Genomic DNA, 44591 nt, shown 5'->3' with positions numbered 1-44591 from the left:
GAAGATCGCGCTCGCCGGCGCGACGCTTACGATCAAGCGAGCGCGAATCGATCCGAATCCAAAGAAGGTCACGCCGGCTGAATTGGCCGCGGCCGGAGAAATAGGCGTCGGCGCGAAGTTGACCTGATTCAGTTCATTCCGGCTTGCAAATCTTGCATGCCCGCAATCCTTCATGCTGCGCATGCCCCGCGTCCGCATAGAGCAGCGCATTATTCGGGTCTGCCCGCCGCGCCGCTGAACACGTAGGGCGACAGTAAATCTTCGTATGCCGATGCCCCATCACAGCGCCCGTTGGCAATCGCAGATCGCGCCCGACCTCGAAGCCCTCGGCGCGCAGCAGCTTGATCTTGTTGTCGACGCCGCCGCCGTAATTGCCGATGGTGCCGTCGGAGCGGATGACGCGATGGCACGGTACAAAGATCGGAATCGGATTCGTCGCCATCGTGGTGCCGACTGCGCGCTGGGCGTCCGGCTGTCCAATCGTCGCGGCCAGTTGATGATAAGTGATGACCGCGCCGGGCGGGACTTTTCGCAGCGAGGTGTAAGCGCGGCGTTTGAAATCGCTCTCGACCAAACTCAAATCCAGCGGATGATCCATCGCGCTGAAGTCGCCTTCGAACACTCGATCGATTTCCGCTTCTATGCGGCGCGCGCTTGCCTCGTTCTCGATCAGATCGAACTTTTTGCGCAGCAGCTCGAGGGTCCGCTCGGCGCCGTCGGTCCAGAGGAAGTGAATCGCCGCGATGCCGCGGTCGCTCTCCGCGATCAGAAGGCGGCCAAGCTGGGACGGGATCACGCCGACCCGCGCCTGCGGCCGCCGCAGGATCTTCATCGCGCGCTCGATGCGTGGCCGCGTCTGTCCGATCATCGCGTCGAGCACCCGGTCGTCGAGCGGTGGACTCTCTTTCGCTTGCGCCGCCATTCGATTGGTCTTCATCTTGATTACTCTTCGAGCCTGAGTTTCTTCAGTGCCTGGTAAACGCTGGCCCGCGCGCTTTCCGCCGAGCAATTCAGCGCAGTGCCGATCTCCGCATATTCGAGCCCAGCGAACTTGCGCATCATCAACGCCTGCCCCTGCTTGCCGGGCAGCCGCGCGATCGATCTCTTCAAATGCAGCGCGCCTTCGGGGCCGCCATTAAGATGATGCGGCGCGCGATGCTCGATCGCTTCGCCGTCGGCGCTCTCGTGAGAGATCACGCGGCCGCGGCGCATCCGGTCGCGCGCGCGATTGCGGCACAGGTTCGATGCGATCCGAAAAATCCACGGCCGCAGTCCGTCTTCCGACTGAAGCGTGGGATAGGCGCGATACGCGCGCAGCCATGTCTCCTGGAACAGGTCCATCGCGTCGTCGCGATCGCCGGTCGAGCGCACGAGGAAGCGCATGATCTCGCGCTCCATGGCTTTCACCGCCTCTTCGAAGGGCAGCGGCAATTTGAGATTGAACGTCGGCATCGCGCGTGTCAGGACAGTCCGGCAATCGAACTGACCAAGTACCACAGCGTGATCGATCCGAAAACCGCGCCGAGAATTTCCTCGACGACGCACGCTTGCGCGAGCCGGACGCCGTCGCCGATCTCATGCTCCGCACCGCGCTCCGCGACTTCTGTGAACCGCGCCTCTTCAATATGGGTGGTGGGTATCATTGTTCGATGCTCCTGATACCTACAACCCCGCTCGACCCGATTCGTGAATCGAGTATTGCGGTGCAACGCGCGCGCTGCATTGACGCGCGCCTCGATCCTGCGATCATCGTGCTGCTGCGGAGGTCCCTATGGATGCGACTGTCTGGATTGCGCTGTGGGCGTTCTTGTTCCTGGCCAGTCATCTGATCATTTCGTCGTCGGCCGTTCGATCCCGATTGATCGATGCAATCGGCGAGCAGCCCTATCGCGGCATCTATTCGATTGTTGCGGCTGGGACTCTTGGACCGCTCATCTACGAGTTCGCGCGCAACAAGCACGCCGGCCCTTTGCTCTGGTACCTGCGCGCCGACGCCCCGATACGATGGCTCGTGTGGCTGCTGATGCTCGCGGCGCTCGTCCTGTTTGTCGCGAGCTTCATCAATCCGAACCCGGGAGTAGCCAGCGCGAAGGGAGTGCTCGAGCCGCATGGCATCCAGAAGATCACGCGGCATCCGAGTTTTGTCGCATTCAGCCTGTTCGGAATTGCGCACATCTTAATGAACGGGTGGGCGGGCGACGTGATTTTCTTCGGGATGTTCCCCGCGCTCGGAATCATCGGCGGGATGCATCAGGACGCGCGCAAGCTTCGCGAGCTCGGCGAGCGCTACAGCGAGTTCGTTTCGAAGACGTCGTTCATGCCGTTCGCGGCGCTAATCGGTGGGCGTGTTCGATGGACTAGCGGCGACATGCCGTGGGCTGCGATTGGCGCGGGCATCGTGTTGACGGCTGCGATCGTCGCGCTGCATTCGTTGATCTTCGGCGGCAATCCGCTGGGTTAGCGCGATAGCGGAAGCGCGAACACGCGGGTGGCGTTTGCGATTACCTGCGCGCCTAGAGTCGTCGCGTCGGTGCGGCGGAGGTTTGCGAGCTTCTCTAGCGTGCGGGTTACGTAGGCGGGCTCGTTGCGCTTGCCGCGATACGGCTCGGGCGCGAGATAGGGTGCGTCCGTCTCGACCATCACGCGGTCGTCGGGAACGATCGTTGCGGCGTCGCGAATCGGCGCGGAATTCTTGAACGTTATGATGCCTGAGAAAGATATGTGGAAGCCGAGCGCGAGAAACTCGCGCGCCGCGGTGGCGTCGCCGGTGAAGCAATGAATCACGCCGCCGCGCGGCGGAATCCCCGTTTCGCGCACGATCTCGGCGAGCCGGCGCTCCGCGTCGCGGCAATGAATCACGATAGGCAGGCCGAGTTCCGCCGCGAGCGCGAGATGCGCACGCAGTGACGCTTCCTGCGCTTCGGGCGGTGAGTGCATGTAGTGGAAATCGAGTCCGCTCTCGCCGATCGCGACGACCTTCTTCGACGCGGCAAGGTCGCGCAACTGTGCGATGCGCTTGGGCGTGCAGTCCCTGGCGTCATGGGGATGCACGCCGACCGCGGCGAAGATATTTTCGTGACGCTCGGCGATCTTGACCGTCAATCGATCGCTCTCGATCGGTCCAATCGCTCCGACGGAAATGATCTGAGCGACGCCGGCGGTGGATGCGCGCGCGATCACGGCTTCTACATCGTCGCGGAACTTCGCATCCGCGAGATGGCAATGCGTATCGACGATCATCAAGGTCGGGGCTTCTTGTCGATTCTTGGGAAGAGCGGGGTGGTTGGATTTACGTGATGACCTGGGCTGATGCCTTCTCCGTATGGGGCGCGGGCTTGTTTGTCGTCGACGTTCAGCAGGGCGAGAATTTTTTTGGATGTTATTGGCATGAAAGGCTCGAGCGTGTCGGCGACGACACGCAGTCCTTCGACCAGGTTCGCGAGGATTTGCGCAACGCGCGGCAGGCTAGTCGGATCTTTGGCAAGCGTGAACGGCGAGGTCGCGACGATATATTTGTTTGCCGCGTCCAGCGCTTGCCAGATGGCTTCCAGAGCGCGATTGAATGCGAGCTCCTCGACCAGCGGTGCCACCCGCGACGGGATCGAGGCGAAGCTCTCCACAATCGCGACGTCGAGCGGGTCGCCGCTTCCGCCGGGCGCGGCTGTAATCGCGCCACCGAAGTAGCGCGCCGCCATCGAGAGTACGCGGCTGGTCAGGTTGCCGAGGTCGTTGGCGAGGTCCGAGTTGTAGCGATCGATCACGCGCTGTTCGGTGAAATCGCCGTCGAGGCCGTAGGTGAATTCGCGCAGGATGAAGAAGCGCAGCACGTCGGGTCCGATGTTTTTCTGATAGGCGCCGGGGTCCTGGATGTTGCCCGAGCTCTTGGACATCCGCGCGCCGCCGAAATTCAGAAAGCCGTGGACGTTCAGATGACGATAGAGCGGCAAGCCGACCGACAACAGCATCGCCGGCCAGTACACCGCGTGCGTCTTGAGGATGTCCTTGCCGATGAAATGCTCGGTGACCGGCAGGATCGCGGTCAGTGACGCGTCGTCGGTCTTCGGCAGCTCGCTGAGATAGGCCCAGAACGCGTCGTACCACACGTAGGTCACGTACTTGTCGTCGAACGGCAGCGTGATGCCCCAATCGAGACGCGCCTTGGGCCGCGAGATGCAAAGATCCTCGAGCGGCTCGTCGAGCATCCGCAGCGCCTCGTTGCGATAACGCTCGGGGCGGATGAAGTAGGGATTTTTCTCGATGTTGCGGCGGACAGCCGCGCGATGCTTCTCGAGCTTCAGGAAGTAGTTGCCCTCCTTGATACGCTCGACGGCAGTGTTGTGCACCGGACAGATGTTGCCAGGCAGCAATTCCTTTTCCGTGTAGAAGCGCTCGCATCCGACGCAGTAAAGGCCTTCGTAGTCCTTGAAGTAGATGTCGCCGCATTCGTGGCTGCGCGCGAGCATCTTCTGCACGAACGCCTGATGCACGGGGTCGGTGGTGCGGACAAAAAAGTCGTAGCTGATGTCCAGCCCGGCCCATCCTTGGCGAAAGAGCGCGCTGATCTTGTCGGCGAACGCCTTGGGATGCAGACCGGCGGCCTCGGCGGCGCGCTTGTTCTTGTCGCCATGCTCGTCGGTGCCGGTGACGAACGTGACATTGGACGCACCGAGCTTGCGGCGTTGAAACCGCGCGAAGGCGTCGGTCGCCAGCACTTCGTAAGCATGACCGACGTGCGGCGGGCCGTTGCTGTAGATGATTGCGGTCGTGATGTGAATGCGGTTCGCCATCGGCTTAATTGTACGTGAAACCCCTCGTGGGTTTCACGCTTTTCCTGCGCAGGGGTAATCCCTGCACCCTAGTGAGGAGGAAGGAATGGAGATGCGGGCGGGTGTCGATGACATCCGCCCGCGCGACTTCTTATCGAATTATCGAATTGGTCCGTTTCCCTACTTGATGTTGACAGTAGGCCGTGCCGTGCGAGAGTCTGCCAAACAACGCCAGAGTTAGTTAACTGGTGAAGATTTGCCAACGCGGCCGGATAGGCTGCGGGGAGGGGTCCATGGCAGGTTCGAAGCGGCACTTTACGGTTGCGGCAGTTGCGATACCGTTCTTATTCCTGGCGATGTCGGGCTTGGCGCGCGCCATCCCCGTAAACTTTATCAATGTCGATACGCTTAACGGCGATCACGTTGCAGGGCACTGCAGTCTGCCCGATGCGGTCAAAGCGGCCAACGGCTTGCCCGTTGCCGGCGCGACCTGCGCCACAGGAACCGGAAACGACGAGATAGATTTCCTCGTCACCGGCGTCATCGCGGTTGACGTTGCCGACCTTCCGCTGAGCATTTCTGACACCCATCTAAGCATCGTAGGTCCGGGCATCGGCTGCTCGGGTGTGGGGCCATGCGGCATCACGATCAGCGGCGGCAATTCACTAACTGGTGGGATATTCCTGTGGTGGGATATTCCTGGCTGGGTCGGGCACCACACTCACCTTGAAGAACCTGACGCTCGAGGATGGACAGGCTCCCTTTGGCGGCGCCATATTCGCAGACGGCACCGATTTGGAGATTGACGATTGCCTGTTCTTAAATAATTACGCGCAGGATATTACGACTTTCCACGGCGGCAAGGGCGGGGCAATCTACATAAACAGTGCCGGAACAGTCGACATCATCAACAGCACCTTTACGGGCAATACCGCCGTGACTGGTCTGTATGCCCCGACTGGCAGCGTCGGCGGAGCCATCGCTGATATGAACAATTCCGCCACTCTGAAAATCACCAACTGCACCATCGCGGACAACGCGGCCGGGGCCGGTGGCGGCTACGCGGCGATGGTCATGCCCGCGGTCAAGGGTACAATCTTCGATGCCAACACACCTCAGAACTGCGCCACTGTTGGTATCAACGATAAAGGCTACAACATAGACTCTGGCAATAGCTGCCTCGTTAACACCGGCGTGGGCAGCCTTAAAAACACCGATGCGTTGCTGGAGCCGCTAGCAAACAACGGCGGGCCGACCGATACATTCGCGCTTGAAACTTCCCCGATGATGAGCCCGGCGATAAACCTGATTCCGGTCGCTTCTTGCACCGACCAGCAGATGACACCTCAGCCACTGGGAACCGACCAGCGGCTCTTTGGCCGGCCCGATCCCGCCAATCTCAGCACCTGCGATGCCGGCGCATACGAGCTCGACGCGGTGGGACCTTACACGCTGAACAGCGAGAGGGTGCAGATAGCCCGGGGGAGCGCGATGAATACCGATCAGGTCAACATCGGGGCGACCTTCACGTCGAATGGCGACCCGGCCTGCGACATGGATGAGGATGCGCTCAATTCCGGCTTCAGTCTCGCACTGATCGAGGGCACATGCGCCATGCTCCCCGATAGCGGGCTGGATCTGATGCTGAGTCGCTTTGTGGTGCATACGGTCAATCACCAGAGTTATGGAACCCTGTTCCAGTCGTCGCCGCCAAATATGCTCCAACAGTCGACGGAGACCGTTTCGGCCAGGTTGGTCGCGCTGCCGACGCCTGCCGGCGCGTGCGGTGAATGGACGCTGAATCTCGAGGTGGCAGGACTCAATACTAAATACCTGGGTCTCGGAGGCACCAATCCGTTTGCACTGATATTGACTGACAGCCTCGGCGACGGCGCGGGATGCTTCGACATCAACAACGCAGTTGTCGGGAATCAGCTTCCGGCGCCGACAAGGGCGGTGAGACGTGGGGTGCGGCGGTAAGAGTAACTAACCTATAACTCCTTCCCTAAGTGTCACTGACGTGAGGGAAGGGAACGATTGCGGGCGGAGTGTCGATGGCACTCCGCCCGCGCTAATTCGTTGTTCAGGCTATTGCGGGCGGGAGGCGACCAGGTCTTCGAGCGTGACTTCGACGACGCCGCCGTCTTCTTCGCGCTGGATCAGCACTGTCTGCTTGAGGATATTCTGGCGGACCACTTTGCCGTCGCCCTTGACGCATAGCACGCGCTTGCCGAGGTTGGGCAGCGCGCGCTTGAGTTCGACGTACGTGGCGTATTCGTAGCGCAGGCAGCACTTAAGCCGTCCGCACATCCCGGCCAGCCGAGAAGGATTGAGCGCCAGCCCCTGCTCGCGCGCCATCTTGACGGTCACCGCCTCGAAGTCACGCAGCCAGCTCGAGCAGCATAGCTCGCGTCCGCATGGACCCAGCCCGCCGGTTACCTTGGTCTCGTCGCGCGCGCCAATCTGCTTCATCTCGACGCGCACGCGCAGCGTGTTGGCGAGATCGCGGACGATGTCGCGGAAATCGACGCGGCCCTCGGCGACGAAATAGAAAGTCACCTTGCGCCCGTCGAAGGTGTAGTCGGCGCTCACCAGCTTCATCTGGATTCGCCGGTCGCGGATGCGCTCGACGCACAGCCGGCGCGCGTGCGCCTCGCGCGAGAGATTTTCCTGCTCGAGGTAGAAGTCGCTGTCACTCGCAATCCGGATGATCGGACGCAGGGCGGTGAGATCGATCGTCTGCGCCGGCTCGTGCGGCTCGATCTCTATCGTGCCGACCCGCGCTCCCACCTCGCTCTCGACCAGCACGCGCTCGCCGCGGCGCAGCTCGCGGTCGCCGGCCAGGAAATTGTACAGATGGCCGGTCTGGTGGAGACTGACCGCGACAATTTTCGGCAGCGATGGCGCGCCTTCAAACGGATCGATGTCTGCCACTATCTTCTACTCACCCCGCATCGCATGGCCGGCTATCGTCCACCAGTTCTCCGCCTGCATGCGCGGATTGGCGTTCTCCCCGACCGCCACGTTGGCGCGCACCGCCGCGTCGATACATTTCACGACCGCATCGACCGCGAGACTGTCCGCCAGGCTCACCAGCTTCGACCGCGCCTCGGGCGGAAACGCGGCGAAGTCGGTCTTAAGCAGTTTGTAGCATAGTATTTCCTCGAGCAGTCTTGCGAGCAGCTCGAAATTGCCTGCCGCCGTGTCGCGATTGGCAAAGAATTCCTGCGCGAGCGACTGCGCGCGCGCGAAGTCTATCGATTTCGCATGGCTGAGTGCGTCGAGCAGCTCCTTCATTGGCGGTTCATCGCCGTCCGCCAGCGCGATCGCATTCGCCGCGCTGCCCCGCGCCAGCATCGCAAGCGCACGGGTGCGAGCCTTGTCGGCGACGCCGTGAGCGGCGAGTATCGCTTCGAGATCGGCGGCCTGCAGCGCCGGAAATCTCACAATCCGCGTGCGCGAACGGACGGTGTCGATCAGCGCGCGCTCGCTCGCCGTCACCATGATGATAATCGCGTGGCCCGGCGGCTCCTCGAGGGTCTTCAGCAGCGCGTTCTGCGCGGGGATACCGAGCGCCTCCGCGTCGTCGATAATCGCCATGCGAATCGCGGAGCGCGAAGGCCGGATTCCAAGCCGCGCAATCAGCTCGCGGACCTGGTCGATCAGAACTTCGCTGCGGCCAGCCGGCCGAGACACGTAAGTGAAATCCGGATGCACGCCCGTCGCGATTTGTACGCACGCCGAACAGCAATCGCATCGCGGCGCGTCGGCGTCGCCGGTGCGGGTGCGAGTGCGCTCGGTCTGCGGCGCAATGCGGACGGGGCATCGCGCGGTCGTGCAGCAGAAATTCTCGCCGGGCGACCGCTCGCACATCAGCGCGTGCACGAGGCTGGTCGCGACGATCGCCTTGCCCACGCCGCGCGGCCCCGCGAACAGGTAGGCGTGCGACGGGCGGCTGTGTATCTCGGCGAGCAGCCGCGTCGCGATTTCGCGATGTCCGCGGATCGAAGCTATCGGCATGGAGTCATCGGTGGGCGAGCAGCTCGTCCACGGCGCGGCGAATGTCGGCGGTGACGGCCGCGACCGGGCGGTCGCCGTCGATCATGACGACCCGCGATGGCTCGGCCTTCGCAATCGCCAGAAACCCGTCGCGCACCTTGCGATGGAACTCCGCCCGCTCGCCCTCGAAGCGGTCGGAGCCGCGGCCCGTACCCTTCGCACGCGCGCGGGTGCGTTCGAGCCCGGTCTCGACCGGCAGATCGAGCACGATAGTAAGATTGGGCGTCACGTTGTCGCTGGCGAGCCGGTTCAACTCGCCGAGCAGCTTGAGGTCGAAGCCGCGCCCGTAGCCCTGGTAGGCGGTGGTCGAATCGGAGTAGCGATCGGAAATCACGATCTCCCCGGATGCGAGCGCGGGCCGCAGCTTCTCACGCACGTGCTGCGCGCGATCGGCAAGCACCAGCAATAGTTCCGCCGCGACATCGAGCGAAACGGCGGGATCGAGAAAAATCGCGCGAATCGTTTCGCCGGCGCGCGTGCCGCCCGGCTCATGCGTGACCGTTACGCGCCGCCCATTTTTGCGGAGCGCATCAGCAAGAATCGCGGCCTGCGTCGTCTTGCCGCTTCCCTCGATGCCCTCGAGCGTGATGAATACACCGGCCGGCATTGTTATCGGCCAAGATACCAGTGCGTCAATTGCGGCTGAAAGACAGCGAACACGCCGGCTGCCAGCGCCAGGTACGGTCCGAACGGAACTTCGGTCTTCAGAATCGCGACGTCCGCTTCCTCCGGATCGGTCGCCGGCTCGCCAAGCGGAGCGGGCGCGGTCGCACCGCCGCCGGTCAGCGCGAATGCGATTCCGCCTATCGCGCCGATTACCGAACCGAAAAACATCGTGAAGAAAACGCCCGCCCAGCCGAGAAATCCTCCCACCATCCCGAGCAGCCACACGTCGCCCAGCCCGACGCCCTCGCGCCCGCGCACCAGCTGGTAGAAATAGCCGGTGCCCCACAGGACGCCGCCGCCCACCAGGATTCCGATGAGCGAACTTTTCCAGCCGACGTCGGGCATCATCGTCGACGCTGCGACGAACCCAACCAGCGTGCCGGGCCACGTGATGATGTTGGGAATCAGCCGCCAGTCGTAGTCGATGATCGCGACGATCCACAGCGCGGCGCACAGCACGAAGCGCGCGATCGCGTCGGGGAGCGGGAAGGCGAAGTAGAGATAGAGCGCGATGACCGCCAGTCCGAGTTCGGCCAGGAAATGACGGAACGGAATCGGCGCGCCGCACATCACGCAGCGCCCCTTCAATCCGAGATATGCGAGTATCGGGATATTCGCCCACCACGTAAGCGCGCGCTCGCAACTCTCGCAAAACGAGCGCGGCGAAACGATCGAAAGATCGCGCGGCAGCCGGTACGCAACCATGCAGGCGAAGCTGCCGACGCTCGCGCCGAGGAGGAACGCAATCGTGGCGCCGATTCCGGTGGGCATGTCGAGTGTCATCGCGTCACCATAACATACGCGCTGTCAGCGGTGAGCAGCGCAGAGATCCATCGTCAAATCGTAAGTGGCCTTGATGCCGCGATTCAGATTGTCGACGGACAGTCGCTCGTCGTCGCCGTGAATGCGCGCAAGTTCGCCCTCGCCGAGAATCACCGGGACGAAGCCGTAGGCCCGAACGCCCTTGGCGCGCAACACGCGCGAGTCGGTGCCGCCGGTGGTCATCCACGGCACGACGCGGGCGCCTTTGAAATCGCTCGCAACGACGCGCTTGATCGCATCCCACGCCTCGCCGGAAGTCGGCGACGGCGAAGCGTCATCGGGCCGCTGGATATACTCGATCGTAAAGTTGCCGGGGCCGAGCAAATCGCGCAGACGTTTCATAAACGCTACCGCATCTGTCCCCGGCAGCAGCCGGCAATCCAGTCCCGCCTCGGCAACCGTCGGCACGACGTTCACCTTGATTCCCGCGTTGAGCATCGTCAGCGAAATCGTGTCGCGCATCAGTGCCTGAATATTGTAAGGGCTGAGCACGCCCGCCATCGCGGCCTGCGCGACGCCGGGCTGGTCGAGATGCGCGAGTTGAAACGACGCCGGGCCCGGCTCGAGCGGCGCAATCGATTCCATCGCATCGGCGAAGATTTTCGTGATTCGGATCGGCGGCTGTTTTTCCAGAAGTCGATGGAGCGCGTTGATCAGGATCAGATTCGGATTGTCGGTCTTCGGCACCGAGCCATGCCCGCCTTTGCCGCGGACGCTGACGTGCAGCCAGTTCACGCGCTTCTCCGACACCGCAACAGTGAACGTCGTGCCCTTGATTCCGAGCCAGTCGGGCGCGCCTTCTCCACCCTCGTTGAATGCGAACGCCGGCTCGATCGCGTCCCAATGATTGTTCACCATCCAGGTCGCGCCGTTGTCGCCGCCCGCTTCCTCGTCGGGATTCACCATCAGCTCGACGCCCCGCCGGAGCGCGACGTGATTGCGCTTGAGCGCGAGAATCGTCATCAGCGCCATAATCCCGTGCGCCTTGTTGTCGATCGCCCCGCGCGCCCACACGTAGCCGTCTTTCACGTCGGCATCGAACGGATGATGCGTCCAGTTGGCGGCGACGGTCGGCACGACATCTGCGTGCGACATCAGCATCAGCGGCTTCACGCCGGCGGGTCCGGGAATGCGCGCAACGAGCGTCACCATCCCGGGCTTGCTTTCGAACGTCTGGGTAGCGATCCCCTCCTTGTCGAGAATCGCCTTGAGATACGCGATCGCGGCGGCAGTGTTGCCCGGCGGATTGGTCGTATCGAAGCGCAGGTAGGCGCGGAAGTAGTCGAGGGCTTCGGAATCAACCTTGTTCCAATCAATCTGCGGCGCGCTCTGCGCGAACGACAAAGGCGCGGGAGCCAGCACGATCATCGCGCAAAGAAGTCGCACTACAGATTTAAGTCGCTGCATCGTACTAGTCACTCACGTCAGCGCTGGCATTTCGGACAGTAGAAGCTCGCGCGCTGGCCCACGACCACATTTTTGATCGGCGTCGAGCATGTGTAGCACGGTTTTCCGTCGCGACCGTAGACGCGCAAGCGTGCGGCGAATCGCCCCGGCTGTCCGCGCGAATCGCGGTAGCTGCGAAAGGTGGTGCCGTTGCTGCCGATCGCGGCGCGCAGGATCACCGGCACAGCCGCCGCGATTTTTTCGATCTCGCCTCGCGTGACGCGCCCAGCCCGCCGCATGGGCCGCACTCCGGCGCGAAATAAAATCTCGGACGCGTATATGTTTCCAATTCCTGCGACGATTCGTTGATCCATTATCAGGTTCTTAATTGCCGCCGTTCGGCCGCGCGCCTTCGCGGCAAGATAGTCAGCGTTGAATGCGCGCGACAGCGGCTCCGGCCCGAGACCTTTCAGCTCCGCCGTGGAAGCCAACGCGGCGCGCTCGACGAGACGGACCATCCCGAAGCGCCGCGGATCGTTGTAGACCAGGCGCGAGCCGTCGTCCAGCGAAAATTCAATGTGATCGTGGCGCGGATCGAAGTCGTCGGCGTCGAACCCGTCGTATCGATGAGTCAAACTTCCCGACATCCCAAGGTGCACCAACAAGACATGGTCGCCGTCGAGCTCGACGATCAGATATTTCGCGCGCCGTGACAGTTTCACGATTCGCCGCCCGGCAATCACGCCCGCAAAATTCGGCGTGACGCGGCGCCGCAGCCGTCTCTCTCCGATTCGTACGCTCACGATCGTTCGACCGACCGCGGTTTGAGCCAGTATCCGCCGCAGCGATTCGACTTCCGGCAGTTCAGGCATCGCGCGCTACGACCCCGGCGGCCATTTCGATGCGCAGCGCGCGCGCGAGTCTCAGAAAATCCGGCACGCCGAGCTTCTGGGCGCGCGTGCCCGGATCGATCGCGGCGCGTTCGAGCGCGCGCCCGGTCTGCACACTGTCGATACCCAGCGCATGCCCGAGCGCGTTGCGAATCGTTTTGCGCGGCGCGGAGAACGAGGCGCGCACGGTCTCGAGCACGTGGCGTTCGTCATCGTCCGCAAACGATGGCGTCGGCAGCGGTGCGAACGCGAGAACTTCGGCGTCAACCTTGGGACGCGGATGGAAGCTGCCGGCGGCGACGGTAAAATGTATATCGATCTTCCAGTACAGCGCGGTGAACACGCTGAGCGCGCCGTACGCATCGTCGCCGGGTGTCGCGCGGATCCGCGCAGCGACTTCGCGTTGAAACATCAGCACCATTCTCGAAATCATGCGCGAGTTGTCGCAGAGCGTACGCAGAATCGCCGCCGCTACGTTGAACGGCAGATTGCCGATTACCCTGACTGGCGAGCCGGCGGCAAGCGCCGCGAAATCGATCGTGAGAAAATCCGCATTCATGACGCGAACGCCTGCGAAGCGCTCCTGCAGCCGCGCCGCGAGGCGCGCGTCGAGTTCCACCAGCGTCAGCGAGCGTAGTGGATGCGCGGCGATCTTCTCGGTCAGGATGCCGAGGCCGGGGCCGATCTCAATTACCGAATCCGAGTCGCGAAGCCCCGCCGCCGCCACGATTCGATCCGCGACGCCGGCGCTGGTTAGAAAATTCTGTCCGCGCGATTTCGCCGGTCGCACGCCAGCTCGCGCGAGCGCAGGTGCGGGACGCGACGGTGTTTCGTCAACTACCCGCGATTTTCGTGCGATCGTCATTCGCTCCGAATTCAAATCGCGAGATTGGCTTCGGCGTCGACGCTCAACGCGTCGCGCTCGCCGCGCAGCAGCCGGTAGCTGCCCGCGAGCGCGATCATCGCCGCATTGTCCGTGCAGTATTTGAGCGCCGGTGCGACCAGCCGGCGCCCGTCCGCGGCTGCTGCCTCGGCGAGCTTATCGCGCAATCTTGAATTCGCCGCGACTCCTCCCGTCAGCGCGATCGTCTCCGCGCCCAGTTCGCGCGCCGCCGCGATCGTCGGCTTCACCAGCATCTCGACGACGGCCTCCTGGAAGCTCGCCGCGAGATCCTCGGGCCGCTCCGCGCGGCCGTTCTCACTGGCGAGAATCGTCGCGACCGCCGTCTTCACGCCGCTAAAACTGAAATCCATCGGCGCGCCTTTCACGTGCGCGCGCGGGATTCGCACGCGCTTGCGATTCCCGCGCCGCGACATCTCGTCGATCGCGCTGCCGCCCGGGTAGCCCAACCCCATCAGTTTCGCGACTTTGTCGAACGCTTCGCCGGCGGCGTCGTCGCGCGTGCGCCCGATTCGCCGGTAGCGCCCGAAATCCTCGACCGCGAACAGAGCCGTGTGGCCGCCCGACACGACCAGCGCGAGGTACGGCATCGCGATTCGATTCTCGAGCAGAGGAGCCAGCAGATGCCCTTCGATATGATTCACGCCGACCATCGCGACGCCGCTCGCCTGCGCGAGACCCTTGGCGAACATCAGGCCGACCAGCAATGAGCCGACCAATCCCGGTCCGCGCGTAACGGCGATGCCCTCGATATCTGCAAGCCGGCATTCTGCCGCGCTCAGCGCGCGCTCGATCACCGGCTCGATCGTCACGACGTGATTGCGCGATGCGAGTTCCGGCACGATGCCGCCGTAAGCGCGATGGATATCGTCCTGGTTCGCGACGGTGCTCGAACGAATCTCGGCGATGCCCGGTGTGCTCGTATCGAGCACCGCTGCGGCCGCGTCGTCGCATGAAGATTCAATTCCGAGTATCAGCATCGCAAGTTCGATCAGGATGACACAAAAATCGGGCGACGCAAAAAAGTGAGCAGGCGGGCTTTTGTGTTGCGATCGCAGAACCCTCACCTACCGGCCGCGACGCGGCCGGACCGCCTCTCCCGTGAAAACAACGGGCGAGGTAAGAATCCGGACCACTTCCGCCCCGACCCAGTTCCAACAGGGACGAAGTCCCGCATCTTCTCTTAACACTGGGTGCAGGGGTCACCCCTGCCCAAGGAAGTGTGAAACCCACGGTGGGTCACGTTAAATTAGTCGCTTTCGTTCAATCCGACGGCGGCGGTGCCGATTTCGGCGGCGGTGGGGCGGGCGCTTCGTCGGGCGGCGGGGGAACGTTGGGCTCCGCAGGCGCGGGCTGATCGAGATCTCCGGCGGGCGCGGGCGCGGATGCGGCCGCCGGCATAAAGGCGGACAGCCGCGTCACGCCTACGCGCGCCGTCAGGTTTCCCGGACTCGCGGCCAACGCTTTCTGATAGGCGGCGGCGGCCTCGGCGGACTTACCCGCCTGCTCGAGACAGACTCCTTCAAACGCGTAGGTCTCGCCGAGCCAGGCGGAATTGGACGCGAGCCCGATTTCCGCGCGCTTGAAAAACGTCTGCGCCTGCCCGTAGTCCCTGCGCGCGACGTACGCGCGGCCCAGGTAAAAGTAGGCGTACGAGTTGCTCGGATCGATCGAGATCGCGTGCGCCAGTTCGCGAATCGCGTCGTCAGTATGCCCACGATCGAGCTCGACGCGCTGCTGCTCGGTGATTCTCAAAGACGCGGCCCGCGCGGGAGTCGGCGCGGTATCGATCAGTGGCGCGAGCGACGAGTCGCTGATTTTCGGCGTTGTCGCGATCGAGCCGACGTCGATCGCCGGCGCGATTTCCTCGGGCGTTGATGCCGCCGCCGGCGCGGCAGGAGTTGAATTTGCCGCTGGCTCCTCGCGCTCGGCGGGCGGCGACTGTCCAGCAGGAACGGCCTGCCAATCTTCGGGACCGGAGTTCGTGTCGGGATTCGTGTCGTCGGCCGGGGACGGTGACGCGGCGGGACTCGCAGAACTCGCCGGCGCCGCGAGATCCTGCGCCGGGATCGATTCTTCCTGCAGCTTCGCCAGGAGTATTGGATCGCGATTCGATCCATCCGACGCGGTCGCGGGAATCGGCAGCATCGACAGAAATATTGCGAGAGCGAATGGGCGGAGTCGCATCATCGCGGACTAGTCATTGGGATCGGCTACGGGATTCGGCTCCTCGGGAATCTTGTGGTCCACCGCGGTCAACGACGTCGGTGACGTATGATACGGGCAGTCCTGAGTTGGCGCCATCCCTTCGGGATACACGCCCATCATCGTCATCGGACAATAGGGCGTCGCTTTGTAGCCGGTCGTCGGATCGACTTTCACCTCGACGATTCCGGGCGGAGGGGTGAAATCGAGCGGCGGGCGCGACGCGGTCGCCGCTTTCATAAAAGCGGTCCACGCCGGCAGTGAAGCTTGCGCGCCGGTCAGTCCCAGCTCTTCTTTCTGATCGAAACCCGTCCACACCACCGCGAGCAGATTCGGCGTAAAGCCCGCGAACCATGCATCCTTCGCGTCGTTGGTCGTGCCGGTCTTGCCGGCGGCCGGCCGCGTGAAACCCAGCGTGCGCGCGCCCGCGCCGGTGCCATGATTGATCACGTTTTCGAGCATGAACTGCATCATGTACGCGAGCTCGGGCGAGATTACCTGCTCGGCGGCGAGTTCGTGACCCTCGATCACCTTGTTGTTTTCATCGACGACGGAAGTAACGGCGTACGGCTGGATTTCCATGCCGTCGTTGGCAATCACGGCGTATGCGCGCGCGACCTGCATCGGCGAGACTTCGATTCCGCCGAGCACGATCGACGGGTAGGCCGGCAAATCGCCAAAGCCGAGCTTCGACGCCATCGCGCGGATTCGATCGAGGCCGACGCTGTTCGCGAGCCGCGCCGTCGCGGAGTTGAGCGACTCCCCGAGCGCGAACTCGAGCGTGACGTGGCCGAAGAAGCGATCGCGATAGTTATTCGGGGTCCAGCTCATGTCGCCGTACTGCCAGGTGAAAGGCGCATCCTCGATATAGGTAGTCGGCAAGAACTTTTCGGCGCCGCCCGACAGAGTCTCGTCGAAGGCCGCCAGGTATGTCACCGGCTTGAACACCGAACCGGGCTGACGTTTGGACTGAGTAACGCGATTGAACTGGCTCGAGCGGTAGTCGCGCCCGCCGGCCATCGCGCGAATCCTGCCGCTCTGCGGCTCGAGCGCGACGAGGCACGACTCGAGGCGATCCTTGGTCTCGCGGCGCACCAGCTTGGGATGTTTCGCTTCGAGGTCCGCGAGATTGTGATCGATCGATGCCTCGGCCAGCTTTTCCATGTGTACGTCGAGGGAGGTGAAGATGCGCAAACCCTCTCCGCTCAGCACTTGCGGCGGATAGCGCTCGGCCAGTTCCTTCTTGACGAAATCGACGAAGTAGGGCGCGTCGTTGCCCTCGGCATAGACTTCCCGCGCGCGCAGCGGTTCGCTGACGGCGGCGTCATAGGCGCTCTTGTCGATGTACCCGTCCTCGAGCATCGCGGTCAGAACTTCGTCGCGTCGGGGACGCGCGGCGTCGGGATGATGCAGCGGATTGAGCCGGTTGGGCGAACTAATCAAACCGGCGATAGTAGCCATTTCGCCAATAGTCAGATCGCGTGGCTCTTTCGAGAAGTAGTACTCACTCGCCTCCCAGACGCCGTATATGCCTTCCTGTCCGCGCTGGCCCAAATAGATATCGTTAATGTAGTTCTCGAGGATTTCGTCTTTCGAATAATCGCGCTCTGCGATGTACGCCATCGTCGCTTCCTTGAGCTTGCGCTTGTAGCTGCGCTCGCGCGTCAGGAAAAAGTTCTTCATCAATTGCTGCGTGAGAGTCGAGCCGCCCTGGCGCACGTGCCCCGAGGTGAAATCTATGTACGCCGCCTTGATGGTGCGGACGATGTCGACGCCGTGATGCTCGTAGAATCGATGGTCCTCGGCGGCCAGGATCGCGTTGATCATAGTCGGCGGAATCTGGCCCAGGCGCACGAGCCGGCGCTGCTCCCATTCGCCCTCGAAGATGCCGCTGATTAGTTCGGGTTCCAGCTCAATCGAGAAGATCGGTTTGTGCGTTATCGGGTCGGCCATCGAGTCGATCGTATCGCCCTTGAGATTGAGCTCGACGAATTCCCCGCCGAAGTTGCCGTACGGATACGCGAAGCTATGCAGAAAGATGTCGAGCTTGCCGCGCTTCCTATCGAAGCTGTACTCGCCGCGGCTGGCGACCTTGCCCGCGTCGACGGGATGGTAATTCAGGCGCGCGAGACGCTCGAAGAAACCGAGGTCCTTCAGATCCTGACCGGGATAGATGAGCACCGAGTCGGAGTAAATTCGCGACGGGATGTTCCATCGCTTGCCCGAGAATCGCGCGACGACTTCATTTTCGAGCTGATGGTAGTAGCTGAAGAACAGCCACAACGCCGGCGGCACGGCGAACAAGATGATCGCACCCACGCCGATCAGCGCGAATTTCAGAAGTCGTTTGGGGGACATCGGGAATACGTCCCCGGCTCAGGCCTCCGGTTTCACGGGCACGTAGATCGTGTTGTCGCCGCGCTTGATGAGCAGCAGGACGCTCTTGCCCTTCGCGCTCGTCTTAACCGCATTCTGGTACGAGTCAACGTTGCTGACGGCCTTGCGATTGACCTCGATGATCACGTCGCGCGCGCGCAGGCCCGCTTCGTCGGCCTTGCTGCCCGGTTGCACCGACGAGATCACGACGCCGCCGGGCGTATCGAGGCCGAGTTCCTTGGCGAGGTCCGGGCTCAGGTCCTTCACGTGCAGCCCGAAGGGTGAGACGGCGCCGAGATCGGGCTTCTCCGTTTTTTCTTCGGCCGCCACGATTTCGGGCTCGCGCGACTGCGTGATCGTGACCGGCAGATCGAGCGTCTGCTTGTCGCGAATCACCTTGAGGTCACCTTTGTGGCCAAGGTCGGTGCGGCCGACCAGCAGCGGCAATTCGCGTGAGTCGTTAACCGGTTGATTGTCGAATGCGACGATCACGTCGCCGCGCTTGACGCCGGCCGCCTTGGCCGGCCCGTTGTCGAGCACCTTGGCTACCAGCGCGCCGCGTGAATCCGCAAGCCCCAGCGACTCGGCAAGCTCAGGCGTCACCTTCTGGATGTACACGCCGAGCCATCCGCGCACGACTTTGCCCGAGCTTTTCAGTTGCGGCAGCTCTTCCTTGACCAGGTCGATCGGAACCGCGAAACCGATTCCCATGCTGGCGCCGGTGTGCGTGTAGATCGCGCAATTGACTCCAATGACGTTGCCGCGCAAATCGATCAGCGGTCCGCCCGAGTTGCCCGGATTTATCGACGCGTCGGTCTGGATGAAATCCTCGTAGTTGCCGGGGATGAAGCGTCCCTTGGCGCTGACGATTCCGGCCGTCACCGAATGATCGAAGCCGAACGGATTGCCGATCGCCATCACCCACTCGCCGACCTTCAAGTCACCCGAGTCGCCAAGCGGCGCGACGGCAAGATCGTGCTTCACGTCGATCTTCAGCAGCGCGATGTCGCTCTTCTCGTCATGCCCGACAATCTTCGCGGTGTAGTTGTGGCCGTCCTGCAAAGTTACCGTGACGGTCCCCGGACTCTCGACGACGTGCTCGTTGGTCAGGATGTAGCCGTCCCTGGTGATGATGAAGCCGGAGCCGAGCGCCTTGGAATGCTGCTGCGGGCCGCCGAACTCCTCGAACGGACCGTGCGAGTGCGGCTCGAGCGGGCCACCATGCGGAGAATCTTCGGGCGACTGCTGCCCGCCTTCGAGCGGTTCGTCGGGCTCGTCAGTCGAGATGTTCACGACGGCGGGGCTGAGCTTGGCCGCGAGATCGACGAAGTCCGGCATCGTCTGCGCCTTCGGTGCATGCGCGGGATCGGCCAGCTCGGTCCAGAAGTGTGCGGGCGCAGGCGGCGTGGAATCCGCCGCGCGAACCTCGCGGCCTAGCGCAATCAAAATGAATGTCGCCACAAAGAGCGCGACGCCCGAACCGGCGATAGGTCGAAACAACTTATTCGTCATGTGTGATTTAAGCGAAGACGGCCGCTCAACGGCCCGGCGGTCTCGCCAATTCAACGTACTTCATTTGCAGACCGGAAAGAATCTCTTTGAGCATCGCTTGCTCGTTGGCGTCGAGATTCCCCCGCGTCTTGTCACGCAACATTATGATTATGTCGATCATCTGCTGAGCCATCGTCAGGTCGCGCATTACCTTGCCGCTCACCGGGTCAGGCACTTCGCCCAGCGCCGCCAGCGCCTGCTCCGACAGGCTGAATAGAAACGCGGCGAAGGTTAGCTCGGGCGGTGGCTCGCTCGATTGATTGCTGGCCGCGGGCTGCGCTGCGCCTGCTTGCTGCGCGGCCGCGGCCGGTTTGGATTTTATCTCGAGTGGCTCGCTGCTCTCAGAGGGCGCATCGCCGCCTTCCTTGGCTTCGCCCTCGGCGGAGAAACGCCGGCGGTCCTGGACCTTGAAGCCGCGCTTGTCGTCAGATTCTTCCATCGTTCGTAACGTCACCCTTGCGCAATCTGCCCGGCTTGCATCTGCTCGAGCCTATGGATTCGCTCCTCGATCGGCGGATGCGTCGAGAACAGCCGCGAGATCCCCGCCGCGCTCAGCGGATTCACGATGAACAAGTGAGCCGTCGCCGGGCTCGCGCCCAGCGGCATGCGCTCGTTGGCGGCCTCGAGCTTGCGCAGCGCGCTGGCCAGGTACAGCGGATTGTGCGTGAGCGCGGCGCCGCTGGCATCGGCCTCGTACTCGCGCGTGCGCGAAATCGCAAGCTGGATCAGCGTCGCCGCGATCGGCGCGAGAATGCCCGCAATCAACAATCCCGCGATGCCGTGATCCTCTTCGTCGCGACTGCAAAGTCCGAAAATAGCGCCCCATCGAATCATGTTGCCTATCATCATCACGGCGCCCGCCAGCGTCGCCGCGATCGAGCTGGTTAAAATGTCGTGATTGGTCACGTGCGAGAGTTCATGGCCGATGACACCTTTCAACTCCTCGCGCGTGCAGATACGCATGATGCCGCGCGTCACCGCGACGGCGGCATGATGAACGTTGCGGCCGGTCGCAAAGGCGTTGGGCGTGTCGGAATCGATCAGGTACAGGCGCGGCATCGGGATTCCCGCCGAATGCGCCAGCTCGTTGACGATCGAGTAGAGCTCCGGCGCCGAACCGGCGTCGAGTTCCTGCGCCCCATAAGCGCGCAGCACGATCTTGTCGGAGAACCAGTAGCTGAAGAAGTTCATCACCGCGGCGATGAAGAAAAAGATCACGACGCCGTGGCGGCCTCCGACCAGCCCGCCGATCAGCATCAACAGCCCCGTCATTAGCCCGAGCAGCAGAGTCGTCTTGAAGAAGCTCATAGCCCTCTTGGTGCGCGACCTACGTGTGATGTCCGATGATGCATACGCTATCAGTGTATTATTTTTGAGGCGCGTCCACAAATTTTGCCAAAGCGCCTGCGATTTCCTCGCCCTCGATAGAATCGATTGGATCGCGCCGCAGAACTGCGATTCGCCCACCCCCCAGCGGACGCCATCGCACCGGATCTGTCGGGCCGAATAGAACGACGCCGGACGCGCCGACGGCGGCCGCCAGATGCGACACGCCCGAGTCGTTGCCGACGAACGCCGAAGCGAGCCGCGCAATCGCCGCGACCGTCGGCAAGTCCAGGTTCTTCAGGACGTGGAGGCCGGCGTCGCGGAAGATCGGTTCGATTGGCGCTTCAGGGGGTCCGAGAACGACCACGCACGAATGCCTTTCGTCGTTCTGACCAGCCTCTTTGTCATCCAGAGCGGAGTCTGCGGAGCGAAGAATCCCGGATCTTTTCGTCAGCGTTGTCGCCAACGCCGCGAACTTGTCCGCCGGCCAATTCTTGGCGGGACTTCCGCTGCCGGGAAAAATTACGATGAGATTCGATTTCGATTCCGGCATCACCTGCGCGGCTGCCGCGAGGTCATCGCGCGTCGGTTCGAGGCGCGCATCAACTGGCGCAGCGTCGGCGTCAATCGCGCGCAAGTAGGCCTCCGACACGTGGCCGTCGCCGCCGGGGCGGAACGGATGAAACGAGACGACGGCATCGGTCGCCGCCGCCAATCGTGCGCGAAACCGCGAGTCGTCCGACGCGAAGAACGAGTACATACGATCGAACTCGCCGAAAAAACGGCGCCCCTTTTCCTCCTCTTCATCGCTGAACAACCCGCCGACCTCGCGAGCATCGATCGAATGCGCGCGCGCGACGACGGTTCTTCCCGCCACAAGCCGCGCAAGCTCGAGTCGCGCCATCAACTCGACCGACGCGCCCGGATGCCGCCGCGCGATGGCCGCCAGCGCCGGCATCAGGCACATCAGGTCGCCAAGCGCGCCCGGAAAAATAACCAGCACGCGTCGGATCGAACGGTTGGGAGTCACCGCCGACACTCTACCATGTGAAACCCACCGTGGGTTTGCAGGGGGTGACCCCTGCACCCAGTATTCAAGAGATCGGCATTTTACGGAGGACGGGATCTTTCCTTGTGTCATTCAGAGCGCAGCGAAGAATCCCGGACCCGGATTGCGCAATTGGTGCCGATTTTCTGAGAAGTGGTCAGAAATGGCGCTGCTCAAGGTTTCTTATAAAAACGTTTCACGTGAAACGTCGCTTGGCGGAAAGGAACCGAAACACGGATCGCAGGAACCGACGGCTTAGGCTCCCACCCCTTCTCCCTGCAAGGGAGAGGATGAAGGTGAGGGTCCTGCGCGCAAATGGCAGTCAAATTTTGGAAAAGTGGTCAGAAAAGGCGCTGTTCTGTTGGGGTTTTCAGTAAAAACGTTTCACGTGAAACGTCGGTTAGTTCAGGAGAATAGCACGACGAGTTCTGAAGATTGCGCGGGTCTGAAAGTGTGTGGGGTCAGACATCAAGAGCTGCAATCTCAGCCAATAGCCACTCCTGCAGCCGCAACAAGCAAAAGTGAAACTGCTTCGACAAATCTCGATATTGAAGCATAGGGACGTACTTGTCCGGTTCAATGGAGTGTATCTCACCTATCAATAGCTCGTATTGCCTTGGATGATCGCTGATCTTTTCCACGTCACACCAAAGGGCCGAACCATGAGCACTGAGATCCCGAATCGTTCCAAGTCTTTCGATCCAAGAAGGATCGAGCCTGCCCTCCACGAGGACAGTCTTCAGATGATCCTCATTTGAATTTTTCTGAAGGATCAAGCGGTTGAACTTGACGAAGAACCTTTTGGTCAGTTCGTAAGCGGATTGTAGATGATACAAGTATGACTCTATGTTGGCCGACACTAGAAGCCCCAGGAAATCATTGCGAAGTATCAGCGCCCGCGGATAGTCGACGATGCATCTGTCAATCTCCGCCGTCCTAGTTTCAAATTCTTTACTCAGATCGGCGATAGCCTGATCAACCACATAGACGACGGCGGACACCTTCGACAACTTTGCTTCGAGGCTGAGCGCAATCGGGAAAAACTCCTTTCTCCAGTATCGTTCATATCGCCCCTTCAGGTCGGGGTTGACCACCTTGTTGAGCCGCCCCACGAGTAGCAATGCCCAGTTGCTTCGAGCACTGAAGCTGATATGGAAAATCCGCCGTTCCATAAGCTCAAACTCAATCTGATTCTCTCACGCGCATGCAGTAAGGGTAGTCAGCACCCCGCGGATCTTACATTCTGAGCCCTATTCAGACGAGCTGGTCCCTCACCCGACGCTCGGAGACGAGCGTCGGCCGCTCCCGATGCAGGGCGAGGCGAAGATGGAGCCGGGATTCTTCGCTTCGCTCTGAATGACACGAGGACAAAAAGGTGGGGCGCGAGGAATGCGGAGGCGGAATCATGAATCGCGCGCGCGATAGCGCGCTGGACAATTACCCTCACCTCCATCCCCTCCCTTACGAGGGGACAGAAATCGGGCACTGGTTCGAATTTCAGGGATGAACTTTTCAGCCTTACGCCCACGGACTTTGCGTGCTACCCGTACGCTATGCGACAAGATGCCCCATACTCGCCTGCCTCGAACCGAATCGGGCGACCCCCCTTGCGCGAAAAACAATTTTTGACGGAACGAAACTACACCTAGGAGGCGGCCATCCCAAAACCACCACAGGTAGTATGAATTACTCTTTTCACTTCTTTTCGATCAGTCAGAATCTTGCCCCTCGCACACTGGATAGCCCGCACGTCGCCGGTTGGCTCTCCCCATTCTCAACATTCGCAACGGGTGAAATTTCTGGATAGAATCGCGGGCATGCCTGTCAGTGTTGCTAAATCACCGCTTGAGTTGATTGGGAATACGCCTGTGGTGCGGCTTAATCGCATTCCGGGGAAAGACGATGCCGAAATTTGGGCGAAGCTCGAGAATTTTAATCCGGGCGGGAGTGTCAAAGATCGGATTTGCCTGGCGATGATCGAAGCCGCCGAGAAGTCCGGGCGGCTCAAGCCTGGCGATACTATCGTCGAGCCGACCTCGGGCAATACCGGGATTGGGCTGGCGCTGGTTGCGGCGGTGAAGGGCTACAAGCTCATCCTGACGATGCCCGATACGATGAGCGAGGAGCGGCGCTCGCTGCTCGTTGCCTACGGCGCGAAGCTGGTGCTGACGCCGGATACGCGCGGGATGCATGGCGCGATCGCGAAGGCCGAGGAGCTGTGCCGCGAGAATCCCGGCTACTTCATGCCGCAGCAATTCAGCAACACCGCCAACCCCGACATCCATTATCGCTGCACCGGGCCCGAGTTGCTCCAACAGTTCGCGCGCATCGACGCGTTTGTCGCGGGTGTCGGCACGGGAGGCACGATCACGGGCGCGGGCCACTACCTGCGCGAGCATCTCAACAAAAGAGCGCTAATCGTCGCCGTCGAGCCGAAGAACTCGCAGGTGCTGTCGGGCGGCGAGCCGGGCTTTCACAAGATCCAGGGAATCGGCGCCGGTTTCGTGCCGAGCAATCTTGACACCAAGGTTTACGACGAGGTAATCGCCGTCAGCGACGAGGACGCGATCCTGTTCTCGCGCCGCCTCGCACGCGAAGAGGGCCTCCTGGTCGGAATCTCGTCCGGCGCAAATTGCTACGCAGCGTTGCAGATAGCCAAGAGGCTCGGCAAGGGTAATATCGTGGTGGTGGTCTTCTGCGACACCGGCGAGCGCTATTTGACGACTGATCTTTTCCAGGCCGAGGGCATATAGTCGGCGGCTTCTTCGATGGACACTATTCTCGACACCAAGCTGGAAAAGATGCGCGCGGTATTTGCGCCGATGCGCAGTCTTATCGTGGCGTTTTCGGGCGGCGTCGATTCAACTTTCGTGCTGAAAGTCGCGCATGACACGATCGGCGACTCCGTGCTCGCGCTGACGACGACTTCGCCGACGATGCCCGACGAGGATCGCGAGTCGGCGCTCGCGATGGCGCGGCTGATCGGCGCGCGGCACCTGATCGTCGAATCCAACGAGCTCGAGATCCCCGGCTACGCGGCGAATCCGCTCAACCGATGCTACCTGTGCAAGCACAACCTGTTCACGGTTTGCGAGGCGAAGGGCGCCGAGCTTGGCATCGACGAGATTGTCGATGGGCTTAACCTCGACGATCTGCACGACTATCGCCCCGGGATGCAGGCGGCGAGCGAGAAGCGTGTGCGCCATCCGCTGGTAGAAGCCGAAATGACCAAGGCTGACGTGCGAGAGCTGTCGCGCGCAATGGCCTTGCCGACCTGGGATCGTCCCGCGTCGCCGTGCCTGTCGTCGCGCTTTCCGTACGGCACAGAGATAACATCCGAGGGTTTGATGAAGGTCGCGGCGGGTGAGAAGCTGCTTCATTCGATGGGCTTCGCAATCGCGCGCGTGCGGTACCATGGCGACGTCGCGCGGCTGGAGCTCGAGCAGAGCGAGATCGCGCGCATCTTCGAGCCCGCGACTCGCGAAACCGTCGAGCGCGAGTTCAAAAAGATCGGGTTTCGATTCGTCGCGATCGATCTAAAGGGCTTTCGATCCGGATCGCTCAACGAAGGCGTGATTGCGAACGCAGTAAAGCCGGCGAATCCGGTTCGCCCGCCGCGCATTCAAGTCTGACCGTATGGCCGGCAGCCCAAACGTCGATTCGGCGCGGGCGGGTGGAGTTCGTTCCTCCGCCGCATCGGGCAGGCCCCCCGAACCCTTTGGCGGCCTGCCGGTTGCAGCCCTCGCCGCCGCGGCCACGGCGCTTCTTTATACAATTTCGGGCGCGGACCCGCGGCTGTATCCATGCGCGCTGTTGGCGCCGCTGCCGATTCTCGCAGTAGCCCCCGAAATAAGGACCGAAGCGGCGGCGGAGTTCGCATTCGCGGCATTTCTCGTCGGCAATCTCGTTGCATGGGGTGGCGAGAGTTTCGCGGTGCCGCTGGCGACGATGCTCGCGTCGCACGTGGCGGGCGCACTCGTTTTCGCGACCTTCGTTGCGTGCGCGGCAGAGGCGACGCGGCGATGGTCAGGGGTGCTTGCCGCGCTGGTTTTTCCGACCTTTGAAGTCGCCTTCTATTACACGCTCTCGCTGGAGTCTCCCCACGGCACTTGGGGCAGCCCCGCTTACTCGCAAGTCGATTTCCTCCCGCTGCTGCAGACTGCGTCGTGGCTCGGCATGTGCGGCGTGATGTTCATCATGTCGCTGCTGCCGTCGGGGCTGGCGGTCGCATGGTATCGGCGCCGATGGAACATGGACTGGACGCGCCCCATGATTCTCGCGCTGGGCGTTTTCGCGTCAGCGGTTTTGCTGGGATGGTTCCGTCTGATTCTTACTCCAACTACGCCCTCGGTGCGGGTCGCAATGACTGCGAGCAAGGGACTGATACCGGAATCCGAGTCCACCGATCCAACCGACGCCGCGGATATCCTGGCGCAGTACGCGCAAATGGTGCGCCAGGTCGCAGTCAAAGGGACGCAGGTCGTCGTCCTGCCTGAGAAGATCATTGGAGTGGCGCCGAGCTACGAATGGGACGTTGTGCTGGGACTCGGGCGAATCGCGAGCATGTCGCACGTGTGGCTGGTGGCCGGGCTGAACCAGATCGGGCGCACGCCAAAAAGAAATATCGCCGTAGTGTTCGGTCCCGACGGCAAGATCGCGGCGTCCTACGCCAAGCATCATCTGGTGCCGAGTCTCGAAGAGGACTACAGGGCGGGCTCGAAGCCGGCGATCTTCGACGCGCCATGGGGACGCAGCGCGGTGCTGATTTCGCAGGACCTGGATTTTCCGGATACCGCGCGCGAACTCGCGGCGCATGACGTGCGCGTCGTGATGGCGCCGGCGTCGGATTGGACCGGCTCCGAGCTGATTCATCAGCGGATGGCGGTCGTGCGCGGCGTTGAATTCGGCTTCTCGCTTGCGCGCGCGGCGCGTGGCGGCGTGGTCTCGGCCAACGATTCCCGCGGCCGGCAAATCGCGGCCCGCGAGCCCGGACACGGCGAAGACACGATCGCGACCGCCGACCTGCCGCTCGGCACCGGTCGCACACTCTACTCGCGCACCGACGACTGGTTCGGCCGCTTTTGCCAGATGTTCACGATCCTGCTGATGCTGCGGCTGGCCGTGAGTATCTTGTCCGCCGTGCGAACGCGGCAGCTCGGCGCCGCCAAGCGGATAAAGCCGGCCGGCGTCGTATCGGTTGACGTGGTCAGACCGGAGCAGCAGATCCCTCAAGAGGAGGCGGAGGAGGAAAGAATCTACCGCGCCCCCACCCGCCCGCCCACCTAGCGTCTGCCTAGGTTCGCGCGGCGGATCCCAGACTCTCCCGGTCAGCGGACCTTTGCATAACCTCGGCGGACGGTTCAGGGCAGAAGCAGAATCTTGAATCGCGCGCGAAAAATGCGCGCTGGACAAGGACCCTCACCTTCATCCTCTCCCTAACAGGGAGAGGGGAAGAAAGGTTCAGCGGGTTATGCAAAGCTCTCCTGTCAGGGAGAAGCCAGGATTACTCAATTGTTCGCGCGGCGATGATTGCCTCGACGATCGCCAAGTCGGACGGCGTCGTGATCTTTATGTTCGCGGTCGAGCCTTCGACGACTTCGACGCGAACTTTTGTGCGTTCGACCAAATCGGCATCGTCGGTCGCGACGATTCCCTCGATTGCTGCGCGGCGATGCGCCGCGACCAGCAGCTCGCGGCGAAATGCCTGCGGAGTTTGCGCCTGCCACAGTCCGGCCCGGGCGACGGTCGCCGCGATCGCGCTGTCCGCGACGCGTTTCAGAGTGTCGGCCACCGGTATCGCCGCGATCGCGCCGCCGGCGCGCGCCGCCGCCGCAAGGCACGCCTCGAAAATCGCCGGCGTCGCCAGCGGGCGCGCCGCATCGTGTACGAGCACCAGCTCGCTCTCTGAACTGGTAAGCTCGAGCGCGATTCGCACCGAGTCCTGACGCTCGATACCGCCCGCCGTAATCTTGACCGGCACACCAAGCCCGGCGGCCGCGACTTCGGCGCGCGCCGCGTTCTCGAATCCCTGGGGCACTGCGATCACAACTTCGTCTATTGAATGGAGTTGCGAACTGACTAGTGCGATGGCGCTAATCGAATACGAGAGCATCGTGCGGCCGCCGAGCTTGACGAACGCCTTGGGCACGCCCGACCCAAGCCGCACGCCGCTACCCGCCGCGACGATGATCGCCGCAGCTTTCAATGCGGCGCCGTCAGCATCGAAATCATTTCGAGCGGGAGTATTAGCTTTCGCTGGTTCGCCATGGCCGCGAGATTCGCACACCGAATCCGCAAAAGGAAAGGCCGGGAGAATTTCCCGGCCTTACGCACATCATTGAATCGCTCACGCGGCGAATTGCCCGCGCGGCTAATTCGCGAAGATCGTCTTCAGCTCTTCCATGATTTTTTCTTCGGGATGCGCCTTGGCGATCGACAATTCCTTGACGAGCAAGGAGCGCGCCGTGTCGAGCATCTTGCGCTCGCCGAACGACAATTCCTTGTCACTCTTGAGCACCAGCAGGTCGCGGAGCACCTTGGCGATTTCCAACGGAGAACCAGTCTTAATCTTTTCCGTGTATTCGCGATAGCGGCGGTTCCACGTCTGCGTATCGACCTCGACCTTGCGCTGACGCAGGATACGGTAGATCTTTTCCACCATATCTTTTCCGATCACGCGCCGCAGCCCGACGGACTCGACGTTCTCGGTCGGAATCATGATGGTCATCTTCTCGGTGCCGAGAATCCGGAGCATGTAAAAGCGTCGCTCGGTCCCGGAGATAACTCGCATCTGGATGTCTTCGATGACGGCCACCCCATGGGCGGGGTAAACCACCTTTTCACCTTTCTTGAACGGCAAATTCATCGCGGTAATGGCACTCAATGGCAGGCTCTGGATTTCGGACATGGGTTGATGACCGCGCAGTTCATGGGTTCATCACCGATCCGATCAGCCTGGAATGTAGAATCATTATGGCACAAAATCAGCAGATTTGTAACCCCAGTCTCAAAAAGAAACTAGGTTATGAGATGATAGAACAATGTTCGGAATTAGTTGACAAAAAGATCAGTCGAACCGCAGTTCCATGATGATCGCGTCTTCGCCCGGGCCGTAGTAATGCCGTCTCAAACGCCGTTCTTCAAAGTCGAATTTGCGATAAAGCTGCCTGGCAGCCAGGTTTGAACGGCGAACTTCCAGCGTAACCACGTTCGCTCCGGTTGATTTTGCCTCGTTTATTGCTTCGGCCAGCAACACAGTGCCGATTCCGAGCCGGCGCGAATCCGGATGCACGGCGATATTGAGGATGTGGCACTCATCGGCAATCAGCCATCGGCAAAGAAAGCCGGCGATCTGCCCGCTCGGGGCCGGCAGCGCAACCATGATGCGCGAGAATGGCAGGGTCAGTTCACGTTGAAAAGACGCGAGCGTCCACGGGGCGGGGAAGGCGAGCTGCTCGATCTCGATGATGCGCGGCAGGTCGCGTTCCGTGGCGTTCCGAATATGGATCGCCATCTCAACCAAACTCAACTTCACCGTCGGCGTCGCGGTGGTCGCCGGTTAAGCTCGCGAAAATTCTTCAGGCGGCGTGCTGAAACTGGGCCGCCTCCGCCTTGAGAACTATTACCTCGAGCACCTTCTCGCGCATCCGATGCTTGAACGCGCCAACCGGCTTGCCGAACTCGATTCGCGTCGTGAAATCGGCCGGGAATGACGACGACACGTACGACAGCCGGCGGATCGTCTCGCCGCGGACACTCGCGCTCACCGTGATCACGTTGTCGCCGAGCATGATGCTGTGATCGTAGTCGGGCATCTCGTCGGGGAGATTCCACAACCGCTTGAGCGACGACGGCGGCAGCTTGCGCGGCATCTCGAGCCGCACCAGGTACGCGTTGGCATACTCGGCGACGGTGTACACAGTGCCGTAGCGGCGATCGCGTTCGGTCTTGTCCTCATGCATCGTGCCTTCGAAACCGTCGAAGGCCACCTTGCGCTCCGTTTTCCTGCCCGCTCCACCAGCACGCGCGAGAATCGATCCCAGCGGCGCGAGCGCGAGCCCGTACCAGCATCCGCGATACGTCAGCTCATGCGCCGGCTTGGCGTGAATCACGCCCTCGCGCAAGCGCCACGCGGCCTCGCCCGCGGCAATTAATAGGCCGAGCATGATCCATCCGCCGGTGTGCTGCGAAAACAACCCGTCGCCGAGCACCGCAACCGAGAACGCCGTAAGAAGAGCGGGATAGAGAATCAGATTCAGAATCATATTGAGCGCGGTCGAGCGGACTCGCGAGAATCCTCCCGTGGTGCCGACCGCTTGCTCGAGTTGCGCCTTGACGCCGTCGGGCATCGCACCGAGCACCGGCTCGGCAAGCCGAAACGCAATCTGCACCGGCACCGGCGCCGTACTCACCGGTGACGCGTCAACCGAAGCGAGCACCGCGTCGAAATCAGTGTCGAGCTCGCCGGGAAAATGTTTTTCGCCAACCGGGCCGGGCAACGCACCGATGTCTTTCGGCAGATGCATCATGGCTAGTCCCGCTGCAGCCACCGGCGTGGCCGCGGCTGGAGCCACCGCGACGGGCTTGGGAGCCGGCGCCGGCGCTGGCTTGGGAGCGACTGCGACCGAGGCGCCATTGGCTGCCGCTTCCGCGCCGCCCGCTGCCGGTGCTGCTGCACCGCCCGCGCCAGTGGCGACGCCTTCTTTGCGGAAGCGCGACGGCGCGTCGTCAGGGAATGTCGTCTCGGGATGTAACTCGCGGGCGCGCGCGAGCAGCACGCCTTCGCTCTCGAGATTGGCTGGGTCGGGGATGCAACAATCTACCGGGCATACCGCGGCGCACGCTTCATGGTCGTGGAAGCCGACGCATTCCGTACACTTCGACGGCACGATGTAGTAGATGTCCTGCGCGATCGCTGGACTCGTGACGCCGTTGAGCTCCCACGGCACTCCGCCCGCGTAAATCGCCGTGTTCGGACACTCCGGCTCGCACGCTCCGCAGTTGATACATTCGCTCGTGATCGTCGTCGCCATCTCGTAACCAGACCTCAGTTAATTGATGTAGGAAAACCGTACTAGGAAAGCCCGCTACAGCACACATCACCGATTGTGACGATAACTGCTGAAAGTTTTGTCTGTCAATCACGCTCAATTCAATTCAGCTAATATAGTGTAGCGCGACGCGATGTTCCGAACGGAACCAGCTCACGGTTCTATCACCTTGCGTTCGCAAACGGGTTTTGCAACTATTGGCGAGATTACTCGTCCAGCCATCACTGTTGAATCTCTACTGACAGTGTACGGGGACTGGCTACTGACTTGAACTACTGGAGGAAAGCTCGGATGAAGACAATCCTAAAGGTACTTGGTGTTGTGGCCGTGACCGCGCTCGTAACCGCGTGCGGCCCTGATATGAAGACGATCCAAAACGCCACCGATCGCGCGCAGGCGGATGCGACCAAGGCGGAAGCCTCGGCCAACGCGGCGGAAGCTTCGGCCAATCAGGCTGCGACTGCGGCTCAGCAGTCCGATGCGGCGGCCAGCGAGGCCGAGGATGCGGTTCGTCGGGCGAACGACGCAGTGTCGCGCCTCGAAGCAGCGTTCTCGACGTCGGTCACGAAGTAGTCGCCCAGCCTCGGTTACAGAACCAGCCATTTGAAGCGGTGGCGAAGGGAGCAATCTCCATTCGCCACCGCTTAGTCTTGTCCGCTTCTTTGTAATCCCGAGCGAAGCCTGGGGACTCCTTCCGGGCGAGGGAACCAGAGACTAGTCGTCCGACGATTCTTTGTCGTTGGGATTCGCCGTGTGCCTGAGCGCCTTGCGAACCCGCTCGCGCAGCGTGTCGTCGTTCTCGATTTTGTTCTCGAGCGCCCTGAATTGAGCGACTGTCAGACCTTGCTTCGATGCGGCCTGCTCGACGGTCAGGCTGTGATCTTTCTGCATCGCTTCGTAGACGCTGATGTACTTGTCGACTTGGCTGGTCGGGACATCTTTGTCGTCTTCGTCGCTTTCGGCGGAGGGCGCCGGGGCCGTCGCGGGCTCCGCGGCGAGTTGAAGTGCATGCTGTTGCGGTTTGAAATCGAGCTGGCGCGAGCCGCCGACTGACCCTGCCGGCGCCGGCCACGTGCGCGCGGCCGGCGCCGCGCCGATTGCTCCACAAACTATTGCTATCGCCGCGATCGCCGCGCTCGTGCGCATGCCCGGGTAAGGCTTGTTAATTTGGTACACGTTGAATAGCCTCCGCCGGAAATCCATCCGGCCTGCGACGTTCATCCTTGCACGCCCGGCTAATTTCATAAAGGTACGTATTCCGGATTTCCGTCTTCAATTACGATCGGAGGCCGTCCGCGCACATTTCATAGTTCAACGAATCATTGCTGCCGATGCTGGGACTAGCGGCTCATGCGGAACGTGGGGACAACGCAGCGCGCGCGGCCGCATTAAAGGCGTCGAAGTTTTTCTGTGCCGCCGGCTGTTCAAAAGGCTTACAGACGGGAAGGTGATTTCTCCGCATTGGACGCATCCGAAGTGCCCGCGCTACTGGCATTACGACATGCTCGGCGGACTTGTCGCGATGGCGGAAATGGAGCTGATCGAGGACTTACGCTGCGCCGACGCGCTCGATCTACTCGAGCGCAAGGAGCTGCCGATGCGGTGTCATCGAACCATCGTCCTATTGCATCGCGCGGCGCGATGTTTAAATTCATAGCAGTCCTGCAAGCCGCCGATGTGCTGGCCTGCCGGGCTTAATCCACGACGAGATAGTCACGACGGAGATTTATCCACATGCCAGCCAAAACGGTTGAGCTGCACGAGAGGGCGCGAGTCGGAATTGTGAAGGGCGCGACGCTGGTGATGGAAGCCGCGCGCGTAACTCTGGGGCCCAAGGGCCGCAACGTGATGATCCAGCGGAGCTTCGGATCGCCGACCGTGACCAAGGACGGCGTGACCGTGGTCAAGGAAATCGAACTCGAGAATCGCTTCGAGAACATGGGCGCGAAGCTGATTCGCGAGGTCGCGCAGAAGACCTCCGACATCGCCGGCGACGGCACCACGACCGCAACGGTGCTCGCGGGCGCAATAGTGCGCGAGGGGATCAAGCTGCTCGCCGCGGGATTCCCCGCGATGGAACTGCGGCGCGGAATCGAGGCCGCGGTGGTCAAGGCGGTGGCGACTATCAAGGAGATGTCGCGGCCGGTGAAGGAGCGCGAGCGCCTCGAGCAGGTCGCGACCGTCTCGGCCAACGGCGACAAGCCGATTGGCAAAATTGTTGCCGACGCGATGGACAAGGTCGGCAAGGAAGGCGTGATCACGGTCGAAGAGGCGCGCGGGCTGGAGACGGTGCTCGACCTGGTCGAAGGGATGCGCTTCGATCGCGGCTACCTGTCGCCGTACTTCGTCACCAACGCCGACAAGCTGACGGTCGAGCTCGACGAGCCGCTGATCCTGTTCCACGAAAAGAAACTTTCGAACCTTCGCGAAATCCTGCCGCTGCTCGAAAGCGTCGTGCAGACCGGCCGCCAGCTCCTGATAATCGCCGAGGACGTCGAGAGCGAGGCGCTGGCCGCGCTGGTGGTCAACAAGCTCCGCGGCACGATCAAGGTCGCGGCGGTCAAGGCGCCGGGCTTCGGCGATCGACGCAAAGAAATGCTGCAGGACATGGCGATCCTCACCGGCGGCACTCTGATCGCCGAGGAACTCGGCGCCAAGATCGAGAACATCGAGATCGCCTCGCTCGGCAAGTGCAAGCGAGTTCTGATCGACAAGGATAATACGACCATAATTGGCGGCGCCGGCAAGAAGTCCGAGATCCATGGGCGAATCGAATTGATCCGGCGCCAGATCGAAGAGACCACCTCCGACTACGACCGCGAGAAGCTGCAGGAGCGGCTGGCCAAGCTCACCGGCGGCGTCGCCGTGATCAAGGTGGGCGCGGCGACCGAAGTCGAGCTGAAGGAAAAAAAGGCGCGCGTCGATGACGCGGTCCACGCACTGCGCGCCGCGGTCGAGGAAGGAATCGTGCCGGGCGGCGGAGTCGCGCTGGTGCGCGCAATCGCGGCGGTCAATTCGCTCAGACTCGACGAAGACAAAAAGGCCGGCGCGGGAATCGTCGCGGCGGCGATGTCGGAGCCGCTCAAGCAGATCGCGCGCAACGCCGGTCATGAGCCGGAAATCGTTCTGAACGCCGTGCTCGAAGGCAAAGGTGATTTCGGTTTCAACGCCGCCACCGAGGTTTACGAGGACCTCGTCAAGGCGGGCGTGATCGATCCCGCCAAGGTCGTGCGCTCCGCGCTTGAGAACGCGGCGAGTGCCGCCTCTATGATGCTGACGACCGAGGCCGCCGTAGCCGAAGCGCCGAAGAGGCCTGCGCCGATGCCGGCGATGCCCAGCGGTGGAATGGGCGGCGGCATGGGCGGAATGGGTGGTGGCATGGGCGGCATGGGCGGAATGGACGACTACGGCGACGATTTCTAGTCGCTAGCCCGATTGGTGATCATCGAGCAGTTTGAAATGGTTCCGGCGAGGACGAAAAGCGCAATTTAGCGGGAACCAGAAGCATGCGCCTCGAATAGTCGTTTTCGCGCACGAGCAATAGTTACATCGTAAGCAGTTATGAGTAGCTACACACGACCCTACCGAGCACGAGAAGATTGGCAATGAGGCCGAATATTCCGCTGTGAGTCGGCGTAAATGAAATCGGCATCACTGGTTCAATTGTGAGATTAAATTGCACCTTCATAGCACGCCATCGCGACCTGCTGTATATAAATAGCCAGTCGGGTCAATGGTACATGAAGTAGCAATTCACACGACTGAGGCTTGCATAGGGTCGGGAGTTTGTGAGACAAATTGGGAGTCTTAATGCAGGAGCCCGTGAACGAGACTTAGCAACACTCCTGCGCATTCCTTAGGAGGAAGAAATGGAAGGGTTAATGAGAAAATCTTCAAAACTGGTCGGTCTTGCCGGGGCTGTGTTGGCCCTTTCGTTGCTCGCGGGATGTTCGTCGAACGAGCCGGATCCAGCACAGCGCGCCGTCAACGCGGCGAACCAGGCTGATCAAGCGGCGGCGCGCGCGGATGCGGCGGCCCAGAAATCAGCGGCATCGGCGGCGCAGGCCCAGGCGGCAGCGAGCCGCGTAGAGCAGGCGGCCAGCGATGCGAAGGCGGCTGCGGACCGCGCAGAGGCGATCGCGTCGAAGACGATGTCGGGCGTCGCGCGTCATCATACGATGATGCATCACCGGCACCATGCGGCAGCGGCAGCACCGTCCGATGCGGGCGCGGCTCCAGCACCGGCGGAAGGTGGCGCAGCGGCACCTGCACCGGCTCCTGCGACTCCGTAATTTCGCTCAGACTTGATAGTCACGAGGGCGGTTGCTTCGGCGGCCGCCCTCGTTTGTCTATTTGTTGACCGCCGGACTGAGTATTCAGTTCCGGCTTTTGGATTTTCTGACTAGCGACCGCGCCGTCACACCGCTCCGCTCGGAGTTGTGTAGCAATTCAGCTCGCGAACGTTACGATTACTTTCAGCGACTCGGGCTTTTGCGCGGTCGCGAATGCCTCGGTGATCCGTGCGAGCGGGAACCGATGCGTCACCAGCTCCATCGCGTTAATCACGCCGCGCTCGACCAATGCGAACGCCTCGCGCGTTTCGTTGGGTCCGCATGAATAGCTCGGGACAAGCCGGGTTTCGTTGAAGTAGAGGTCGTGCGGCTTGACGAGGAGTTCGTCGTCGGGCGGGGTCGCCGTGAACTGAACGACAGTCGCGCCCTTGCCGGCGGAGGCGATGCCCGCGGTGATTGCCTTCGAAGTGCCGGGGCCGACGATCACAACATCGGCCATCGCGCCGTTGGTGATTTCGCGCACCTGCTCGACGAGGTTGTCGCCTTCGACGACGATTGCGCGATCCGCGCCTAGTTCGAGCGCGCGGCTCGCCCGCGAATGGAACAGGTCGGCGCCGATGATCGTGCCGGCGCCGAGATGCCGCGCGAGCTTCACGTGCATCATGCCCATGATGCCGAGGCCGATGATCAGAATCGACTCGCCGGTCTTGAGCCCTGAGCGCTTGAGCGACTTGACGACGCAGGCAGCCGGTTCGATCAGCACGCCGTCGGCGTCGGCAATCGAGTCGGGGAGCTGCAGCGTGTCGCGCTGATTCGCGGCGCTCACGAGGAAAAACTCCGCCATCCCGCCCGGCACGATGTTAGTCGCGCGCCACGTCGCGCACTGCACGTATTCGCCGCGCCGGCACGCCGCGCATTGAAAGCAGGGCGCATGATGGTGCACGAAAACGCGGTCGCCGGTTTTGAATCCGCGCACCGATGCGCCGGTCTGCTCGACGACTCCCACTGGTTCGTGGCCGAGCACCAGCGGCGCCTTGCGCTTGATGTACCAGGGCATGATGTCGCCGGAGCAGATGCCGCATGCGCTCGCGCGGACCAGGATGTCGCCGTCGCCGACCACGGGCCGGGCGCTTTCCTCAACGCGGATGTCGCCGAAATCGTAGAGCCGTGCTACCTGCATGAAGTTACCGCCATGTTAGAATCGCATCATGCCACGGCCGAAATGTCCGCCGATAGCTGCCGATATAATTGCCGAGATCGGGGACAAAGTCGTTCTGATCGAGCGCAAGAATTTTCCGTTGGGGTGGGCAATTCCCGGCGGCTTCGTCGATTTTGGCGAGACTGTCGAGCAGGCCGCCGTGCGCGAGGCGCGCGAGGAGATCTCGCTCGAGGTCGAGCTGCGCGCGCTGCTGGGTGTGTACTCGCGGCCCGATCGCGATCCGCGCGGCCAGACGATCACCGTGGTGTATGTTGCGCGCGCGTCGGGAACGCCGCGCGGCGCAGATGACGCGAAGAACGCCGCGCTGTGCGATCCGCGCAATCCACCGGCTCCGCTTGCGTTCGATCACGCGGAGATTCTCGCCGACTATGTGCACTGGCTCGAGACGGGTGAGTTTCCAGCTCCATGGCGCAAGCACTAAGGCTCTGACTGCACGCGCGCGCGGAAGATCAGCGCGGCGCTAAGGTACGCGGCTAGCAGCATTGGGAATCCCAAATGCGGCAGCGCTTTGATCAGGGCAGTTGCGATGCAGGCAGCGAGTATCGTGGCGCCGGCAATCAACGAAATCCGAGGGGCGGTTTCGCGGGGCTGGAATCCATCCCAGGCGGCGAGCGTCCCGAACAGATACGCGGGCAGCAGCAGCAGGGTCTCGGGAATCCACGCGAGTGGCGACATCAGAAGAGCAAGCGCGACCCATAGTCCGAATAGCAGACCGTCGAGATCGTCGCGGACGTGTCCCTTAATTGTAGCCGCCGTGGCGATTGCGAGCAGTGCGAGATCGATTAGCGCGGTGATCGCCACGACTGCGAAGAACGGCGCCGCGATGATCGTCGTGCCCGCCTGGTGCGCGACCGCTTTCCGCACAAAGGCCATCACAGTGAGTTCTGCATGCCCGACAATGTGATACGACACCGGCATTTCCTGTGTCACCAGCTCGATCCACCGGGCGGGATTAGTCAGCAGTACGCCCGCGACGAAGCATCCCACAGTCCATGCGAGCGCACGCCATCTGCGGCCAAACAAAAAATATCCCGCCGCTCCCGCGGGATAGAGTTTGAGCAACGCCGCGAGCGCGAGGCACAAGCCCGCGGCAGCCGGGTGCTCGCGGCGCGCGGAGAACCATGACGCGGCCAATAGCGCGAGCAGCATCGGAGTGACCTGCGCGGCGACCATCGCGTTGGCGAACTGTCGCGACAGGACCACCAGCGAAAGCACGATGACCGTCGGCGCGGTGCCCAGCGGAGGAGCGTTTGCGCGCGCCAGCATCAGCACGGCGGCGACGAGGCATAGAATCTGCGCTGCCTCCCAGAGCCAGAATGCGGTTTTCTGGTCGAGCCGGGCCAGCGGAGAAAATACCTCGACGAAGAATGGCGTGTAGTTGCAATAACGCTGACGTTCTAGGCCGGGGCGCAACTCGGTCTTGGTGGTCTGCACTATCCACGGGTCGCCGCCGGTCGAATAATCCGTCCACCAGCCGTAGAAGAAAATGAAATCGATGTCGTCGTAGCGGTGCTGGACCGCGCGCACGCGTTGGGCGAACGAAATTGCCGCGACGATTGCGAGGATCGCCGCCGCAGCCGTGGTAATCGGAAGCCGCCGGATAGAGGTGCGCGAACCCGCCTGGTCGGCCATCGCCGCTAGCGCTTGAGCTTCGCGACGGCGCGCTCGATGCGATCGAATGCCTCGTTCAGATTCTTCGTCGAAGTGGCGTACGAGAGCCTGACATGATCGGGCGCGCCGAAGTCGTTGCCGCCGACGAGAGAGACGTGCGCCTCGTCGAGCAGAAACGCGGCGAGCCCGTCACCGTCGGTGATTTTCTTGTCGCCAAAACGGCTGCCGAGCAACTCCGACACGTCTGGAAAAGCGTAAAACGCGCCCTGCGGAATGTTGGGCAGCTTGAAGCCCGCTATGCGCCGCACGCGTTCGACGACCAGCGCGTTGCGCTCGCGGAACGCCTCGAGCATCGGCTTGAGCGCGTCCTGCGGACCGGTCAGCGCCTCAATAGCGGCGGCTTGCGTGAGGGAATTGGGATTACCGCTGTTCTGGCTCTGCAAGCGGCCGGCAGCCGCGATCGCTTCCTTAGGACCGGCCGCAAATCCGATGCGCCATCCCGTCATCGCGTAGGTCTTCGACAGCGAGTTGAACACGATGCCGTGGGACTTGAGCCGCGGCTCGAGATGGAACAGGTGCGGCGCGAGCCCGTCGTAAACTATATGCTCGTAAACGTCGTCGGACATCACCCAGATGTCGGTATCGACCAGAACCCTCGCGATCGCAGTTAGCTGTTCGGGGCCGTACACGGCGCCGGTCGGATTCGACGGCGAGTTGAGCATGATGCCGCGCGTGCGCGGTGTGATCGCGCGGCGCAAAGCCTCGGGCTCGAGCATAAAGCCAGACGCTTCAGAGCACGGCACGAACTTCGGCTCGGCGCCCGACAGCGAAACCATCGCGGCGAAACTTACCCACGCCGGCGTCGGGATGATGACCTCGTCGCCTTCGTCGAACAGCGCGTTGATAACATTGGCCTCGGCCTGCTTGCATCCGGCAGACGCGATTATCTCGCTCGGCTCGTAGTCGAGGTTGTTGTCGCGCTTGAGCTTCAGCTTGATCGCATTTTTGAGCGCCGCGGTTCCGCCGACCGCCGTGTACTTGGTCTGTCCCGCGGCGAGCGCTTTATCGGCGGCGCGCTTGATGTGCTCGGGCGTGTCGAAATCGGGCTCGCCGGCGGCCAACGAGATGACGTCGATTCCCGCGAGCTTCATTTCGGTAGCGCGGGCGTCGGCAGCAAGTGTGGCTGACGGTTTGATAGCGGCGATTCTGCGATTGAGCTTCAGCATTTTCTAAATCCGGATGCCAAAATGTTGCATGCGCGGCATTCGTCCGCTGCGGCGAGCACAGATTGTATCTGTCCCGGCGTTTTGAAAGAACCGCCTAACCGACTTTGAGCTTTGCGCGCAGCCGCTCGATCACTAGTTCCGGCACCAACTCGGGCAGGCGCTTGCCGTATCCCGCGACTTCCTTGATCAGGTGCGACGAACTGAAGAACAGCCGGGGATTCGAGAACATGAAGACGGTCTCGACGTTCGGGCTCATCTGCTTGTTCATCTGCGCCATCTGCAGCTCGTAGTCGAAATCGGTCACGGCGCGCAGCGAGCGAATCAAGACCTTGGCGCCGATTCGTTCCGCGTAGTCGACCGACAGGCCGCTGAACTTGTCGACGCGCGCGCGCGGCTCGAGGTCGCGGATGACTTCGCGGATTATTTCGACGCGCTCGTCGCCGGTGAACAGAGCCGCATCCTTGTGCGGATTGTAGGTGACCGCAACGATCACCTCGTCGAAGATGGCGACGCTGCGCCGGATGACGTCGACGTGCCCGTTGTGAATCGGATCGAAGCTGCCGGGGTAAACCGCGATCAGCGGGGAACGTTCTTTGCTTTTGTTGGTCATTTTCCTCAGACCATCACTCTGCACTCGGCGCTGGATTGGGTCGCCGGTAAAAGGCGATCCGGTGATCGCCGATGGTTGCAACGAACGCGCGCTCGTGGGCTTTGGGAGCGGGCGGCGCCGCGGGCGCGCGCTTAGATTGTTCCACTACCAGCCATCCGCCGGGCGCGACGAGATTGAATTCACCGAGCAGCGCCAACACCTCCGCACTCATGTCGTCCTTGAACGGCGCGTCAACTAAGACCAGGTCGAACGACTCATGCGAGCGCCCTAGTTCGCCGAGAGCGCGACGCACATCGGACACTACGATGCGTGCGCGATCGGAGAGCTCGAGCTGCGCGAGATTGGCGCGAATCGCCGCGGCCGCGTCGCGCGATGAATCGACAAACGTCACGTGTGCGGCGCCGCGCGAGAGCGACTCGATTCCCAGCGAGCCGCTGCCGGCGAAAATGTCGAGCACGCGTACTCCGTCGAGATCCATCCGCACGGCGAGGCGCGAGAAAATCGACTCGCGCGCCCGCGCCGAGGTTGGCCGCGTGAGCAATCCGCGCGGCGCCTTGAGCCGCCGGCCGTGAGCATGTCCCGCAATAATTCGCATCGCGTCAGTTTTCGAGGCTCCTTCGATCGAATTTCACGTCAGCCTCTTGCCTCGAAGTCGCGGACGATAGATAACCCGTTCTGCCCGACCCCCGCAAGTTCGCGGACGGATTGAGCGGCGAAGCTTGCGCCTCTGGCGGATTTGCGAAATTTTAGCTACCAATCATTAGATTCCCGAACTCAAGAATTTCGATGTTGAAGGCTCAGTAATACTTCTGCCATGCCCGGAGACCAGCAACCCAAGTTTTCCGACGCGGCTCTCAACGAGTACCGCCAACTGCTCGGCCGCTACCCCACGCGGCAGGCCGCGCTGCTGCCGACCCTATGGATCGCGCAGCGCGAGTTCGGATGGCTCAGCGATGCGACGCAGGATTACGTCGCGCGCCTGATGGAACTGCCGCCAGCACATGTGCGCGCGGTAGTCTCATTCTACACGATGTTCCATCGCAAGCCGGTCGGCCGCTACCTGCTCGACGTCTGCACGAATCTCTCGTGCCGGTTGCGCGGCGCGGACAAAATCGTGGATTGCATCCGGCGCAAATTGAAGATCGAGATGGGCGAGACGACGGCCGACGGCAAGTTCACGCTGGGCTCGGTCGAATGCCTGGCGTCGTGCGGCACCGCGCCGATGCTCCAGCTCAATCAGGACGCCTACGTCGAAAATCTCACCGAAGAAAGCACCCTCAAACTTATCGACGAGCTTGCCGCACGTGACAATTGAACTAATCGCCGGCGCGATCAAAGCGATCCTCATGATCGTGCTCGGGTTGAACTTGTCGCTCTTCCTGCTCTACTTCGAGCGCAAGGGCAGCGCGCTAATCCAGGATCGAATCGGATCGAATCGCGTCACGATCACCGGCCTCGGTAAGCGCATGGGGATGCCCAACCTCGGCATCATCAACACCACCATCGCCGACCCGGTCAAAATGTTCACCAAGGAAGATTTCGTGCCGGCCGGCGCGGACAAGTTTCTGCACACGCTCGCGCCGTTTCTCGCACTGTTCCCGGTGATGATCACGTTCGTCGTGATCCCGTTTGGCGACTCAATTTCGATTGCCGGCCATCGCATCGGTCTCGAGGCCGCCAACCTCAACGCGGGCGCGCTCTACCTGCTCGCGACGATCGGGCTTGGCGTGTACGGTGTAGCGCTGGCGGGATGGTCGTCGAACAATCGATGGGCGCTGCTCGGCGGCATTCGCGCGACGGCGCAGATGATCTCGTACGAGCTGGCGATGGGACTTGCGATCGTGTCGGTCATCATGACGTTCGGCACGCTTAACTTGCAGGAAATCGTGCGCGGGCAGGGCGGCGTGTGGTTTGGATTTCTGCCGCGCTGGGGAATTTTCGTGCAGCCGCTCGCCTTCATTCTGCTGCTCGTCGCTGGCGCCGCGGAATCCAAGCGCATCCCGTTCGACCTGCCCGAGAGCGAATCGGAGTTGATCCAAGGGTATTTCACCGAATACTCCGGCGGCAAGCAGGCGGTGTTCATGCTCACCGATTTTGCCGAGCAGTCGCTCGTCGCGATGCTACTGACGACGTTTTTTCTCGGCGGATGGCAGGTCCCGTGGCTCATGCGCGACGGCTTTCATCTACCGGGCGGCGCATTTCTCGCCGTTCCCGCGCTTGCCGTTTCGATCCTGGGCGTTGTGGCGTTCCTGGTGAAGGTCGTCGCGCTGTGCATCTTTCTGGGCATGGTGCGATGGACGCTGCCGCGCTTCCGCTACGATCAGTTGATGCGCCTCGGATGGAAAGGACTGGTGCCGCTCGGACTGTTCAACGTGCTGCTGACCGCATTCGTCGTGGTGGCAACCGGGAGAGTACAGTGATGCCGCCGTTCGTTTACATCTTTCTCGGCGCGCTGGCTGTCGTCTCGGCGCTCGGCGTCGTCGTTCAGCGCAATCCGATTCACTCGCTACTCGCGTTGATCGGAACGCTGATGACGGTCGCAATTCTGTTCATTGCCGAGGACGCCGTCGTGGTCGGCTTCCTGCAAATCATCGTCTATGCCGGCGCGATCATGGTTCTGTTCCTGTTCGTGATCTGGCTGTTGAATCTTCAAGTCGAAACCGGGCCCACGGGTCATCTCGTGCTCAAGTTTTTTGGCTCGCTGGGAGCTGCGCTGCTGGTGGCTGAGCTATTTTCCATCCTCGCTCGGCCTCATCTGCAGGTGAAGTTTACTCGCCAACCCGCAGGCTATGGCTCTCTCGCAAGCCTCGCCGGCAAGCTGTTCACCGACTACCTGGTCGCATTCGAGGTGACTTCCGTGCTGTTGCTGGCGGCGGTGGTCGGTTCGGTCGCGCTCGCGCGCAAGCTGCCCGGCACCGACGATCCGCGCGCCGCGAGGGACGTCGCATCATGATTCCACTCACCTACATGATGTCGCTGAGCGCGATCATCTTCGCCATCGGCGTGGCCGGCGTGATCATCCGCCGCAACATTCTCGTGATGTTCATGTCGATCGAGTTGATGCTCAACGCCGTAAATCTCGCCTTCATCGCGCTCGGCAGCCGACTCGGTTCGATGGACGGGCAGGTGATCGTCTTCTTCGTGATGACGGTCGCGGCGGCCGAAGCTGCCGTTGGACTCGGCATCATCATCTCGATTTTCCGCAATCGTGAAACCGTCCACGCCGACGACCTAACCCTGATGAGATGGTGACCAGTACCAATGACGGTTGAGTTTCCAGCACTCGCGCTTATCCTGCTGTTCCCCGCGCTCGGCGTGGTGTTCAACCTGTTTTTCGGCGCCAGGTGGGGACGCGGCGCCGTCAACGTCGTCGGCCCCGGCGTCATGTTCGCGGCGTTCGGAGTGGCGACGTGGGCATTTTTGAGGCTGCTCGCGATGCCGGCGGGGAGCGCGCTCGCCGTGCATTTATGGGGATGGATCGAGGCTGGCCGCTTCCACGCCGACCTGGGCCTGCGCGTCGATGCGCTGTCGGGCGTGATGGTGATGATAGTTACTGGGGTAGGCGCACTAATCCATCTTTACTCAGTCGGGTACATGGCGCACGACGAGGATTTCGCGCGCTTCTTTACCTACATGAACCTGTTCGCACTATCTATGTTGATACTCATTCTGGCGGACAACTTGCTAATGATATTCGTAGGGTGGGAGGGCGTCGGACTGTGTTCCTACTTGCTAATCGCATTCTGGTACACGAATCCTCAGTACGCCTATAACGGCCGCAAGGCGTTTGTCGTCAATCGAATTGGTGACGCGGGTTTTCTGCTCGGGATGTTTACCATCGTCGGGACGCTCGGCGCGCACGGTGTCTGGACGCTGAACTTCGTCGAGCTCCGAAACAATGCCGCCCTGCTGGGCGGCGTGGCCGCGACCGCAGCCTGCTTCCTGCTATTCATCGGCGCGACCGGCAAGTCCGCGCAGATCCCTCTCTACGTCTGGCTGCCCGACGCGATGGTCGGCCCGACTCCCGTCAGCGCGCTGATCCACGCGGCGACGATGGTCACGGCGGGTGTGTACATGATCGCGCGGCTCGGCTTTATCTTCACGATGGCGCCCAGCGTACTCGACCTGGTTGCGACAGTTGGCGCGGTCACCGCGCTGTTTGCCGCGAGCATCGCGCTCGTTCAGCCCGACATCAAAAAGGTGCTCGCCTACTCGACCATCAGCCAGCTCGGTTACATGTTTCTCGGCGTCGGCTCGGGCGCGTATGCGTCGGGCGTCTTCCACCTCATGACCCACGCGTTCTTCAAGGGCCTGCTGTTTCTGTGCGCGGGCTCTGTTATTCACGCGCTCGGCGGCGAGCAAGACATGAACAAGATGGGCGGGCTGCGCCGCAAACTGCCGATCACGTTCTGGACGATGTTTATCGCGACGCTCGCGATCGCAGCGGTACCTCCATTATCGGGCTATTTCTCCAAGGACCTGATCCTCGAAGCCGCGTACGACTCGGGACACTCGTGGCTCTGGCTCAGCGGTGTGATCACCGCCGGGCTCACGTCGTTCTACATGTTTCGTCTGATCTTCATGACG

Annotated in this window: 45 protein-coding genes and 1 pseudogene (1 of these 46 cut by a window edge); 16 read left to right on the top strand and 30 right to left on the bottom strand. The window is 62.0% G+C overall.

Translation table 11 applies throughout. From position 1 onward, the window contains the following. Nucleotides 1-133: 133 nt before the first annotated feature. From VJX68_RS04720 to VJX68_RS04710, 3 genes are read right to left on the bottom strand one after another with little or no spacing between them, the layout of a single operon-like run. A complete protein-coding gene (locus VJX68_RS04720) occupies nucleotides 134-937 on the bottom strand; it encodes a methylated-DNA--[protein]-cysteine S-methyltransferase (protein ID WP_324094506.1) in 804 nt (267 codons plus the stop codon). A gap of 5 nt (nucleotides 938-942) precedes the next feature. Next, the gene (locus VJX68_RS04715) at nucleotides 943-1452 is read right to left on the bottom strand and encodes an RNA polymerase sigma factor (protein ID WP_324094505.1); all 510 of its coding nucleotides are present in this window, start codon (nucleotides 1450-1452) and stop codon (nucleotides 943-945) included. Between the two features lie 8 nt (nucleotides 1453-1460). Beyond that, on the bottom strand, nucleotides 1461-1643 hold the full coding sequence (locus VJX68_RS04710; RefSeq protein ID WP_324094504.1) for a hypothetical protein: 183 nt from the start codon (nucleotides 1641-1643) through the stop codon (nucleotides 1461-1463). Between the two features lie 128 nt (nucleotides 1644-1771). Between VJX68_RS04710 and VJX68_RS04705 the strand changes: the two genes are divergently transcribed. After that, entirely contained in the window at nucleotides 1772-2461 is a 690-nt protein-coding gene (locus VJX68_RS04705) for an NnrU family protein (protein WP_324094503.1), read from the top strand. Here the strand turns inward: VJX68_RS04705 and VJX68_RS04700 are convergent. Then, nucleotides 2458-3240 (bottom strand): TatD family hydrolase, encoded by a 783-nt coding sequence (locus VJX68_RS04700; protein ID WP_324094502.1) that lies wholly within the window; start codon nucleotides 3238-3240, stop codon nucleotides 2458-2460. The genes VJX68_RS04705 and VJX68_RS04700 overlap by 4 nt on opposite strands. Beyond that, the gene (locus VJX68_RS04695) at nucleotides 3240-4787 is read right to left on the bottom strand and encodes a class I tRNA ligase family protein (RefSeq protein WP_324094501.1); all 1548 of its coding nucleotides are present in this window, start codon (nucleotides 4785-4787) and stop codon (nucleotides 3240-3242) included. The genes VJX68_RS04700 and VJX68_RS04695 overlap by 1 nt, the downstream gene beginning before the upstream one ends. A 272-nt stretch (nucleotides 4788-5059) precedes the next feature. Here VJX68_RS04695 and VJX68_RS04690 point away from each other — a divergent pair, with 272 nt between their 5' ends. Next, entirely contained in the window at nucleotides 5060-5572 is a 513-nt protein-coding gene (locus tag VJX68_RS04690) for a hypothetical protein (RefSeq protein ID WP_324094500.1), read from the top strand. Then, complete coding sequence (locus tag VJX68_RS04685) at nucleotides 5493-6746, top strand: choice-of-anchor Q domain-containing protein (RefSeq protein ID WP_324094499.1); 1254 nt, start codon at nucleotides 5493-5495, stop codon at nucleotides 6744-6746. Before VJX68_RS04690 ends, VJX68_RS04685 begins: the two co-directional genes overlap by 80 nt. Before the next feature lie 108 nt (nucleotides 6747-6854). On the opposite strand, the gene VJX68_RS04680 is transcribed toward VJX68_RS04685, so the two are convergent. The 15 genes from VJX68_RS04680 to VJX68_RS04610 form a co-directional block, all read right to left on the bottom strand. Next, nucleotides 6855-7700, bottom strand: coding sequence for a PSP1 domain-containing protein (locus VJX68_RS04680; RefSeq protein ID WP_324094498.1), 846 nt, complete (start codon nucleotides 7698-7700; stop codon nucleotides 6855-6857). A gap of 6 nt (nucleotides 7701-7706) precedes the next feature. Continuing rightward, nucleotides 7707-8786, bottom strand: coding sequence for a DNA polymerase III subunit (locus VJX68_RS04675; protein WP_324094497.1), 1080 nt, complete (start codon nucleotides 8784-8786; stop codon nucleotides 7707-7709). Nucleotides 8787-8790: 4 nt separating this feature from the next. Continuing rightward, nucleotides 8791-9432 carry a dTMP kinase gene (gene tmk / locus VJX68_RS04670; protein WP_324094496.1) on the bottom strand — a complete coding sequence of 214 codons (642 nt, stop codon included), beginning with the start codon at nucleotides 9430-9432 and terminating at the stop codon, nucleotides 8791-8793. Nucleotides 9433-9434: 2 nt separating this feature from the next. After that, nucleotides 9435-10274 (bottom strand): prepilin peptidase, encoded by an 840-nt coding sequence (locus VJX68_RS04665; protein WP_324094495.1) that lies wholly within the window; start codon nucleotides 10272-10274, stop codon nucleotides 9435-9437. 24 nt (nucleotides 10275-10298) lie between these two features. Next, nucleotides 10299-11720, bottom strand: a complete 1422-nt coding sequence (locus VJX68_RS04660) for a M20/M25/M40 family metallo-hydrolase (RefSeq protein WP_324094494.1) — start codon at nucleotides 11718-11720, stop codon at nucleotides 10299-10301. A gap of 17 nt (nucleotides 11721-11737) precedes the next feature. Then, the gene (gene mutM, locus VJX68_RS04655) at nucleotides 11738-12571 is read right to left on the bottom strand and encodes a bifunctional DNA-formamidopyrimidine glycosylase/DNA-(apurinic or apyrimidinic site) lyase (protein WP_324094493.1); all 834 of its coding nucleotides are present in this window, start codon (nucleotides 12569-12571) and stop codon (nucleotides 11738-11740) included. Continuing rightward, entirely contained in the window at nucleotides 12564-13454 is an 891-nt protein-coding gene (rsmA, locus tag VJX68_RS04650; protein ID WP_324094492.1) for a 16S rRNA (adenine(1518)-N(6)/adenine(1519)-N(6))-dimethyltransferase RsmA, read from the bottom strand. Before rsmA ends, mutM begins: the two co-directional genes overlap by 8 nt. Before the next feature lie 11 nt (nucleotides 13455-13465). After that, nucleotides 13466-14470, bottom strand: a complete 1005-nt coding sequence (gene tsaD / locus VJX68_RS04645) for a tRNA (adenosine(37)-N6)-threonylcarbamoyltransferase complex transferase subunit TsaD (protein WP_324094491.1) — start codon at nucleotides 14468-14470, stop codon at nucleotides 13466-13468. A 283-nt stretch (nucleotides 14471-14753) separates the two neighbouring features. Beyond that, nucleotides 14754-15680 (bottom strand): tetratricopeptide repeat protein, encoded by a 927-nt coding sequence (locus VJX68_RS04640; RefSeq protein ID WP_324094490.1) that lies wholly within the window; start codon nucleotides 15678-15680, stop codon nucleotides 14754-14756. 6 nt (nucleotides 15681-15686) lie between these two features. Continuing rightward, nucleotides 15687-18053: a penicillin-binding protein 1A gene (locus VJX68_RS04635; protein WP_324094489.1), complete on the bottom strand. Its 2367-nt coding sequence runs from the start codon at nucleotides 18051-18053 to the stop codon at nucleotides 15687-15689. An 18-nt stretch (nucleotides 18054-18071) separates the two neighbouring features. Beyond that, on the bottom strand, nucleotides 18072-19583 hold the full coding sequence (locus tag VJX68_RS04630) for a DegQ family serine endoprotease (protein WP_324094488.1): 1512 nt from the start codon (nucleotides 19581-19583) through the stop codon (nucleotides 18072-18074). Between the two features lie 25 nt (nucleotides 19584-19608). Next, nucleotides 19609-20061, bottom strand: a complete 453-nt coding sequence (locus VJX68_RS04625; protein ID WP_324094487.1) for a DUF1844 domain-containing protein — start codon at nucleotides 20059-20061, stop codon at nucleotides 19609-19611. 11 nt (nucleotides 20062-20072) lie between these two features. Next, on the bottom strand, nucleotides 20073-20930 hold the full coding sequence (htpX, locus tag VJX68_RS04620) for a zinc metalloprotease HtpX (RefSeq protein ID WP_324094486.1): 858 nt from the start codon (nucleotides 20928-20930) through the stop codon (nucleotides 20073-20075). A 58-nt stretch (nucleotides 20931-20988) separates the two neighbouring features. Beyond that, the gene (locus VJX68_RS04615) at nucleotides 20989-21978 is read right to left on the bottom strand and encodes a glycosyltransferase family 9 protein (RefSeq protein ID WP_324094485.1); all 990 of its coding nucleotides are present in this window, start codon (nucleotides 21976-21978) and stop codon (nucleotides 20989-20991) included. Between the two features lie 479 nt (nucleotides 21979-22457). After that, nucleotides 22458-23168: a hypothetical protein gene (locus VJX68_RS04610; protein WP_324094484.1), complete on the bottom strand. Its 711-nt coding sequence runs from the start codon at nucleotides 23166-23168 to the stop codon at nucleotides 22458-22460. A 645-nt stretch (nucleotides 23169-23813) separates the two neighbouring features. Here VJX68_RS04610 and cysK point away from each other — a divergent pair. The 3 genes from cysK to VJX68_RS04595 are packed head-to-tail and all read left to right on the top strand — an operon-like array spanning nucleotide 23814 to nucleotide 27282. Beyond that, complete coding sequence (cysK, locus tag VJX68_RS04605; RefSeq protein WP_324094483.1) at nucleotides 23814-24749, top strand: cysteine synthase A; 936 nt, start codon at nucleotides 23814-23816, stop codon at nucleotides 24747-24749. Between the two features lie 15 nt (nucleotides 24750-24764). Next, complete coding sequence (gene larE, locus VJX68_RS04600) at nucleotides 24765-25628, top strand: ATP-dependent sacrificial sulfur transferase LarE (protein ID WP_324094482.1); 864 nt, start codon at nucleotides 24765-24767, stop codon at nucleotides 25626-25628. 4 nt (nucleotides 25629-25632) lie between these two features. Next, a complete protein-coding gene (locus VJX68_RS04595; RefSeq protein ID WP_324094481.1) occupies nucleotides 25633-27282 on the top strand; it encodes a nitrilase-related carbon-nitrogen hydrolase in 1650 nt (549 codons plus the stop codon). 217 nt (nucleotides 27283-27499) lie between these two features. Here the strand turns inward: VJX68_RS04595 and ispD are convergent, their stop codons facing one another. The 4 genes and pseudogenes from ispD to VJX68_RS19075 all read right to left on the bottom strand — a co-directional run. Further along, on the bottom strand, nucleotides 27500-28201 hold the full coding sequence (ispD, locus tag VJX68_RS04590; RefSeq protein WP_324094480.1) for a 2-C-methyl-D-erythritol 4-phosphate cytidylyltransferase: 702 nt from the start codon (nucleotides 28199-28201) through the stop codon (nucleotides 27500-27502). Between the two features lie 165 nt (nucleotides 28202-28366). Then, nucleotides 28367-28861 carry a CarD family transcriptional regulator gene (locus VJX68_RS04585; RefSeq protein WP_324094479.1) on the bottom strand — a complete coding sequence of 165 codons (495 nt, stop codon included), beginning with the start codon at nucleotides 28859-28861 and terminating at the stop codon, nucleotides 28367-28369. A gap of 201 nt (nucleotides 28862-29062) precedes the next feature. Next, complete coding sequence (gene rimI / locus VJX68_RS04580) at nucleotides 29063-29509, bottom strand: ribosomal protein S18-alanine N-acetyltransferase (protein ID WP_324094478.1); 447 nt, start codon at nucleotides 29507-29509, stop codon at nucleotides 29063-29065. A 1228-nt stretch (nucleotides 29510-30737) separates the two neighbouring features. Next, nucleotides 30738-31028: pseudogene (locus VJX68_RS19075) on the bottom strand (YfhL family 4Fe-4S dicluster ferredoxin); the annotation flags it as partial. Nucleotides 31029-31337: 309 nt separating this feature from the next. Here VJX68_RS19075 and VJX68_RS04570 point away from each other — a divergent pair. Continuing rightward, nucleotides 31338-31619 carry a hypothetical protein gene (locus VJX68_RS04570; protein WP_324094476.1) on the top strand — a complete coding sequence of 94 codons (282 nt, stop codon included), beginning with the start codon at nucleotides 31338-31340 and terminating at the stop codon, nucleotides 31617-31619. 141 nt (nucleotides 31620-31760) lie between these two features. Here VJX68_RS04570 and VJX68_RS04565 read toward each other — a convergent pair whose 3' ends face one another. After that, nucleotides 31761-32222: a hypothetical protein gene (locus tag VJX68_RS04565; RefSeq protein WP_324094475.1), complete on the bottom strand. Its 462-nt coding sequence runs from the start codon at nucleotides 32220-32222 to the stop codon at nucleotides 31761-31763. Between the two features lie 271 nt (nucleotides 32223-32493). Here VJX68_RS04565 and VJX68_RS04560 point away from each other — a divergent pair, with 271 nt between their 5' ends. From VJX68_RS04560 to VJX68_RS04550, 3 genes are all read left to right on the top strand, one after another. After that, complete coding sequence (locus VJX68_RS04560) at nucleotides 32494-32703, top strand: hypothetical protein (protein WP_324094474.1); 210 nt, start codon at nucleotides 32494-32496, stop codon at nucleotides 32701-32703. A gap of 77 nt (nucleotides 32704-32780) precedes the next feature. Continuing rightward, complete coding sequence (gene groL, locus VJX68_RS04555; protein ID WP_324094473.1) at nucleotides 32781-34469, top strand: chaperonin GroEL; 1689 nt, start codon at nucleotides 32781-32783, stop codon at nucleotides 34467-34469. A 458-nt stretch (nucleotides 34470-34927) separates the two neighbouring features. Next, nucleotides 34928-35338 (top strand): hypothetical protein, encoded by a 411-nt coding sequence (locus tag VJX68_RS04550; RefSeq protein ID WP_324094472.1) that lies wholly within the window; start codon nucleotides 34928-34930, stop codon nucleotides 35336-35338. 157 nt (nucleotides 35339-35495) lie between these two features. Here the strand turns inward: VJX68_RS04550 and VJX68_RS04545 are convergent, their stop codons facing one another. Then, nucleotides 35496-36518, bottom strand: a complete 1023-nt coding sequence (locus VJX68_RS04545; RefSeq protein WP_324094471.1) for an alcohol dehydrogenase catalytic domain-containing protein — start codon at nucleotides 36516-36518, stop codon at nucleotides 35496-35498. 28 nt (nucleotides 36519-36546) lie between these two features. Here VJX68_RS04545 and VJX68_RS04540 point away from each other — a divergent pair, with 28 nt between their 5' ends. Continuing rightward, nucleotides 36547-36978 carry an NUDIX hydrolase gene (locus VJX68_RS04540; protein WP_324094470.1) on the top strand — a complete coding sequence of 144 codons (432 nt, stop codon included), beginning with the start codon at nucleotides 36547-36549 and terminating at the stop codon, nucleotides 36976-36978. On the opposite strand, the gene VJX68_RS04535 is transcribed toward VJX68_RS04540, so the two are convergent. The 4 genes from VJX68_RS04535 to rsmD form a co-directional block, all read right to left on the bottom strand. After that, nucleotides 36975-38189: a glycosyltransferase family 87 protein gene (locus VJX68_RS04535; RefSeq protein WP_324094469.1), complete on the bottom strand. Its 1215-nt coding sequence runs from the start codon at nucleotides 38187-38189 to the stop codon at nucleotides 36975-36977. The genes VJX68_RS04540 and VJX68_RS04535 overlap by 4 nt on opposite strands. 5 nt (nucleotides 38190-38194) lie before the next feature. After that, on the bottom strand, nucleotides 38195-39394 hold the full coding sequence (locus VJX68_RS04530; protein WP_324094468.1) for a pyridoxal phosphate-dependent aminotransferase: 1200 nt from the start codon (nucleotides 39392-39394) through the stop codon (nucleotides 38195-38197). Nucleotides 39395-39488: 94 nt separating this feature from the next. Then, nucleotides 39489-40004, bottom strand: coding sequence for a pantetheine-phosphate adenylyltransferase (gene coaD, locus VJX68_RS04525; protein ID WP_324094467.1), 516 nt, complete (start codon nucleotides 40002-40004; stop codon nucleotides 39489-39491). Nucleotides 40005-40017: 13 nt separating this feature from the next. Further along, nucleotides 40018-40599, bottom strand: coding sequence for a 16S rRNA (guanine(966)-N(2))-methyltransferase RsmD (gene rsmD / locus VJX68_RS04520; protein ID WP_324094466.1), 582 nt, complete (start codon nucleotides 40597-40599; stop codon nucleotides 40018-40020). Nucleotides 40600-40818: 219 nt separating this feature from the next. On the opposite strand from rsmD, the gene VJX68_RS04515 reads away from it, so the two are divergent. The 5 genes in view from VJX68_RS04515 to nuoL are tightly spaced (at most 9 nt apart) and all read left to right on the top strand, a layout consistent with a single transcriptional unit that may run on beyond the window. Continuing rightward, nucleotides 40819-41319: an NADH-quinone oxidoreductase subunit NuoE family protein gene (locus tag VJX68_RS04515; RefSeq protein WP_324094465.1), complete on the top strand. Its 501-nt coding sequence runs from the start codon at nucleotides 40819-40821 to the stop codon at nucleotides 41317-41319. Beyond that, nucleotides 41309-42424 (top strand): complex I subunit 1/NuoH family protein, encoded by a 1116-nt coding sequence (locus tag VJX68_RS04510; protein ID WP_324094464.1) that lies wholly within the window; start codon nucleotides 41309-41311, stop codon nucleotides 42422-42424. The genes VJX68_RS04515 and VJX68_RS04510 overlap by 11 nt, the downstream gene beginning before the upstream one ends. Then, entirely contained in the window at nucleotides 42424-42957 is a 534-nt protein-coding gene (locus VJX68_RS04505) for an NADH-quinone oxidoreductase subunit J family protein (protein WP_324094463.1), read from the top strand. Before VJX68_RS04510 ends, VJX68_RS04505 begins: the two co-directional genes overlap by 1 nt. Further along, on the top strand, nucleotides 42954-43256 hold the full coding sequence (gene nuoK, locus VJX68_RS04500) for an NADH-quinone oxidoreductase subunit NuoK (protein WP_324094462.1): 303 nt from the start codon (nucleotides 42954-42956) through the stop codon (nucleotides 43254-43256). The genes VJX68_RS04505 and nuoK overlap by 4 nt, the downstream gene beginning before the upstream one ends. A 9-nt stretch (nucleotides 43257-43265) precedes the next feature. Next, a protein-coding gene (gene nuoL, locus VJX68_RS04495) for an NADH-quinone oxidoreductase subunit L (RefSeq protein ID WP_324094461.1) crosses the window boundary here: on the top strand, nucleotides 43266-44591 show its 5' portion. The gene runs 600 nt beyond the window's last position; 1326 of the gene's 1926 nt are visible here — the first part of the coding sequence; the start codon lies at nucleotides 43266-43268; its stop codon lies beyond the right edge, outside the window.

This window comes from Binatus sp. (SeqCode) (assembly GCF_035272065.1).
Classification (GTDB): domain Bacteria; phylum Desulfobacterota; class Binatia; order Binatales; family Binataceae; genus Binatus.
The sequence above is the reverse complement of the archived record's forward strand: the minus strand, read 5'-3'. Positions and strand labels throughout refer to the sequence as shown.

Bases quoted from the DNA above. Each gene is read 5' to 3' on its own strand.
- VJX68_RS04720 (WP_324094506.1), bottom strand. From the start codon at position 937: ATGAAGACCAATCGAATGGCGGCGCAAGCGAAAGAGAGTCCACCGCTC.
- VJX68_RS04715 (WP_324094505.1), bottom strand. From the start codon at position 1,452: ATGCCGACGTTCAATCTCAAATTGCCGCTGCCCTTCGAAGAGGCGGTG.
- VJX68_RS04710 (WP_324094504.1), bottom strand. From the start codon at position 1,643: ATGATACCCACCACCCATATTGAAGAGGCGCGGTTCACAGAAGTCGCG.
- VJX68_RS04705 (WP_324094503.1), top strand. From the start codon at position 1,772: ATGGATGCGACTGTCTGGATTGCGCTGTGGGCGTTCTTGTTCCTGGCC.
- VJX68_RS04700 (WP_324094502.1), bottom strand. From the start codon at position 3,240: ATGATCGTCGATACGCATTGCCATCTCGCGGATGCGAAGTTCCGCGAC.
- VJX68_RS04695 (WP_324094501.1), bottom strand. From the start codon at position 4,787: ATGGCGAACCGCATTCACATCACGACCGCAATCATCTACAGCAACGGC.
- VJX68_RS04690 (WP_324094500.1), top strand. From the start codon at position 5,060: ATGGCAGGTTCGAAGCGGCACTTTACGGTTGCGGCAGTTGCGATACCG.
- VJX68_RS04675 (WP_324094497.1), bottom strand. From the start codon at position 8,786: ATGCCGATAGCTTCGATCCGCGGACATCGCGAAATCGCGACGCGGCTG.
- tmk (WP_324094496.1), bottom strand. From the start codon at position 9,432: ATGCCGGCCGGTGTATTCATCACGCTCGAGGGCATCGAGGGAAGCGGC.
- VJX68_RS04665 (WP_324094495.1), bottom strand. From the start codon at position 10,274: ATGACACTCGACATGCCCACCGGAATCGGCGCCACGATTGCGTTCCTC.
- VJX68_RS04660 (WP_324094494.1), bottom strand. From the start codon at position 11,720: ATGCAGCGACTTAAATCTGTAGTGCGACTTCTTTGCGCGATGATCGTG.
- mutM (WP_324094493.1), bottom strand. From the start codon at position 12,571: ATGCCTGAACTGCCGGAAGTCGAATCGCTGCGGCGGATACTGGCTCAA.
- rsmA (WP_324094492.1), bottom strand. From the start codon at position 13,454: ATGACGATCGCACGAAAATCGCGGGTAGTTGACGAAACACCGTCGCGT.
- tsaD (WP_324094491.1), bottom strand. From the start codon at position 14,470: ATGCTGATACTCGGAATTGAATCTTCATGCGACGACGCGGCCGCAGCG.
- VJX68_RS04640 (WP_324094490.1), bottom strand. From the start codon at position 15,680: ATGATGCGACTCCGCCCATTCGCTCTCGCAATATTTCTGTCGATGCTG.
- VJX68_RS04635 (WP_324094489.1), bottom strand. From the start codon at position 18,053: ATGTCCCCCAAACGACTTCTGAAATTCGCGCTGATCGGCGTGGGTGCG.
- VJX68_RS04630 (WP_324094488.1), bottom strand. From the start codon at position 19,583: ATGACGAATAAGTTGTTTCGACCTATCGCCGGTTCGGGCGTCGCGCTC.
- VJX68_RS04625 (WP_324094487.1), bottom strand. From the start codon at position 20,061: ATGGAAGAATCTGACGACAAGCGCGGCTTCAAGGTCCAGGACCGCCGG.
- htpX (WP_324094486.1), bottom strand. From the start codon at position 20,930: ATGAGCTTCTTCAAGACGACTCTGCTGCTCGGGCTAATGACGGGGCTG.
- VJX68_RS04610 (WP_324094484.1), bottom strand. From the start codon at position 23,168: ATGGAACGGCGGATTTTCCATATCAGCTTCAGTGCTCGAAGCAACTGG.
- cysK (WP_324094483.1), top strand. From the start codon at position 23,814: ATGCCTGTCAGTGTTGCTAAATCACCGCTTGAGTTGATTGGGAATACG.
- larE (WP_324094482.1), top strand. From the start codon at position 24,765: ATGGACACTATTCTCGACACCAAGCTGGAAAAGATGCGCGCGGTATTT.
- VJX68_RS04595 (WP_324094481.1), top strand. From the start codon at position 25,633: ATGGCCGGCAGCCCAAACGTCGATTCGGCGCGGGCGGGTGGAGTTCGT.
- VJX68_RS04585 (WP_324094479.1), bottom strand. From the start codon at position 28,861: ATGAATTTGCCGTTCAAGAAAGGTGAAAAGGTGGTTTACCCCGCCCAT.
- rimI (WP_324094478.1), bottom strand. From the start codon at position 29,509: ATGGCGATCCATATTCGGAACGCCACGGAACGCGACCTGCCGCGCATC.
- VJX68_RS04570 (WP_324094476.1), top strand. From the start codon at position 31,338: ATGAAGACAATCCTAAAGGTACTTGGTGTTGTGGCCGTGACCGCGCTC.
- groL (WP_324094473.1), top strand. From the start codon at position 32,781: ATGCCAGCCAAAACGGTTGAGCTGCACGAGAGGGCGCGAGTCGGAATT.
- VJX68_RS04550 (WP_324094472.1), top strand. From the start codon at position 34,928: ATGAGAAAATCTTCAAAACTGGTCGGTCTTGCCGGGGCTGTGTTGGCC.
- VJX68_RS04545 (WP_324094471.1), bottom strand. From the start codon at position 36,518: ATGCAGGTAGCACGGCTCTACGATTTCGGCGACATCCGCGTTGAGGAA.
- VJX68_RS04540 (WP_324094470.1), top strand. From the start codon at position 36,547: ATGCCACGGCCGAAATGTCCGCCGATAGCTGCCGATATAATTGCCGAG.
- VJX68_RS04535 (WP_324094469.1), bottom strand. From the start codon at position 38,189: ATGGCCGACCAGGCGGGTTCGCGCACCTCTATCCGGCGGCTTCCGATT.
- VJX68_RS04530 (WP_324094468.1), bottom strand. From the start codon at position 39,394: ATGCTGAAGCTCAATCGCAGAATCGCCGCTATCAAACCGTCAGCCACA.
- coaD (WP_324094467.1), bottom strand. From the start codon at position 40,004: ATGACCAACAAAAGCAAAGAACGTTCCCCGCTGATCGCGGTTTACCCC.
- rsmD (WP_324094466.1), bottom strand. From the start codon at position 40,599: ATGCGAATTATTGCGGGACATGCTCACGGCCGGCGGCTCAAGGCGCCG.
- VJX68_RS04515 (WP_324094465.1), top strand. From the start codon at position 40,819: ATGCCCGGAGACCAGCAACCCAAGTTTTCCGACGCGGCTCTCAACGAG.
- VJX68_RS04505 (WP_324094463.1), top strand. From the start codon at position 42,424: ATGCCGCCGTTCGTTTACATCTTTCTCGGCGCGCTGGCTGTCGTCTCG.
- nuoK (WP_324094462.1), top strand. From the start codon at position 42,954: ATGATTCCACTCACCTACATGATGTCGCTGAGCGCGATCATCTTCGCC.